Annotated in this window: 56 protein-coding genes (2 of these 56 only partly in view); 30 read left to right on the top strand and 26 right to left on the bottom strand. The window is 67.5% G+C overall.

The genetic code is table 11. From position 1 onward, the window contains the following. Positions 1 to 20, bottom strand: the beginning of a protein-coding gene (locus L1081_RS10385) for a phosphoribosyltransferase family protein (protein WP_489416336.1). 646 nt of this gene lie to the left of the window's left edge; only the first 20 of its 666 coding nucleotides appear in the window; the start codon lies at positions 18 to 20; its stop codon lies off the left edge, out of view. A gap of 124 nt (positions 21 to 144) precedes the next feature. On the opposite strand from L1081_RS10385, the gene L1081_RS10380 reads away from it, so the two are divergent. The 3 genes from L1081_RS10380 to L1081_RS10370 all read left to right on the top strand — a co-directional run bounded on the left by L1081_RS10380 (position 145) and on the right by L1081_RS10370 (position 3065). Next, positions 145 to 516, top strand: coding sequence for a DUF4440 domain-containing protein (locus L1081_RS10380; protein WP_489416335.1), 372 nt, complete (start codon positions 145 to 147; stop codon positions 514 to 516). A 258-nt stretch (positions 517 to 774) separates the two neighbouring features. Continuing rightward, positions 775 to 1746 carry a hypothetical protein gene (locus tag L1081_RS10375; protein ID WP_489416334.1) on the top strand — a complete coding sequence of 324 codons (972 nt, stop codon included), beginning with the start codon at positions 775 to 777 and terminating at the stop codon, positions 1744 to 1746. Further along, entirely contained in the window at positions 1746 to 3065 is a 1320-nt protein-coding gene (locus L1081_RS10370) for a type VI immunity family protein (protein ID WP_489416333.1), read from the top strand. Before L1081_RS10375 ends, L1081_RS10370 begins: the two co-directional genes overlap by 1 nt. 286 nt (positions 3066 to 3351) lie before the next feature. Here the strand turns inward: L1081_RS10370 and L1081_RS10365 are convergent, their stop codons facing one another. Genes L1081_RS10365 through L1081_RS10355 form a run of 3 tightly spaced genes read right to left on the bottom strand, consistent with a single transcriptional unit; the run spans position 3352 to position 4617 of the window. Continuing rightward, positions 3352 to 3717: a hypothetical protein gene (locus tag L1081_RS10365; protein ID WP_489416332.1), complete on the bottom strand. Its 366-nt coding sequence runs from the start codon at positions 3715 to 3717 to the stop codon at positions 3352 to 3354. A 14-nt stretch (positions 3718 to 3731) separates the two neighbouring features. Beyond that, a complete protein-coding gene (locus L1081_RS10360) occupies positions 3732 to 4148 on the bottom strand; it encodes an Hsp20 family protein (protein WP_489416331.1) in 417 nt (138 codons plus the stop codon). Positions 4149 to 4179: 31 nt separating this feature from the next. Next, positions 4180 to 4617 carry an Hsp20 family protein gene (locus L1081_RS10355; RefSeq protein WP_489416330.1) on the bottom strand — a complete coding sequence of 146 codons (438 nt, stop codon included), beginning with the start codon at positions 4615 to 4617 and terminating at the stop codon, positions 4180 to 4182. Positions 4618 to 4890: 273 nt separating this feature from the next. Here L1081_RS10355 and L1081_RS10350 point away from each other — a divergent pair, with 273 nt between their 5' ends. The 9 genes from L1081_RS10350 to L1081_RS10310 all read left to right on the top strand — a co-directional run bounded on the left by L1081_RS10350 (position 4891) and on the right by L1081_RS10310 (position 23020). Continuing rightward, complete coding sequence (locus L1081_RS10350) at positions 4891 to 5241, top strand: hypothetical protein (RefSeq protein ID WP_489416329.1); 351 nt, start codon at positions 4891 to 4893, stop codon at positions 5239 to 5241. Positions 5242 to 5347: 106 nt separating this feature from the next. Then, positions 5348 to 5668: a hypothetical protein gene (locus tag L1081_RS10345; protein WP_489416328.1), complete on the top strand. Its 321-nt coding sequence runs from the start codon at positions 5348 to 5350 to the stop codon at positions 5666 to 5668. Positions 5669 to 5863: 195 nt separating this feature from the next. After that, positions 5864 to 7762, top strand: coding sequence for a 1,4-alpha-glucan branching protein GlgB (gene glgB, locus L1081_RS10340; protein WP_489416327.1), 1899 nt, complete (start codon positions 5864 to 5866; stop codon positions 7760 to 7762). Then, positions 7759 to 9810: a maltotransferase domain-containing protein gene (locus L1081_RS10335; protein WP_489416326.1), complete on the top strand. Its 2052-nt coding sequence runs from the start codon at positions 7759 to 7761 to the stop codon at positions 9808 to 9810. The genes glgB and L1081_RS10335 overlap by 4 nt, the downstream gene beginning before the upstream one ends. A gap of 10 nt (positions 9811 to 9820) precedes the next feature. Continuing rightward, the gene (treS, locus tag L1081_RS10330) at positions 9821 to 13150 is read left to right on the top strand and encodes a maltose alpha-D-glucosyltransferase (RefSeq protein WP_489416325.1); all 3330 of its coding nucleotides are present in this window, start codon (positions 9821 to 9823) and stop codon (positions 13148 to 13150) included. A 58-nt stretch (positions 13151 to 13208) separates the two neighbouring features. Then, a complete protein-coding gene (locus tag L1081_RS10325; protein WP_489416324.1) occupies positions 13209 to 13940 on the top strand; it encodes a mechanosensitive ion channel family protein in 732 nt (243 codons plus the stop codon). 26 nt (positions 13941 to 13966) lie between these two features. Continuing rightward, entirely contained in the window at positions 13967 to 16132 is a 2166-nt protein-coding gene (glgX, locus tag L1081_RS10320; protein ID WP_489416323.1) for a glycogen debranching protein GlgX, read from the top strand. Beyond that, positions 16129 to 17964 (top strand): malto-oligosyltrehalose trehalohydrolase, encoded by a 1836-nt coding sequence (treZ, locus tag L1081_RS10315; RefSeq protein WP_489416322.1) that lies wholly within the window; start codon positions 16129 to 16131, stop codon positions 17962 to 17964. The genes glgX and treZ overlap by 4 nt, the downstream gene beginning before the upstream one ends. Further along, complete coding sequence (locus L1081_RS10310; RefSeq protein WP_489416321.1) at positions 17957 to 23020, top strand: malto-oligosyltrehalose synthase; 5064 nt, start codon at positions 17957 to 17959, stop codon at positions 23018 to 23020. Before treZ ends, L1081_RS10310 begins: the two co-directional genes overlap by 8 nt. 437 nt (positions 23021 to 23457) lie before the next feature. On the opposite strand, the gene L1081_RS10305 is transcribed toward L1081_RS10310, so the two are convergent. Beyond that, entirely contained in the window at positions 23458 to 23979 is a 522-nt protein-coding gene (locus tag L1081_RS10305) for a cupin domain-containing protein (RefSeq protein ID WP_489416764.1), read from the bottom strand. Between the two features lie 312 nt (positions 23980 to 24291). Between L1081_RS10305 and L1081_RS10300 the strand changes: the two genes are divergently transcribed. Further along, positions 24292 to 24597 carry a helix-turn-helix domain-containing protein gene (locus L1081_RS10300; RefSeq protein WP_489416320.1) on the top strand — a complete coding sequence of 102 codons (306 nt, stop codon included), beginning with the start codon at positions 24292 to 24294 and terminating at the stop codon, positions 24595 to 24597. A 193-nt stretch (positions 24598 to 24790) separates the two neighbouring features. Here L1081_RS10300 and L1081_RS10295 read toward each other — a convergent pair whose 3' ends face one another. The 4 genes from L1081_RS10295 to L1081_RS10280 form a co-directional block, all read right to left on the bottom strand. Beyond that, the gene (locus tag L1081_RS10295; protein ID WP_155248066.1) at positions 24791 to 24934 is read right to left on the bottom strand and encodes a hypothetical protein; all 144 of its coding nucleotides are present in this window, start codon (positions 24932 to 24934) and stop codon (positions 24791 to 24793) included. A gap of 168 nt (positions 24935 to 25102) precedes the next feature. Then, the gene (locus L1081_RS10290) at positions 25103 to 25585 is read right to left on the bottom strand and encodes a hypothetical protein (protein ID WP_489416319.1); all 483 of its coding nucleotides are present in this window, start codon (positions 25583 to 25585) and stop codon (positions 25103 to 25105) included. A 121-nt stretch (positions 25586 to 25706) separates the two neighbouring features. Beyond that, entirely contained in the window at positions 25707 to 26045 is a 339-nt protein-coding gene (locus tag L1081_RS10285; protein WP_125964896.1) for a PRC-barrel domain-containing protein, read from the bottom strand. A 155-nt stretch (positions 26046 to 26200) separates the two neighbouring features. After that, positions 26201 to 26641 (bottom strand): MerR family DNA-binding protein, encoded by a 441-nt coding sequence (locus L1081_RS10280; RefSeq protein ID WP_489416318.1) that lies wholly within the window; start codon positions 26639 to 26641, stop codon positions 26201 to 26203. 74 nt (positions 26642 to 26715) lie between these two features. Between L1081_RS10280 and L1081_RS10275 the strand changes: the two genes are divergently transcribed. Next, complete coding sequence (locus L1081_RS10275) at positions 26716 to 27597, top strand: methyltransferase domain-containing protein (protein WP_489416317.1); 882 nt, start codon at positions 26716 to 26718, stop codon at positions 27595 to 27597. Continuing rightward, complete coding sequence (locus L1081_RS10270; protein WP_489416316.1) at positions 27590 to 28114, top strand: DUF2938 family protein; 525 nt, start codon at positions 27590 to 27592, stop codon at positions 28112 to 28114. The genes L1081_RS10275 and L1081_RS10270 overlap by 8 nt, the downstream gene beginning before the upstream one ends. 9 nt (positions 28115 to 28123) lie before the next feature. Here L1081_RS10270 and L1081_RS10265 read toward each other — a convergent pair whose 3' ends face one another. From L1081_RS10265 to L1081_RS10255, 3 genes are read right to left on the bottom strand one after another with little or no spacing between them, the layout of a single operon-like run. Then, the gene (locus L1081_RS10265; protein ID WP_489416315.1) at positions 28124 to 30655 is read right to left on the bottom strand and encodes a cbb3-type cytochrome c oxidase subunit I; all 2532 of its coding nucleotides are present in this window, start codon (positions 30653 to 30655) and stop codon (positions 28124 to 28126) included. Then, entirely contained in the window at positions 30652 to 31596 is a 945-nt protein-coding gene (locus L1081_RS10260; RefSeq protein WP_489416314.1) for a c-type cytochrome, read from the bottom strand. The genes L1081_RS10265 and L1081_RS10260 overlap by 4 nt, the downstream gene beginning before the upstream one ends. Continuing rightward, positions 31593 to 31991 carry a c-type cytochrome gene (locus L1081_RS10255; RefSeq protein ID WP_489416313.1) on the bottom strand — a complete coding sequence of 133 codons (399 nt, stop codon included), beginning with the start codon at positions 31989 to 31991 and terminating at the stop codon, positions 31593 to 31595. The genes L1081_RS10260 and L1081_RS10255 overlap by 4 nt, the downstream gene beginning before the upstream one ends. 87 nt (positions 31992 to 32078) lie before the next feature. Between L1081_RS10255 and L1081_RS10250 the strand changes: the two genes are divergently transcribed. Further along, complete coding sequence (locus L1081_RS10250; RefSeq protein WP_489416312.1) at positions 32079 to 32942, top strand: c-type cytochrome; 864 nt, start codon at positions 32079 to 32081, stop codon at positions 32940 to 32942. 6 nt (positions 32943 to 32948) lie between these two features. On the opposite strand, the gene L1081_RS10245 is transcribed toward L1081_RS10250, so the two are convergent. Next, positions 32949 to 33248, bottom strand: coding sequence for a hypothetical protein (locus L1081_RS10245; RefSeq protein WP_489416311.1), 300 nt, complete (start codon positions 33246 to 33248; stop codon positions 32949 to 32951). After that, positions 33248 to 33679, bottom strand: a complete 432-nt coding sequence (locus tag L1081_RS10240; protein WP_489416310.1) for a hypothetical protein — start codon at positions 33677 to 33679, stop codon at positions 33248 to 33250. The genes L1081_RS10245 and L1081_RS10240 overlap by 1 nt, the downstream gene beginning before the upstream one ends. Before the next feature lie 256 nt (positions 33680 to 33935). Between L1081_RS10240 and L1081_RS10235 the strand changes: the two genes are divergently transcribed. Continuing rightward, positions 33936 to 34373 carry a hypothetical protein gene (locus L1081_RS10235; RefSeq protein WP_489416309.1) on the top strand — a complete coding sequence of 146 codons (438 nt, stop codon included), beginning with the start codon at positions 33936 to 33938 and terminating at the stop codon, positions 34371 to 34373. Between the two features lie 18 nt (positions 34374 to 34391). Here the strand turns inward: L1081_RS10235 and L1081_RS10230 are convergent, their stop codons facing one another. Together L1081_RS10230 and L1081_RS10225 are read right to left on the bottom strand one after the other, a co-directional pair. Further along, positions 34392 to 36173, bottom strand: a complete 1782-nt coding sequence (locus tag L1081_RS10230; RefSeq protein ID WP_489416308.1) for a thiamine pyrophosphate-requiring protein — start codon at positions 36171 to 36173, stop codon at positions 34392 to 34394. Between the two features lie 39 nt (positions 36174 to 36212). After that, complete coding sequence (locus L1081_RS10225) at positions 36213 to 36692, bottom strand: YetF domain-containing protein (RefSeq protein WP_489416307.1); 480 nt, start codon at positions 36690 to 36692, stop codon at positions 36213 to 36215. 249 nt (positions 36693 to 36941) lie between these two features. Here L1081_RS10225 and L1081_RS10220 point away from each other — a divergent pair, with 249 nt between their 5' ends. Then, positions 36942 to 37256, top strand: a complete 315-nt coding sequence (locus tag L1081_RS10220) for a hypothetical protein (RefSeq protein WP_012747132.1) — start codon at positions 36942 to 36944, stop codon at positions 37254 to 37256. 22 nt (positions 37257 to 37278) lie between these two features. Next, positions 37279 to 37752, top strand: coding sequence for a CBS domain-containing protein (locus L1081_RS10215; RefSeq protein WP_489416306.1), 474 nt, complete (start codon positions 37279 to 37281; stop codon positions 37750 to 37752). Between the two features lie 22 nt (positions 37753 to 37774). Here the strand turns inward: L1081_RS10215 and L1081_RS10210 are convergent, their stop codons facing one another. The 3 genes from L1081_RS10210 to L1081_RS10200 form a co-directional block, all read right to left on the bottom strand. After that, positions 37775 to 38125, bottom strand: coding sequence for a VOC family protein (locus tag L1081_RS10210; RefSeq protein WP_489416305.1), 351 nt, complete (start codon positions 38123 to 38125; stop codon positions 37775 to 37777). A 60-nt stretch (positions 38126 to 38185) separates the two neighbouring features. Beyond that, positions 38186 to 38731, bottom strand: a complete 546-nt coding sequence (locus L1081_RS10205) for an isochorismatase family protein (RefSeq protein WP_489416304.1) — start codon at positions 38729 to 38731, stop codon at positions 38186 to 38188. Between the two features lie 162 nt (positions 38732 to 38893). After that, complete coding sequence (locus L1081_RS10200) at positions 38894 to 39094, bottom strand: hypothetical protein (protein WP_489416303.1); 201 nt, start codon at positions 39092 to 39094, stop codon at positions 38894 to 38896. A 418-nt stretch (positions 39095 to 39512) separates the two neighbouring features. Between L1081_RS10200 and L1081_RS10195 the strand changes: the two genes are divergently transcribed. From L1081_RS10195 to L1081_RS10165, 7 genes are all read left to right on the top strand, one after another. Beyond that, entirely contained in the window at positions 39513 to 40652 is a 1140-nt protein-coding gene (locus tag L1081_RS10195) for a DUF3182 family protein (RefSeq protein WP_489416302.1), read from the top strand. Next, entirely contained in the window at positions 40633 to 41412 is a 780-nt protein-coding gene (locus L1081_RS10190; protein ID WP_489416301.1) for an alpha/beta fold hydrolase, read from the top strand. Before L1081_RS10195 ends, L1081_RS10190 begins: the two co-directional genes overlap by 20 nt. A gap of 16 nt (positions 41413 to 41428) precedes the next feature. Beyond that, positions 41429 to 41932: a hypothetical protein gene (locus L1081_RS10185; protein ID WP_489416300.1), complete on the top strand. Its 504-nt coding sequence runs from the start codon at positions 41429 to 41431 to the stop codon at positions 41930 to 41932. A 95-nt stretch (positions 41933 to 42027) separates the two neighbouring features. Beyond that, the gene (locus L1081_RS10180; RefSeq protein ID WP_489416299.1) at positions 42028 to 42522 is read left to right on the top strand and encodes a hemerythrin domain-containing protein; all 495 of its coding nucleotides are present in this window, start codon (positions 42028 to 42030) and stop codon (positions 42520 to 42522) included. A gap of 131 nt (positions 42523 to 42653) precedes the next feature. Beyond that, on the top strand, positions 42654 to 43271 hold the full coding sequence (locus tag L1081_RS10175) for a hemerythrin domain-containing protein (RefSeq protein WP_489416298.1): 618 nt from the start codon (positions 42654 to 42656) through the stop codon (positions 43269 to 43271). 20 nt (positions 43272 to 43291) lie between these two features. After that, the gene (locus L1081_RS10170; protein ID WP_489416297.1) at positions 43292 to 43483 is read left to right on the top strand and encodes an aminoglycoside phosphotransferase; all 192 of its coding nucleotides are present in this window, start codon (positions 43292 to 43294) and stop codon (positions 43481 to 43483) included. 95 nt (positions 43484 to 43578) lie between these two features. After that, complete coding sequence (locus tag L1081_RS10165; RefSeq protein WP_489416296.1) at positions 43579 to 46002, top strand: catalase; 2424 nt, start codon at positions 43579 to 43581, stop codon at positions 46000 to 46002. On the opposite strand, the gene L1081_RS10160 is transcribed toward L1081_RS10165, so the two are convergent. Together L1081_RS10160 and L1081_RS10155 are read right to left on the bottom strand one after the other, a co-directional pair. Then, complete coding sequence (locus L1081_RS10160; RefSeq protein WP_489416295.1) at positions 45999 to 47312, bottom strand: FAD-dependent oxidoreductase; 1314 nt, start codon at positions 47310 to 47312, stop codon at positions 45999 to 46001. The two genes, L1081_RS10165 and L1081_RS10160, sit on opposite strands and share 4 nt — an antisense overlap. Further along, entirely contained in the window at positions 47313 to 48737 is a 1425-nt protein-coding gene (locus L1081_RS10155) for a saccharopine dehydrogenase NADP-binding domain-containing protein (protein WP_489416294.1), read from the bottom strand. Between the two features lie 191 nt (positions 48738 to 48928). Between L1081_RS10155 and L1081_RS10150 the strand changes: the two genes are divergently transcribed. Next, entirely contained in the window at positions 48929 to 50578 is a 1650-nt protein-coding gene (locus L1081_RS10150) for a phospholipase D-like domain-containing protein (RefSeq protein WP_489416293.1), read from the top strand. Between the two features lie 19 nt (positions 50579 to 50597). Here the strand turns inward: L1081_RS10150 and L1081_RS10145 are convergent, their stop codons facing one another. The 4 genes from L1081_RS10145 to L1081_RS10130 all read right to left on the bottom strand — a co-directional run bounded on the left by L1081_RS10145 (position 50598) and on the right by L1081_RS10130 (position 53252). Continuing rightward, a complete protein-coding gene (locus L1081_RS10145; RefSeq protein ID WP_489416292.1) occupies positions 50598 to 51101 on the bottom strand; it encodes a peptidoglycan DD-metalloendopeptidase family protein in 504 nt (167 codons plus the stop codon). Between the two features lie 363 nt (positions 51102 to 51464). Then, positions 51465 to 51914 carry a CreA family protein gene (locus L1081_RS10140; RefSeq protein ID WP_489416291.1) on the bottom strand — a complete coding sequence of 150 codons (450 nt, stop codon included), beginning with the start codon at positions 51912 to 51914 and terminating at the stop codon, positions 51465 to 51467. Between the two features lie 65 nt (positions 51915 to 51979). Beyond that, on the bottom strand, positions 51980 to 52531 hold the full coding sequence (locus L1081_RS10135; RefSeq protein WP_124959480.1) for an NUDIX hydrolase: 552 nt from the start codon (positions 52529 to 52531) through the stop codon (positions 51980 to 51982). 19 nt (positions 52532 to 52550) lie between these two features. Next, entirely contained in the window at positions 52551 to 53252 is a 702-nt protein-coding gene (locus tag L1081_RS10130; protein ID WP_489416290.1) for a fumarylacetoacetate hydrolase family protein, read from the bottom strand. Positions 53253 to 53343: 91 nt separating this feature from the next. Between L1081_RS10130 and maiA the strand changes: the two genes are divergently transcribed. Beyond that, positions 53344 to 53982, top strand: a complete 639-nt coding sequence (gene maiA / locus L1081_RS10125; RefSeq protein ID WP_489416763.1) for a maleylacetoacetate isomerase — start codon at positions 53344 to 53346, stop codon at positions 53980 to 53982. 14 nt (positions 53983 to 53996) lie between these two features. After that, the gene (pgeF, locus tag L1081_RS10120) at positions 53997 to 54764 is read left to right on the top strand and encodes a peptidoglycan editing factor PgeF (RefSeq protein ID WP_489416289.1); all 768 of its coding nucleotides are present in this window, start codon (positions 53997 to 53999) and stop codon (positions 54762 to 54764) included. Here the strand turns inward: pgeF and L1081_RS10115 are convergent. After that, a complete protein-coding gene (locus L1081_RS10115; RefSeq protein ID WP_489416288.1) occupies positions 54696 to 55019 on the bottom strand; it encodes a hypothetical protein in 324 nt (107 codons plus the stop codon). The two genes, pgeF and L1081_RS10115, sit on opposite strands and share 69 nt — an antisense overlap. A 112-nt stretch (positions 55020 to 55131) precedes the next feature. On the opposite strand from L1081_RS10115, the gene phaC reads away from it, so the two are divergent. Further along, positions 55132 to 56135: the 5' portion of a class I poly(R)-hydroxyalkanoic acid synthase gene (gene phaC, locus L1081_RS10110; RefSeq protein WP_489416762.1), read on the top strand. It continues 748 nt past the right edge of the window; 1004 of the gene's 1752 nt are visible here — the first part of the coding sequence; the start codon lies at positions 55132 to 55134; its stop codon lies beyond the right edge, outside the window.

The following is a 56135-nucleotide window of genomic DNA, read 5'->3' as shown; positions in this document are numbered from 1 at the left end:
CTGAAAGACTCGAACGCCATTTCTCGAATGTCCTTGCGGCCACCTTATTTCCTGCTGGCGCGGGGGTGTTGTAGGGCGATGCCCACATTGGCGTAGGCGTGCGCTGCCACCAGGGCGCGCGGCAGCGCCATAGAGTGGATGCATATGCAATGGAGCCGCTCAATGCAAGAGAAGGAACTGTGGGAACTCGAACGTACTTTCTGGGTGGATGGCGAACCTGCCTATGCGCAGGGCCTTGCACCTGAGTCGCTGATGGTCTTTGCGCCGCCGGTGGGTGTGCTGGACCGCGTTCGCACCCTTGAAGCGATCCGCAACGCGCCGCGCTGGAAACACGTGGTGTTTGCCGCCGAGCGCGCAATCTCCGCCGGACCGCATGCGGCCGCGCTCGTGTACGAGGCAACCGCCGAGCGCGACGACGGATCGGCGCCCTACAGGGCGCAGTGCAGTTCGGCCTATGTGCGCATCGGCGGGCAGTGGAGGCTGGCTTTGCATCAGCAGACGCCGTTGGCGGGATGACGGTGCCCGGCCGACGCGCGAACAGAAATTCCGGATGAATGGTTGAGCGTGACAGGCCTGGGTGTGCATTCGTTCACGCTTTGGGCGGATGCGTTTGCGATGACTACTTTGGGCTGCTTCCGGGCCCGCAACAGCGGCTTACATAATCCTCCCATAAAACGGCCCCCCAGCCTCTGAGGGCGGCCAGGGAGCTTTCATGTCAATGTTCGATCGCGCGAGCTCGCTCGCCCGCGCCCGTGGTTCGTCCGCGTCCATGGCGTGCTCGAACTGATCGCCCTCGCCATCACGGTTCACGAACTGGGCGAACTGGCCGAAGAACTGTACGAAGGGGTCGAAAAATACGGCAAGGACATCGGCAAGGCCAAGGAGGAGGTTCGCAAGGTCATCCAGAGCATCCAGGACGAGATCGCACAGAAGATCGAGGAGAAGGAGGGAGTCGCGATCCTGCTGGCCCTCGAGGCCGCCGACCCGCAGGGGCAGAACACGCGCATTCCGTTTCGCGACGCCATCACCCAGGTGTGCGCCGCGGCCGACCGCATGCCGGTGTGGAGCCTTCGGAAAAAGGACGGCGTATCGATCAAGGACCTGTCCAAGGCCAAGCGAAAGATCATCGAGGAGCTGCTGTCGATGTCGGTCGAGCAACTAGCCGACGTGAAGCTCGAGGAGTTCTTCGTGATCAGGCTCAAGCAACTGGCGGTCAACCTGCTGTTCGAGTTCGTGGACGAGTGCCTGGGCTGGGCCAGTCCGTTGAAATGCGAGGTGAACTTCGGGCCGCCGCCATCCTTCGACGATCATCCGGTGGAGGGCGCCACCAAGCTCCAGCGGCTTGGCAAGGTCAATCCGTTTTATCCCAGCCCGTTCCAGTACCGCAAAGGGAGCATTGCAGCCGACCTCATGATCTCGGAGTACCGGCATCAGCGGCCGGACAAAGGCAACATCTTTGCCATCGTGGAGATCAAGTTTGAGGGAGATCGGATTGAAGCCGCGCAGTTCGTCGCATACAAGCGAATACTTGAAAGGGCGGCCCAAGTAAAAACGGGCCGTGCGCCCATCACATTTCAGGGCAAACCCGTCAGTTCGGGCGGTCGGTTGTCGCTGTTTCGATACCCGGAGGACATCGCGGTGCACGAGAAAAAGGAACCGGACCAGCACGGTAAAAAAGAGGAAACCCAGCAAGAGCAGAGAAAGCCTGGCGGGCGTTCCCCACACAGCAAGAAGAGAGGTTTTTGATGAGCACTGCACAACAGTATCTCAACGACGAAGAGATTGCGGAGTTCATTCGCGAGAGCAAGATCGCCCCGCAGTGGTTCTACGGCAACGAGGGGCGGGAATTGGCCATCTGCCCCTACGTGACCTTCTACGTGTACCACCAGCCCGAGGACTACATGGCGGTGGCGGACAAGTTCATCACGGTCTGGGAGCGCTTTGGCCAGATCATCAATGAACCCTTCAGGAAGCTGTTCAAGTCACGCACGCAGGTGTGGCTCAAAGCCGGGGACAAACGGTTCCCGATCGACCTGCGAGCGGAGGCCGCACATCATCAGGAAGAGTTCGAGACCTTCTTTCTCATGGGTACCGACATGGACTCGCCTGATGCATCGCCACTGTGGTCCTACGCAGCCAAGGTCGATCACGTGCCCCAGATGGGCTACAGCATGCTCAAACTGATCTTCTGCTACGGCTGGTACGACGACGGAAATCAGGCACGGTGGCGTGACTTCGTGCTCGACTGCATCAAGTCGCTTCGACCAGAGCAGGCATACATGGGATATGAGGTAGGCAACGGTGGTCTCAGTGTGATGGGTGCCTACGAGTCCGACGTGCTTGAACGCATCTGCGCTGACTACTTCTATGGGCTCGACATCGATCACCCGTGGAACATGGGCTTCCATGCCAACGATGATGAAGATGGCTATGTCAATCCGGCTCGACTTGGCGCCGGCCTACGCCCGCCCACCTGGTACTTCATGCTTTCGCCGGTATGGCAGCGCAAGCTCGGCAAGCCCGAGCACCAGATTCGCGTCGAACTGGCCGACCCGCGCATCAAGATCACCGCCGTCCCTTACCCTCGGGACAAACTCAATCCCGACGGGGCCAATGGCCTCTGGATAGAGTTGGGCGACCTTGATCTCTATCCCGTGGAAGACGGCGTGCCCGATGTGCTGGTCAAGGCCAACCGCCTGATTCGCCCGATCCGCTGCGACGAGTTGAACCTCAACACGCTCGATGCCTGGGACGGCGACCCGAATCCACGTTTCGGCTACGAGAGCTCATTGCGCTGGATGCGCCGCTTCGACGACGACAGCGATTGGCCCAGCGCCGAACAGCGTCGCAAGCCCTCGCCCGATGAAGGCCGCGCCACCGCCTCGAAGAGGAAGCCTCTGGTCCCCGGCGGCGAGCCCTGCCCGCAGGTCGGCTGGTGGTTCACCCCAGCCCAGTTGGACAGCCGGCGCTACTTCGACAAGGGCGAGATCATGCCGGTCATCAAGCACAGTTCCTTCGGCGACACGAACTGGCAACAGACAAGCGATCCCAAGGACGACAAGTGATGGACCGGCCAGCGGATGGAGCGCTGTTCGCGTTGGCAGTGAGGCAGTTGGGGCGCAGGCCGCATTAAGCCGGCGGGCTGGCGTCGCGGAGGCACACCGTCTGGTGCCGAACGGGTTGCGGCGAGGCCGCGGAGTGCGGTCCGCTCGGTTGGTGGCCATGCTGCAGCCAACAATGCTGGGCGGCGTGGAGGGAATCCGGGGAGAACGCAGGGCCTACCTAGCGACATCCTGTGATGGGGCGCAAAGTACGGAAACGCCCCTGCGTGAGATCCCTCGATGCCGCCACTTAGCCGGCCCTCAGCCCACCCCGCCCGTGTCGCTCCGCCTCCCGCCACGCATTCACGATCAGCGCCCGCGCCTTCGGATGCTCGGGGTCGGTAACCACCCATTCGGGGTACGCATGCGGAAGGCTGGCCGCGGTCACGCGGATCGCGTCGAACTCGATGGGGGAGAGCGGCGCGGCCGCGCCGGCCCGGTGGGTCAGCGTCTTGCGCAGGCCCGCCTTCCATGCGTCCGGCAGGTGATCGACGGCGGGCAGGAGCGCCAGCGCGATGTGCGCGGCGCGCGGGCTCAGGGCCGCGGCGTCGGCGCGCAGCCGCGCCAGGCACTCGGTGCCGCTCATCTTCTTTCCATCGCCTCGGTCGCAGGGCATGCTGCGCCCCTCGCTCAGGCGGCCTGGATCTCGATTCGCCGCGGCTGGGCGTGTTCGGCCTTGGGAATGCGCAGCTTCAGCACGCCCTGCGAAAGCTCGGCCGAGATGGCGTTGGTGTCGAGCTCCTTGCTGAGCGTGAAGACGCGGCGGAACCGGCCCAGGCCCACCTCCGTGTGGCTCGATTTGAGCCCCTCGGGCACCGAGAGCCCTGACTCGGCCTCGATGGTCAGCGTGTCGGACGCGACCTGCAGGCTGAGCTTGTCGCGCGAGACGCCCGGAAGGTCGGCAAAGAGTGTGATGCCGCCGCTGTCCTCGACCACGTCGACCGGCGGAGTGAGCGCCGCGTCGCTATAGCGCGAGCTGTCGTCCTTGCGCGCGAGCTCCTTCGATCCGGCCACGCGAGGCGAAGTGCTGGTGGTGTTGTTGTCCATGATCGTCTCTCCTTTCATCGTTGCTTCATCGTCACTGAACGGTGATGCGCCGCGGCTGCGAAGAGGCGCGGCGCTGCACGCTGATGTGCAGCACGCCATCGCGGTACCTGGCGGTCACGGCGTCGGGGTCGGCATCGTCGGGCAGGGTGAGCACGCGTCGGAACGAGCCCTCGAAGCGCTCGTTGATGTGCACGGCTGCCTTGGTGTCGGACTCGGGCAGGTTGTTGGCGCGCTGGCCGGCAATGGTGAGCAGGCCGCGCTCCAGGTTCACCTCGAGGCTGGACGGGTCGACACCGGGCGCGAACGCGTAGATCTCCACGGTCTGCGGCGTGCCGCCGATGTTCAGGGCCGGAAAGCCGTTACGGCCGAAGCCCCGGATGGTCGGAGACAGATCGAAGGCCTGCTGCATCTCGCGCTGCAGGCGATCCATCTCTGCAAACATGTCGCGCGGAAACAGGGATCGGTACATGGCGAAAACCTCCATTCCAAGAACAACAGGTTGAACGGTGCGCCGGAGGCGTATGTCTCCAGCGCTTCCGATCAGCGAAATAGGCGCTGGCGGCGGGTTTTCAAGAGGGGATGTCCGCAGGGGAAGATCGCTCGCTCGGGTGCTATGGGAGCCGGCGCTGCGATTGAAAAAACTCGCTTTCGGGCCTCTTGAACGTGCGCCGCGCGGACCTAAATCGATCCTCGTCGAAATCGTCAGTCGTCATTCCAAACCTGAAGGAGATTTGCCATGCCGATGGACCTGCTCAAGCAGATTGCCGCAACCCGCCTGCCCGTGTCTTTCCGCACGTCCAAGGAGATCGACGAGGTCAGGATCCTGCGCCAGGCGGGGCTCGTGATTGCATTGATTCCGGCGCCAGCCGACCCCCTGAAGCTCGCAGGCAGCGAGCCCGCGGCGCAGGTGCTGGCCATCACCGAGAAAGGACGCGAGGAGCTCGCGCGGATCCGCTATCCGGGCGAGATGCCGCAGGCCGATCGTGGCTCCCGAGGCCCGAGGAACTGGCTCGGCGCAAAGCGCTTCGGACATGCATTGCAGCAAGTCTTACCAGCGCGAAGCCGCGATTCGCGCCCCTCGCAGGGCTTGTAGGTCGCATCCTTCCTGAACATGCGCGCAAATCCATCCTGCCGGACGCGTGGTTCCGCGCTGAATCCGATTCGCTCATGCAAGCGAAAGAATTCATCAGGAGACAGACATGGACTTCGAAGGCATCTACTGCTTTGACACGGCGGCCGTCCGCTTTGCGATCTACCCGGACGGCCACGATGGCGCGCGGATCATCGGGCAGATTTCGGAGGAGACCCTGCACGACGTGTTCGGTACCAGGGACCTGGGCGACCGCCTGCTGGAAACCTGCAAGGCGCACTTCGATGTCATTGGCGCGGCGGCGCTCGAGCGCTACCGTACCAATCCGAACCAGCCGATCGTGCTGACCGTGGACGATTTTTCGCGGCGCCTTTCTCCCCGGTCCGGGGGCTCGCAAACCGCACCGCAGGCCGCGCCGCTGGCTGCCTGAAAACGCCGCGCCCGGTACGCGGCAGGTTTTCGTCCCCGATCGCGTGATGGGCAACTCTCCGACACGGCAAGGAGGTCTCAGCCTTACCCGCTGCGCCCGGATTCTTTGCAAATTGTGTGCTCAGGCCTTGTAGACGCCGAAAGCGTGTTCCGTTGGACACCCGGTCGCTGGCCTTCATGCAAGCAAGGAACACCGGTGCCAGTGACCCAACTGCTTTCAGAGCCTGAGGCGCAAGACGCCTACCTGTTCCGCGAAGGAACGCATTCCCGCCTGTACGACCTCATGGGTTGCCACCTGCTGAAAGAGGGCGGCGCGCGCTTTGCGGTGTGGGCGCCCAACGCGGAATCGGTGACGGTGGTCGGCGACTGGAACCACTGGTCCGGCGATGCCGATCCCCTGGCGCCATCCGCGGACGGCACGGGCATCTGGCTGGGCCGCGCGCCCCATGCTGCGCCGGGGCAGGCCTACAAGTACCGCATCCGCTCGCGCTTCGGCGGCTACACGGTCGACAAGGCCGATCCCTTCGCGTTCTGCGCCGAGCTGCCGCCCGCCACGGCCTCGCGCATCTGCGAACTTTCCTATGAATGGAACGACGCCGAATGGATGGCCACGCGGGCTGCGCGCAATGCGCTCGATGCGCCGATGTCGGTCTACGAGGTGCACCTGGGTTCGTGGCGCCGCCACGAAGGCCGGTTCATGGGCTACCGCGAAATCGCGCATGAACTCGCGGCCTACGTGAAGGAGATGGGCTTCACGCACGTGGAGCTCATGCCCGTGACGGAGCACCCCTTCTACGGCTCCTGGGGCTACCAGACCACCGGCTACTTCGCGCCCACGGCGCGCTTCGGATCCCCGCAGGACTTCATGTACCTGGTCGATCACCTGCACCAGAACGGCATCGGCGTGCTGCTGGACTGGGTGCCTTCGCACTTTCCGACCGACGAGCACGGCCTCGCGTTCTTCGACGGCACGCACCTCTACGAGCATGCCGATCCGCGCCAGGGCTTCCACCCGGAGTGGAACTCCAGCATCTTCAACTACGGCCGTGCGGAGGTGCGCAGCTTCCTGGTGTCCTCGGGGCTGTTCTGGCTCGACAAATACCATCTCGACGGACTGCGCGTCGATGCGGTCGCATCCATGCTCTACCTGGACTACGCGCGGCAGCACGGGGAGTGGATTCCCAACCGCCACGGCGGCCGCGAGAACCTGGAGGCCATCGACTTCCTGCGCACGCTGAACCGCGCCGTCTACCGCGAATACCCCGACACCATCACCGTGGCCGAGGAATCCACCGCATGGCCGCGCGTCTCGCGGCCCACCGACATGGACGGCCTGGGCTTCGGCGAGAAATGGAACATGGGCTGGATGCACGACGTGCTCGCCTACATGAAGCAGGAGCCCATTCACCGCAAGTACCACCACCACAAGATGACGTTCTCGCTGGTCTATGCGTTCCACGAGAACTTCTTGCTGCCGCTGTCGCACGACGAGGTGGTGCACGGCAAGGGCTCGCTGCTCGGCAAGATGCCCGGCGACCAATGGCAGCAGTTCGCCAACCTGCGCGCGCTGTTCGGCTTCATGTGGGCGCATCCCGGCAAGAAGCTGCTCTTCATGGGAGGCGAGTTCGGGCAGCGGCGCGAGTGGACGCACGACGGCGAACTCGAATGGTGGGTCTGCGAGCTCGAAGGGCACGGCGGCCTGCAGCGGCTGGTTGCGCAGCTCAACCGCGTGTACCGCGGTGCGCCCGCGCTCTACCAGCAGGATTTCTCCGCATCAGGTTTCGAATGGGTGGCGGCCGACGACACCGATGCCAGCGTGTTCGCCTTCCTGCGCAAGCCGCGCGACGGCCATCCACCGCTGCTGGTCGTCAGCAACATGACGCCGGTGCCGCGCACCAACTACCTCCTGGGCGTGCCGCTGCCCGGCTTCTGGAGCGAGCTCATCAACACCGATGCCGTCGAGTTCGGCGGTTCGGGGTGGGGCAACCTTGGCGGCGTCGAGGCCGCACCCGTGCGTTCGCACGGCCGCATGCACTCGGTGTGCATGACCCTGCCGCCGCTGTCCACGCTGATTCTCGAGCACCGGCCATCATGATGAAACTGTTCGCAAACTCGCAGGCGCCCGCGGCTTCCGTGGCGCCCGACGTGCGTGACGGCAACCGGCGCGCGGTCGTCGACGCCGTGCTGCCGTCGGTGGACAACGGCCGCTTCGCCGTGAAATGCATCGTCGGCGAAAGGGTGCAGGTGAAGGCGCACTGCTTCACCGACGGCCACGACGTGCTGCGCGTGCAGCTGTGCTGGCGTCCGCAAGGCAAGGCCGAGTTCCGCGAAGTGCCGATGAAGCCGCTCGTCAACGACGTGTGGGAAGCGTCGTTTGCGCCGCCCGCGCTCGGGCGCTATCTCTACACGGTGGTGGCCTGGGTCGATCCCTTCGAATCATGGCGCCATGAAATGACGCGCCGCGTGGACCCCGACGACGTGCGCATCGCATCGCAGGTGGGCGCGCTGGAGGTGGCCGCGGCGGCCGAGCGGGCCGAGGGCGCGGACCGGCAGGCGCTGGCCAACTGGGCCACCGAGCTCGATGCCGTGGCGGCCGACCCCGGGGCGGATGTGTCGGCGCTCAAGGCGCTGGCGCTGGACGAAGAGCTGGCCATGCTGGCGCGCCGCCACCCCGACCGCCGGCACGAGGTGCGTTTTTCGATCGAGTTGCCGCTGGAGACCGAGCGCGAGCGTGCGCGCTTCAGCACCTGGTACGAGCTGTTCCCGCGTTCGGCCGCCGCCACGCCCGGCGTGCACGGCACCTTCAAGGACGTGGAGGCGCGGCTGCCCGCCATTGCGGCCATGGGCTTCGACGTGCTGTACTTTCCGCCGATCCACCCGATCGGCCGGGTGCAGCGCAAGGGCCCCAACAACGCACTGGCCAGCGGGCCCGACGACGTCGGCAGTCCTTGGGCCATTGGCGCGGCCGAGGGCGGCCACAAGGCCATTCTTCCGGCGCTGGGTACGGCGGAAGACTTTCGCCACCTCTGCGCAGAGGCCGCCTCGCACGGCCTGGAGATTGCGCTGGACATCGCCTTCCAGTGCGCGCCCGACCACCCCTACGTGAAGGCGCACCCCGACTGGTTCCGCTGGCGTCCCGACGGCAGCGTGCAGTACGCGGAGAACCCGCCCAAGAAGTACCAGGACATCTATCCCTTCAACTTCGAGAGCGAGGACTGGCGCGGCCTGTGGGCCGAGCTGCGCAGCGTGATCGATCACTGGATAGGCGAGGGCGTGCGCATCTTCCGCGTCGACAACCCGCACACCAAGGCTTTCGCGTTCTGGGAATGGGTGATCGGCGAGATCCGGCGCGAGCACCCGGAAGTGATCTTCCTTGCCGAGGCCTTCACGCGGCCCAAGGTGATGCACCGGCTCGCGAAGCTGGGCTTCTCGCAGTCCTACACCTACTTCACCTGGCGCAACACCAAGCAGGAGCTGGTTGAATACTTCACCGAGCTTTCCACGCCGCCGGGCGTGGACTACTTCAGGCCCAACGTGTGGCCCAACACGCCCGACATCCTGCACGAGCAGCTGCAGGGCGGCGAAGCCTCGGTCTACATGGCGCGGCTGGTGCTTGCCGCCACGCTCGCGGCCAACTACGGCATCTACGGGCCGGCCTACGAGCTGCGCGAACACCGGCCGCGCTCGCCCGGCAGCGAGGAATACCTCGACTCCGAAAAATACCAGCTGCGCCATTGGAACCACGACGACCCGGCCAGCCTGGCGCCGTTCATCACCCGCGTGAACCACATCCGCCGCGAGAACCCGGCGCTGCACCGGGACCGCGGCCTGCGCTTCCTGCGCATCGCCAACGACCAGCTGCTGGCCTATGCCAAGGTGTCGGAGAGCGGCGACAACGTGGTCGTGACCGTGGTCAACCTGGATCCGCACAACGTGCAGTCGGGCTGGCTCGAGCTCGACCCCGAGAGCGTGAACGTCGACCGTTCGCGCGCGTTCCAGATGCACGACCTGCTGAGCGGGCAGCGCTTCATCTGGCAGGGCGGCTGGCACTACGTCAAGCTCGATCCGCACAGCGTGCCCGCGCACATCTTCGTCGTACGGCGGCGCCACGGCGACGAGCGCGACTTCGACTACTTCCTGTGAGGCCGCAACGATGAACGCCCCTGTCTCCCACATCGCGCTCGAAACGGTAGAGATCGACATCAGCGACGACCCGCTGTGGTACCGCGATGCGGTGATCTACCAGCTCAACGTCAAGGCGTTCTTCGACTCCAACAACGACGGCATCGGCGACTTCAAGGGCGTGACGGCCAAGCTCGACTACGTGAAGGAGCTGGGCGTCAACACGATCTGGCTGATGCCCTTCTATCCATCGCCGCTGCGCGACGACGGCTACGACATCTCGGCCTACGAGGACGTGAACCCGCAGTACGGCACGCTGGACGACTTCCGCGAGATGCTCGACGCCGCGCACGAGCGCGGGCTGCGGGTGATCACCGAGCTGGTCATCAACCACACCTCGAGCGACCACCCCTGGTTCCAGGCCGCGCGGCGCGCGCCGGCCGGTTCGCCCGAGCGCGACTTCTACGTGTGGAGCGACACCGACCAGATCTACCAGGGCACGCGCATCATCTTCACCGACACCGAGACCTCCAACTGGGCCTGGGACCCGGTGGCCAAGGCCTACTACTGGCACCGCTTCTTCAGCCACCAGCCGGACCTCAACTTCGACAACCCCGCCGTGCTCGAAGCCATCTTCAAGGTGATGCGCTTCTGGCTCGACATGGGCGTGGACGGCTTCCGTCTCGACGCCATTCCCTACCTGGTGGAGCGCGACGGCACCAGCAACGAGAACCTGCCCGAGACCCACGCGGTGATCAAGAAGGTGCGCGCCGCCATCGACGCGCAGTACAAGAACCGCTTCCTGCTGGCCGAGGCCAACATGTGGCCGGAAGACGTGCGCGAGTATTTCGGCGATGGCGACGAGTGCCACATGGCGTACCACTTTCCGCTGATGCCGCGCATGTACATGGCCATCGCGCAGGAAGACCGGCATCCCATCGTCGAGATCATGCAGCAGACGCCCGACATTCCCGAGGGCTGCCAGTGGGCCATCTTCCTGCGCAACCACGACGAGCTCACGCTCGAGATGGTCACCAGCAAGGAGCGCGACTACATGTACACCATGTACGCGGCCGACCTGCGCGCGCGCATCAACCTGGGCATCCGCCGGCGCCTGGCGCCGCTGATGGAGAACGACATCGACCGCGTCAAGCTCATGAACGGCATGCTGCTGTCGATGCCGGGCTCGCCCATCATCTACTACGGCGACGAGATCGGCATGGGGGACAACGTGTTCGTGGGCGACCGCAACGGCGTGCGCACGCCCATGCAGTGGAGCCCCGACCGCAACGCCGGCTTCTCGCGCGCCGACCCGCAGCGGCTGTACCTGCAGCCCATCATGGACCCGATGTTCGGCTACGAGGCGCTCAACGTGGAGGCGCAGGCGCGCGACAGCAGCTCGCTGCTCAACTGGACCAAGCGCATGCTGGCCGTGCGCAAGACCAGCCATGCCTTCGGACGCGGCAAGCGGCGCTTCCTGAAGCCGGGCAACCGCAAGATCCTGGCCTACCTGAGCGAGTACGACCAGGACATCATCCTCACGGTGTTCAATCTCTCGCGCGCCGCGCAGCCGGTGGAGCTGGACCTCTCGGCCTTCAAGGGCCGCGTGCCCATCGAGATGCTGGGCCGCGCGCCGTTTCCGCCCATCGGCGAGCTGCCCTACCTGCTCACGCTGGCCTCGTACGGCTTCTACTGGTTCCGGCTCACCTCCGATGCCGAGATGCCCAGCTGGCACCAGGAGGGCGTGGCGCTGCAGGAGTGGCCCACGCTGGTGCTGTTCGACGGCTGGACCAGCTTCTTCCGCGAGCGCGTGATGCCGTGGCGCATCGGCATGTCGGAGCGCATGCGCAACCAGTTCGAGCTGGAGACGCTGCCGCGCCACATCGAGATCCAGCGCTGGTATGCATCGAAGGGCACCGCCATCGAGCGCGCGCGCCTGGCCGACCACGCCGTGTGGGAGGTGGGGCCGCTCAGCTGGATGCTGCCGCTGCTCGAACTCGACGGGCCGCCCGGCGGCGCCACCTACTTCATGCCGCTGGCACTGGCCTGGGAGGAGCGCGACGAAGAGCGCATGGCCGGCGTTGCGCAGGCCGCGCTCGCCAAGGTGCGGCAGCAGGCGCAGGTGGGGCTGATGGGCGATGCGTTCTATGACGAAGCCTTTTGCCGCGAATTGGTGCTGGCCATCCGCAGCGGCATGGAACTGGAAACCGCGCAGGGGCGGCTCAGGTTCCGCGCGACGGCCGCCTTTGCCGAGGTGGAGGCCGACATCGCCAGCCTGCCGATCGGCCGGCCCAGCGGCGTGAGCAGCAACACCGTGGTCACGCTCGACGAAACCCTGTTCCTCAAGGGCTACCGCCACCTGCGCGAGGGCCTGAACCCCGAGCTGGAGATGGGCCGCTTCCTGACCGAGGTTGCCAAATATCCGCACTGCGTTCCGGTGCTGGGCGCGCTCGAATACACCGGCAACGACGGGCGCATCATGACGCTGGCCATGGTGCAGTCCTATGTGTCGAACCAGGGCGACGGCTGGGACCACACGCTGGGCTACCTGGAGCGCTTTCTGCGCGACTTCGCCACCACCAACGGCGCGCTGCCGGATCCGCTGGCCGTGCACGGCGGCTTTCTCGCGCTCATGGCCACGCTGGGCCGGCGCACCGCCGAGCTGCACCAGGCGCTCGCGCTGCGCACCGGCGCGGCGGCCTTCGACCCAGAGCCGCTGCTGGACAGCGACATCGCCCGCTATTCGGCACAGGCCCGCGCCGACGCCACCGCCACGCTGGCGCTGTTGCGCGAAAGGCTGGCCCAGCTGCCAACGCCGGCGCAGCCCGACGCCCAGGCCCTGCTCGCCATGGAGGACGCGCTGCAGGGCTCCATCGCGGCGCGCAGGCCGCAGGCGCAAGGCGGCATCAAGAGCCGCTACCACGGCGACTTCCACCTGGGGCAGGTGCTGCTGCGGGACAACGACTTCGTGATCATCGACTTCGAAGGCGAGCCGGCGCGCAGCTTCGACGAGCGCCGCGCCAAGGGCTCGCCGCTGCGCGACGTGGCGGGCATGCTGCGTTCGTTCAACTACGCGCGCTGGTCCGCATTGCGCCGCGTCGCGCAGAGCGTGGAGGAGGCCGCCTACCTGGGGCCGCCCGCCGCGGCCTGGGAGCAGTCGGCACGCCAGGCCTTCCTGGACGGCTACATGGAGGCCGGCGCGGGAGAAGACATCACCCGCATCGACGCCGACCTGCTCGCGCTGTTCGAGACCGAGAAGGCGCTGTACGAGCTGCGCTACGAGCTCAACAACCGCATCGACTGGGCGCAGGTGCCGCTGAACGGCGTGCTCGCGCTCCTGCAGGTGGAACGGCCCGGTTGAGGCTCGCACCGCATTCGCCGCTTTCGTCCGCCACCACAACCACGCACCGGAGAGACACATGGACCGATTTGGCATTCACCTGGAGCCGCTGAACGCAATGCTCTACCAGGTCGGGGCCTTCGTGCCCCGCCTGGCGATTGCGTTGGTGGTGGTGCTCGCCGGCTGGCTCATCGCCAAGACGGTGCGCTTCGCTGTCACCAAGGCGCTGCGCGCCATCAACTTCAATGTGCTGACCGAGCGCGCGGGGCTGGACAACTTCCTGCGCCAGGGCGGATGGCCGGGCGACACCAGCAGCCTGTTCGGCGTGCTGGCCTATTGGCTGGTGATCTTTGCGGCGCTGCTGCTGGCCTTCAACGGCATGGGCCTGAGCTACATCGCCGACCTGCTCGGGCGCGTGGTGTGGTTCGTGCCTAATCTTTTCGTGGCCCTGCTGGTGCTGGCCTTCGGTTCCTACTTTGCCCGCTTCGTGGGAGAGGCGGTGTCGAGCTACTTCCGGGGCGCGCAGCTGCGCGATGCCATGCTGCTCGGGCAGATCGCGCGCTATGCGGTCATGGCCTTCGTCATCCTGATTGCGCTGGACCAGGTCAAGGTGGGCGGCGACATCGTGCGCGAAAGCTTCCTGGTGATCCTGGCGGGCGTGGTGTTCGCGCTGGCGCTGGCCTTCGGCCTGGCCGGCAAGGACTGGGCGGCCGAGCAGATCGAACGTTGGTGGCCGCGCCTGCCGAAGGACGACAACGTCGGCACGGCCAAGCCCAACCCGAACCCGCCCGGCGAGCGCCCGCCGCGCTGAAATTTCTTTCTCCCACATCCAATTTGATGACACGCAGCAGCCAACGCAATTCGATCACGGCCGTCTGGCCGGGCCGCCCCTATCCGCGGGGCGCCAACTGGGACGGGGAGGGCGTGAACTTCGCGCTTTTTTCCCAGCACGCGCACGGCGTGGACCTGTGCCTCTTCGACGACAAGGGCCGCCATGAAATCCAGCGCATCCCGATCCGGGAGCGCACCGACGGCGTGTGGCACTGCTACCTGCCCGAGGCCCGGCCGGGGCAGGCCTACGGCTACCGCGTGCACGGCCCCTACAAGCCCGAAGAGGGCCATCGCTTCAACCCGCACAAGCTCTTGGTCGACCCCTACGCTAAAGACCTGGTGGGCGAGCTGCGCTGGGGCGACGCGCTCTACGGCTACACGGTGGGCAGCAAGCGCGAAGACCTCTCGTTCGACCGCCGTGACAGCGCGCCGCTCGTGCCCAAGGGCCGCGTGCTGGAGCCGGCCTTCACCTGGGGCGACGACCGCCGGCCCTCGGTGCCGTGGCAGGACATGGTGATCTACGAACTGCACGTGCGCGGCTTCACCATGCGCCACCCCGACGTGCCGCCCGAGCTGCGCGGCACCTACGGCGGCCTGTGCTGCGCGCCCGTGGTCGACTACCTCAAGCGCCTGGGCGTGACGACCATCGAACTGCTGCCCGTGCACAGCTTTCTCAACGACCGGCACCTGGCGGAGAAGGGCCTGCAGAACTACTGGGGCTACAACTCGCTGGCCTACTTCGCCCCCGAGACGCGCTACAGCGCCTCGGGCAAGGTGAAGGAATTCAAGACCATGGTGAAGACGCTGCACTCGGCGGGCATCGAGGTGATCCTGGACGTGGTCTACAACCACACCTGCGAAGGCAACCAGCTCGGGCCGACGCTCTCGATGCGCGGCGTGGACAACGCCTCCTACTACATCGTCAATGCCGAGCACCGGCGCTACTACGACGACTTCACCGGCTGCGGCAACACCGTCAACCTGGAGCATCCGCACGCGCTGCAGCTGGTGATGGATTCACTGCGCTACTGGGCCGAGGAAATGCATGTCGACGGCTTCCGCTTCGACCTGGCCTCGGCGCTGGCGCGCGAGGCCGGCAAGGTCGAGAACCTGGGCGGCTTCTTCGACGCCATCCGCCAGGACCCGACGCTCAACCGCGTCAAGCTCATCGCCGAGCCCTGGGACCTGGGCCACGGCGGCTACCAGGTGGGCAACTTCCCGCTCGGCTGGGCCGAGTGGAACGACCGCTACCGCGACGGCATGCGCGGCTTCTGGAAAGGCGACTCGGGCGTGATCGGCGAGGTCGGCAAGCGGCTCACCGGCTCGGAAGACCTCTACGGCTGGTCGGGCAAGCGGCCCAACGCGAGCATCAACTTCATCACCGCGCACGACGGCTTCACGCTCGACGACCTGGTCTCCTACAACGACAAGCACAACGAGGCCAACGGCGAGGACAACCGCGACGGCAGCAACCACAACATCTCCTGGAACTGCGGCGCCGAAGGGCCGACGGAGGACCCCGAGATCGCCGCGCTGCGCGAGCGCCAGAAGCGCAACCTGCTGGCCACGCTGCTGCTGTCGCAGGGCGTGCCCATGCTCCTGGCCGGCGACGAGCGCGGCCACACGCAGAACGGCAACAACAACGCCTACTGCCAGGACAACGACATCAGCTGGATCGACTGGACGCCCACGCCCGAGCGGCAGGCGCTGGTCACCTTCGTGGAGCGCACCATTGCCCTGCGGCGCGCCCACCCCTCGTTCCGGCGCAGCAGCTTCTTTGCCGGCAAGCCCTCGGAGGCCGAGAGCGTGACCGACGTGGTCTGGCTCCGGCCCGACGGCGCCGAGATGCGCCCCGAGGACTGGAGCGACGCCAACGCGCGCTGCCTTGCGATGTACATGTCCGGCGGCGGCGTCGCCGACCGCGGGCCGCGCGGCGAGGCGCTGCACGACGATGATTTTCTGGTGCTGTTCAACGCGCACCACGACGAGATTTCATTCACCCTGCCGCCCGCACCCTACGGCGCGTGGCGCCTGCTGCTCGACACCGCCAGCGGCACCCCGCCGCCCGCCACCGAGGACGTGGCCGCGCTCGCGCCTGCCTGGTCGCAGCCCGCCTATCCGCTGCAGTGCCGCTCGCTGGTGGTGCTGAGCCGGCCGGATGTGCGGCCATGAAGCAGAGCTTCCACCGCATGCCGTTCGGCGCCACGGTGCACGGCGGCGGCGTGGACTTTGCGCTGTGGGCGCCGGCTATGCACGGCGTCACGCTGGTGCACACGCCGGCCGGTGGGAAGGAGGCCTTGCACGCTATGGCGCGCGATGCGGAGGGCTGGCACCGCCTCACGCTCGCCGATGCGCGCGCTGGCGACAGCTATGCCTACCGGCTGGCCGACGGCATCACCATGCCCGACCCGGCCTCGCGCTTCAATCCGCAGGACGTCCACGGCCCGAGCCAGATCGTCGATCCGGCCCGCTACGAATGGACCGACGTGGTTTGGCGCGGCCGCCCCTGGCACGAGGCCGTGGTCTACGAACTGCACGTCGGCACCTTTACCGCGGAAGGCACGTTCCGGGCCGCGCGCGAGCGGCTCGGCGAGCTGGCGGAACTCGGCATCACCGCGGTCGAGCTCATGCCGCTCGCGGATTTTCCCGGTGCGCGCAACTGGGGCTACGACGGGGTGCTGCAGTTCGCGCCTGACGCCAGCTATGGATCGCCGGACGACCTCAAGGCACTGGTCGACACCGCGCATGCACTGGGGCTGATGGTGCTGCTCGACGTGGTCTACAACCACTTCGGGCCGGAGGGCAACTACCTGCATGCATGCTGCCCCGAGTTTTTCGATGCGGCCGAGCACACGCCATGGGGCGCGGCCATCAACTTCGACGGACCGAACTCGCGCACCGTGCGCGACTTCTTCATCCACAACGCGCTGTACTGGGTGGAGGAGTTCCACTTCGACGGCCTGCGCATGGATGCGATCCATGCCATTCGCGATGCATCGCCCAGGCACATCGTGCAGGAGATCCGCGAGGCGCTGAACGCCGGGCCGGCACGCGAGCGGCAGGTGCACCTGGTGCTGGAGAACGACGCCAACCAGGCCTCGCTGCTGGTGCGCGACGGCAGCGGTTTGCCGGTCGCGGGCACTGCGCAGTGGAACGACGATCTCCACCACGCGGCGCACGTGCTGGCCACCGGCGAGCGCGACGGCTACTACGCAGACTATGCCGACGACGCCGCGGCCCGCTTTGCGCGCGCGCTGGCCGAAGGCTTCATCTACCAGGGGCAGCCCTCGGCCTTCCGCGGCGGAGAGCCGCGCGGCGAATCCAGCACGCAGCTGCCATCGACCGCCTTCGTGTCCTACCTGCAGACGCACGACCAGGTCGGCAACCGTGCGTTCGGCGAGCGCATCCATGCGCTCGGCGATCCGGTGCTGGTGCGTGCCGCGCTGGCCTGCGTGCTGCTGTCGCCGCACGTGCCCATGTTCTTCATGGGCGACGAATTCGCGGCCTCGTCGCCGTTCCTGTACTTCTGCGATTTTGGCCCCGAGCTGGCCTCGGCCGTGTCCGAAGGGCGCCGCGCGGAGTTCGGCCGCTTCGCGGCCTTTGCCGACGAAGCGGCGCGTGCGCGCATTCCCGATCCCAACGCGGCCGAAACCTTCCAGGCCTCGAAGCTGCGCTGGCGCGAGCGTGGCACGCGGCCGCATTTCGCGCGCCTGTGCGAGGTGCAGCAATTGCTCGACGCGCGCCATCGGCTGCTGGTGCCGCAGCTGGCCGGTGTGCGCGGCGCGGGAAGCCATGGCTGCGAAGAGGGGCTGATCCGCGTTCAGTGGGCGCTGTCGGGCAAGCGCCTTCATCTGCTCGCGAACCTTGGCGTGCAGCCTGCCGTGGACACCGCCGCGCCTGCGGGCACGGTGCTCTACAGCAGGGGCGCCGTGGCCGATGCGGCCGGCCTGCAACTCGAGCGCGGCGCCGTGCATGCCACGCTGGAGGACATGGCCGGTGGCTGATCCGGGTCATTGGAGCAACGATGCGCTGGAGCGCCTGTGCCGACGCTACGGCATCTCCGCGGCCTACCACGACGCCTTCGGAACGCTGCGCCACGCGTCGCCCGAGAACCTGGCCGCGCTCCTGGCCGAGTTCGGCGTGCAGGCGGGGGCCGCAACTGGCGAAGAGCCCGACGCTTCCTCCGCGCCCGCCATGCCGCCGATACAGGTGGTGCAGGCGCACGCGCCGCACTGGTCGCTGCAGCTGCCGCAGCGCTCAGGCAGCCTGCGCTGGCGGCTGCGCGACGAGCAGGGGCTTGTACGCCAGGGCGAAGCCGATGCGCAGCCCTGGCCGCATGGCAGCTGCACGCTGCAGCTGGCAGAGACGCTCGCGCCCGGCTACCACTGGCTGCAGGTTGACGGACTGGCCGGCGAAACGATGCTCGTCGCTTCGCCCGGCCGCTGCTACCGGCCACCCGCCGTGCAGGACGGCGGCCGTGTCTGGGGGCCGGCGCTGCAGCTGTATTCGCTGCGGTCGGCGCGCAACTGGGGCATCGGCGATTTCGGCGACCTGGAAACGCTGGTCGACCGCATGGCCGGGCAGGGCGCCGACCTGATCGGCCTGAACCCGCTGCATGCGCTGTTCCCGACCGATCCGCCGCGCGCCAGCCCCTACAGCCCGTCGTCGCGGCAATGGATCAACGTGCTGTACATCGACGTCGAGGCGGTCGACGATTTCGCCGCCTGCGAGGCCGCGCGCCGGCGCGTGGAATCGCCCGAATTCCAGGGCCGGCTCGCGGCACTGCGGGCGGCGCCGCTGGTCGACCATGCCGGCGTGGCCGCTGCCAAGTTCGAGGTGCTGGAGCTGCTGTTCGAGCACTTCCGCGCGCGGCATCTTTCGCCGGCCGGCGCACCCGACGCAAGAGGCGAGGCCTTCCTGGCTTTTGTCTCGGCGCATGGCGAACCGCTGCGCCAGCACGCCTTGTTCGAGACGCTGCAGGCCCACTTCGCCGCCGCTGATCCGCAGTGCTGGGGCTGGCTTGCCTGGCCCGAGGCCTACCGGGAGGCGGATTCGCCCGAGGTTCAGGCCTTCGCGGCCCAGCATGCCGAGCGGCTGCAATACCACCAGTACCTGCAATGGGTGGCCGAGTGCCAGCTCGCGCGCGCGGGTGAACGCTGCACGGCGCTGGGCATGGGCATCGGCCTCTATCTGGACTTGGCCGTTTCGGTGGACCGCGGCGGCTCCGATGCCTGGGCGGCGCGGCATTGCTTCGCGGCCGGCGCGAGCATTGGCGCACCGCCCGACGAGTTCAATCCGGCCGGGCAGAACTGGGGCCTGCCGCCGCTGCGGCCCGACCACCTGCGCACGCACCACTACCAGCCCTTCGTGCAGATGCTGCGCGCCAACATGCGACACGCGGGCGCGCTGCGCATCGACCATGTGATGGGGCTGATGCGCCTGTTCTGGATTCCGCCGGGCCGCTCGCCGCACGACGGCGCGTACGTGCGCTACCCGGTCGAAGAGATGCTGGCCATTGTGGCGGTCGAGAGCCATCGGCATCGCTGCATGGTCGTGGGCGAGGACCTGGGCACGGTGGAAGACGCCATGCGCGAAGCGCTCGCGCGTGCCGATGTGCTCTCCTACCGGCTGCTCTATTTCGAGAAGCAGCAGGGCGGCGGTTTCACGCCGCCTGCGGCCTACCCCGCGGCCGCGCTGGTGGCCATCAGCACGCACGATCTCGCCACGCTCGCGGGCTGGTGGTCTGGGCACGACCTGCGGCTGCGGCTGGCGCTCGGGCTCTTTCCCGATCCGCGGCTGTTCGACGCGCAGCTGCTGGACCGTGCGCAGGAACGCGTCCGGCTGATGCTGGCCGTGCGCGAGGCGGGGCTGCTGTCGCCGGACGAGGCGGCACAGGCTCTGTCGCTCGCAGCGCCTTCGCCGCGCATCGTGCAGGCGGTCCACGCGTTCCTTGCCGCGGCCCCGTCGGCGCTGATGGTGTTCCAGCTCGAGGACGTGGCGGGCGAAGTGGAGCAGGCCAACATGCCCGGCACCACCGACACGCATCCCAACTGGCGGCGCAAGCTGGCGCCGACCGTGCAGGAGCTGGCGGCGGGCGTTGCGATGCAGGGGCTCACCGAACACCTGCGCGCGGCGCGCCCGCGCCGCAGCCTGGGCGCGGAAGCGGCGCCATCCTCAACGCTGCTGCAGGCGCGCGTGCCGCGGGCCACCTACCGGCTGCAGTTCCACCAGGGCTTCGGCTTCGACGACGCCATCCGCGTGCTGCCCTACCTTGCGCAGCTCGGCGTGAGCCATGTGTATTGCTCGCCCATCCAGCGTGCCCGCGCGGGCAGCACGCACGGCTACGACGTGGTCGCCCATGCCGAGGTCAATCCCGAGCTCGGCGGCGCCGAAGGCTTCGCGCGCTTCGTCGCGGCGCTGCAGGCGCACGGCCTGGGGCAACTGCTCGACATGGTGCCCAACCACATGGGCGTGCTCGGTGCCGACAACGCGTGGTGGATGGACGTGCTGGAGAACGGACCGGCCTCGCTTTTTGCGCATCACTTCGACATCGACTGGCAGCCGCTCAACAAGGAGCTGGCCGGCAAGGTGCTGCTGCCGGTGCTCGGCGGGCACTATGGCGAGGTGCTCGCGAGCGGGGAGCTGGTGCTGCACTTCGAAGCTGCGCAGGGCAGCTTCGCGCTGCGCTATTTCGACCACCGGTTTCCGCTCGCGCCCGAGAGCTATCCCGTGGTTCTTGCATGCGCATTGCCGCACCTGAAGGACCCCGCGCTCGCGGCGCAGCTCGCCAGCCTCTCGACCGCCTTCGGCCACCTGCCGGGCCGCCGCGCGCAGACGCCTTCGGAGTGCACCGAGCGCGTGCGCGACAAGGAGCTGTTCAAGGCCCGCCTCGCGCATCTGGCCGAGGCGCATCCGTCGCTCGCGCGCGCCGTGCTGGCGGCGGTGGCGGAGTTCAACCTGGCTTCGGAAGAGGCGCGCGACCAGCTGCACCGGCTCATCGACATGCAGGCCTTCCGGCTCGCCTACTGGCGCGTGGCGGCGGACGAAATCAACTACCGGCGCTTCTTCGACATCAACGACCTGGCGGCCGTGCGCATGGAACGCGACGAGGTGTTCGAGGCCACCCAGTCCTTCGCGCTCGACCTTGCCGCCGCCGGCACGGTGGATGGTTTGCGCATTGACCATCCCGATGGCCTGTACGACCCCGCACGCTACTTCCGGCAGCTGCAGGAAGGCTATGCGCGCCGCGCGGGCATCGTGCTGCCGGCCGCCGGCCCCGACGGCCGGCCGCCGCGCCCGCTGTACGTGGTGGCCGAGAAGATCGCGGCCTCGGAAGAAGAGGTGCCGGTCAAGTGGCATGTGCACGGCACCACCGGCTACCGCTTTGCCAACGTGGCCAACGGCGTGCTCGTGGACACCGCCGCGGCCGACGCCTTGCGGCAAGCCTGGCATGGCTTCACGGGCGAAACGCAGGACTTCGACTCGGTGGCAAGGTCTGGCAAGCGCGAGGTCATGCGCAGCGCGCTGTCGTCGGAGCTCAACGTGCTCTCCTCCGAACTGCTCAGGATCGCGCGGGCCGACCGCGGCACGCGCGACTACACGCTCAACGCGCTGCGCCGCGCGCTCGCGGAAGTGGCGGCCTGCATGCCGGTCTACCGCACCTACATCGTCGATGCGCCTTCCGCGCAGGACGCGCATTTCATCGACGCCGCCACCGAGGCCGCCGAGCGCCAGAGTGTCGATGCCGACCGTTCCGTCTTCGCCTTCGTGCGCCGCTCGCTGCGCGGCGAGGTCGGGGCCGCGCATGCGCCGCCGGCGCTGGCCGAGCGCGTGCGCCGGTTCGCGATGCGCTTCCAGCAGTTCAGCGCGCCGGTCGCGGCCAAGGGCGTGGAGGACACCTCGTTCTACCGCTACTTTCCGCTCAGTTCGCTCAACGAAGTGGGCGGCGAGCCCGACCGGTTCGGCATCGACGTGCCCGAGTTCCACGCGCTCAGCGCCGACCGCGCACGGCACTGGCCGCACACCATGCTCGCGACCTCCACGCACGACAACAAGCGGTCGGAAGAGGTGCGTAACCGCATCGATGTGCTCTCCGAAATGCCTGGCGAGTGGCGCGATGCGCTCGCGCGCTGGCACGCGCTCTGCCGCGGCGGCGAGCCGGCGGAGGCGGCGCCTTCGCGCGCCGACGAGTACCTGCTCTACCAGACCCTGCTCGGCACCTTGCCCTTCGGCGGGCTCGATGCCGCCGAGGTGCCGGCCTATGCCACGCGCGTGTGGCAGTACATGCAGAAGGCCGCGCGCGAAGCCAAGCTCCACACGCGCTGGACCCTGCCCGACAACCAGTACGAGGCGGCGCTCGAAGCCCTGGTGCAGCGGATCCTCTCGGACCCGTCGAAGGACGGCTGCCTTTCGGACATCCAGCGCCTCGCCGATCGCCTGTCGTGGTTCGGTGCGTGGAACGGGCTCACGCTCACGCTGCTGAAGTACGGCTCGCCGGGGGTGCCCGATCTTTATCAAGGAAGCGAGCTGATCGATCTGAGCCTCGTCGACCCCGACAACCGGCGGCCGGTGGACTATGAACAGCGCAGCCGGCGGCTCGATGAACTCCGGGCGATGGCTGGTGAGCACGATCTTGCTGCGCGTGCGCAGTCGCTGTCGGAGTCGCCGCACGATGGCCGCGCAAAGCTCTGGTTCATCTGGCGGCTGCTGTCGATGCGGCGCGAGCATGCGGAACTGTTCCGCGAAGGCAGCTATGAAGGGCTCGCGGTCGAAGGGCCGCTGGCGCGGCATGTGGTGGCCTTTGTGCGTAGGCACGAGGGGGGAATGCTGGTGGTGATAGCGGGGCGGTTGTTTGCGGGGATTGCGCGCGCTGGTGCCGATGGTGTGCCGGAGCTTCCCGATGCGGATGCTTGGCGGGGGACGAGGGTGGTGCTGCCAGATGGCGTCGAAGGCGCGGGATTGGTGAACGTGCTTACCGGGGAATCGCTGTTTGCCGAGAATCGCACCGTATCGCTCGAAGAAGCGTTCTGCCGCATGCCCTGGGCGGCGTTCAAAAACTGAGAGCTTGATTCGTCGAATCGTTTGCAGAGTCGTGAAGTGCGGCCGACCGGATAGGCGTAGTTGGCATTCGTTTTGGCCTTGGAGGACGCGCGACTTTGAACTGTCGTTGTCTGACTGAAGTCTTTCGACTAACCTGAAACAACCTGCACGGAGCGAGCCGCGTCGCGGTGCGTCTCACCTGGGGTGATCGGCCGTTCAAGACATCCATCCCGCATGCAGAACGAGCCCACCCGGCCGCCGCATAAATTTCCTCACGGCTCCATCAAGCAGAAGACCTCCGGTGTTGCTAACGTTCGAGATTTTCTCGGTGTTGGGCATGCCGAACCCCGAGAAATAGAGCCGGACAGAGAGGTGAATTCGGCACGCAGCGATTCGGGGGGGACCCTCGAATGGGCATCCGCGTCGCCCCGCTGCGCGGCAATGCCGCCAAGAACAGCCTATTCTCGCAGCGTGAACACCACTGACAGATAAGAGACCGGCTGGGTCTGAATGACCTCGATCCCATGCAGTGCGGACGCATCGAACAGCAGCGAGTCACCTGTCCCCACCGCAACCGACTTCGCGCCATAGCGGTAGGTGACCTCCCCGGACAGAAAGTACAGGAACTTGAGGCCCGGATGCTGAAAGGCCACATAGGGATCGGCACCGGGCAGCAATGTGACCAGGTAGGGCTCCACGAACAGATTGCCCGACAGCAGATGGCCCAACAGCTCGTAGCGGTAGTCCGCCACCGCGCCGATGCGATCGACCAAGACACCATGTCCTGCACGCACATGGCAAAAGTCAGTGCGCCGCGCCTGATCACTGAAGAAGCGCGAGGTTGGTACATGCAGGCCCTGCGCGAGGCGCTCCAAGGTCTCCACCGACGGCGAGACCAAACCGCGCTCGATGCGAGAAAGCATCGAGGCAGAGATCCCCGAGGTCTTGGCCAGTTCGCCGCCAGACACCTCGGCCGCCATGCGCAGCGCCCTCACCTGCGCGCCGATGCGGGCCGCGGACAGGCTGCGCACGACAGGTGCGGGTTGCCGCGGTCGGGCTCGCGTAACCGAGACCGGCAACCGCAGGGGCCGGACCATTGGCAGAGGCGAAGCGACTTGTCGGCGCGTCATTTGAATCTCACTCCGCTCCAGATAGTTGAGCTGACGAAGAAGGAAATTTGATAGAAACAAAACACACTTTGCGTTTTGTTTTCGGTAGTTTGCCAGAATCCGCCTCATAACCAAACTGATAGTTTGTGTACTCTTAGTGTTGGAGATTGAAAACTTGGGCGCATGCCCCGAGTAGTTGCAAACAAGCCCCAGCCACTGGACTCCGCGTCCGGCAAAGAGCTGGAGCGTCTGCAACAAGCATTTGGCGAGCATCTGCGCGCCTTACGGCACGACCGCCTCATCACGATCGAGCAACTTGCGGAGTTGGCCGGCTTGCACCCCAACTACGTTGGTTCTGTTGAACGCGGCGAGCGCAACTTGTCGCTCTTCAACATTTGGAGGCTGGCCGGCGGCCTGGAGGTCTCGGTCTCGCAACTTGTGGAAACGCTGCCCGCGCGGGTGGTCAAGCGTGTCCGCCGAGCCGGCTAGCAGCCCCAGTCGCACTCAGACAAAGTACGTCGTCGAGCCGAGTAATCCTCCGACCATCGACAGGCAGTGCAGGCATCTATTCGACAGGGTGCCCCGCAGGGAACCTGTCGCCGGCGTGGGCGCGAACTCGTCGGGCTACGCCCGCCGACCTCCCGCCCACGCCATCCTTCTCATCTTGATTGACGCGGTCTTCTCATCCTGATTGCCGCGCCGCAAACGGCACCCCGCTGGTCACCGGCATCGCCTGGAACCCGCTGGGCCAGCCCACCGCCTGGACCTGGGCCTTTGCGAGCCAGAGCCTGAGCGCAACGTCGGTCACCCGGAGGGGGAGGAGCACGGTACAAAATCGAAGAAGCAGCGCGGAGCGGGGTTGAAAGGCGCGCGTGGTGCACGAGGTGTCGGTGGATTGTTGATATGGGACATCATCAACGGAATCTGTGACGAGACTCCAGGAGTCGGAGGTTGTGAGGTCGTCAAGCCATCCCCGCCGCCACCACATGAACAGCTAAGTTTGAAGGGATGGAATGCTGATGACGTCGTGGGAAACGCGCTGTTCGACCAGAAGCGCTTCCTGGAGGCAGCTGCGGCTTACTTTCCAGTCCGCGGGCGTCGAGATCAGTTGGGGCGCAAGGCTCGCTTGAACTTCAAAATGGCAAGTGCGATGGCAAGTCCGTGAAAAGGCGGCGGGTGCATAGCCTCCTTCGCAGCGGTAGTTCGTTCTTTCAGCGCGGGTCGGCGGCTTCACGTTCAGTTGCTGAGCCACAAAGCGAGCAGTGCGAGCAAGTACACAAGCACCAAGAAGCAATTTCCGGGTAGCTGGCTGCGTTCCATGTGCGTTCTCCAGTGAGGTGGACAACCGGCGCCGCTTGTTTTCCTGTCTTGGAACAAAGCGTTTCGCCGTGAAGTCACTGTAGAAGTTGCGCCGCACGCGCGCATGAGCGGTACGCACCTTTTCCGGGGAGACAAATGCCCTCACTGCTGCTGCCACGACAAAGAGCCTCCCAGAGACCACCGGCGGCCACACCATTGTTCTGACCTGCAAGTCCTACAGCGGCGTCCGGTGGCGATGGCCCCAGCCGCCATATCCGGGCGGCTGCGGCCGTGTGCTTTCAAAGCCCGTAATACTTGTCCACCGTCCCGCTGTACGCATCGTCGTACTCGGGCACGCGGTCGCTCGCATACTTCGGCGCACCTTCGATCTGCGCCTTGGTCAACGGCACCACGTAGCCGTCCTGCGAGGTGTCGTACTTCAGCATGGACCAGGGAAGCGGATAGCGGTCCGTGCCCATGCCCAGGAAGCCGCCGAACTCCAACACCGCATAGCGGACCTGGCCCGAGATCTTGTCGATCATGAGTTCATCGATGCTGCCGAGCTTGTCTCCCGACGTGTTGTAGACGGATGTCCCCTCGACACGCTCTGACGAAATAACTGGATTGGCGCTCACCATGGAAAAGTCTCCGGCCGGCATTTCTGGGGAATGACGGCATAGATTGCAATGCCCAGGATTGCAACTTTCGATCTAGAAAACTCCCGCCGCATCGGCCAAGAGACCGTCGTGTTGTAGGAGGCTGTCTGGCACCCGGGTGCAGCACGAGGCAGCGCCTAGTTCGGCAGCTTCGGCGCCTTCTTTTCGCGTGCGCCGATGGCCCCGGACGCTGCAGCCCGCACGATGCGCCTGAAGGTCGGGCACTCCATGTGACTGGGCGCGGGGCAGGCGACCGCGTGCCGCAGGCCGTCGCGCATGGCGCTCAGTTTGCGGATGGTGCGGTCGAGCTCTTCGGCCTTGGCCGCGAGCATCTGCCGGTCGATGCGCGGCCCGCCCTCGGGCGCGAACATGCGCGCGATCTCGTCGAGCGAGAAGCCCGCGGCGCGTCCCACGGCGATGAGCGCCAGGCGCTCGAGCACGCCGGCGTCGAACAGGCGGCGCAGGCCGCGCCGGCCGGTCGAGGCGATCAGCCCCTTTTCCTCGTAGAACCGCAGCGTCGATGCGGGGACGCCGGATTGCTGTGCCACTTGGGCGATGTCCAGATGTTGTGTTGCCACCTCTTGACCTCAAGTCGACTTGAAGTTGCACAGTCTAGCTTTCGCCTCTTCAGGCAAGCCAAGGACAAACCATCATGGACATCACAGAGCAGCAACACAACGAACAAGCCGCCCTCTGGAACGGCCGCGGCGGCCGCGCCTGGGTCGACGAACAGGAGTCGCTCGACCGGTTGTTCGCGCCGTTCGAAAACCTGCTCGTGGACGAGGCGCGCGCCGCCTCCGCGCGCCGGGTGCTCGACGTCGGCTGCGGCACGGGCGCCACCACGCTGGCCATTGCACAGGTGCTTGGCGCGGCGGGGCAATGCGTCGGCGCCGACATTTCCGAGCCGATGATTGCCGCCGCCCGGGTGCGCGCCGAACGGGCAGGCGCGGCGGCAAGCTTCATCTGCGGCGACGTGCAGAGGCACGCCTTCGAGCCGGCAAGCTTCGACCTGATCGTTTCGCGCTTTGGCGTGATGTTCTTCGACAGCCCGGTGCAGGCCTTTGCCAACCTGCGGCATGCTGCGAAGGATGGCTCCGCGCTCCGGGCCATCGCATGGCGCAGCGCCGCAGAAAACCCGTTCATGACGACGGCCGAGCGCGCCGCCGCGCCGCTGCTTGCGAACCTGCCGGCGCGCAAGCCGGGTGCGCCGGGACAGTTCTCCTTCGCGGACCGCGATCGGGTGGCGTCCACCCTGGCGGAGAGCGGCTGGGCCGGCGTCGACATCCGGCCGATCGATGTCGAATGCACATTGCCCGAGAACGCGCTGCATGGCTATCTCACGCGACTCGGGCCGGTGGGCCTGGTTCTCCAGGATGCGGACGAGCGAACGCACACGCGGGTCACCGAGGCCATGCGCGCGGCATTCGAGCCCTATGTGCACGGCAGCGAAGTTCGCTTCACCGCCGCCTGCTGGATGATCGGCGCGCGGGCGCCTTCCGCATCGGCCATGGACAAGGAGGCCGACCATGCCTGAAGCCCTTGGCTATCTGGTGTGCGCCGTCGTGGTCGGGACTGGCGCCACGGTGGCGATGGACCTCTGGGCCGTCATTCGAAAACGGCTGCTCGGCGTACCCTCGCTCGACTACGCGCTGGTGGGCCGCTGGTTCGTTCACCTGGCGCGTGGGCGCTTCTGGCACGACCCTATCAGCGCATCGCCGCCCGTGGCACGCGAGCGGCTGATCGGCTGGGCGGCCCACTACCTGACGGGCATCGCCTTCGCGGCCGTGCTGCTCGCGTTCTGGGGCCTTGGCTGGGTTTGCCGGCCGGCGATCGGCCCGGCGCTCGCCGTCGGCATCGGCAGCGTGGTGGCGCCGTTCTTCCTGATGCAGCCGGGCATGGGTGCCGGCATCGCGGCCAGCCGCACGCCGCGCCCTGGCGCCGCGCGCTTTCACAGCCTGGTCACGCACGGGATCTTCGGGCTCGGGCTCTATGCGGCCGGGTGGGGCGCGAGCCTGCTGCTGGAACGGTTGCAATGGCGCGGCTTCTGTTGAAGCGATGGCTCAGCCCAGCAGCCGTGGCACGGCTTGCACCGCAAGCGCCCCGATGATTCCCTGCGCCGTCACGCAATGCCACATCAGCGCGGTGTTGTCGATGGTCGCGCGGGCCGCGGGCTGCAGCCGGCCCGACCACGAACGCACGAGCACATAGCCGCCCATCAGCATCAGCACGGCGATGTGGAAGGCCTGGTAGCCCAGCAGCATGCCGACGGAGGCGCTCCAACCTTGCGCGCGCGGGTCGAGCCCGGCGAACTGGTGGCCGCCGATGTCGAGCGCGGCCGCGCCGGCGGCGCAGGCCATGGCCAGCGCTGCAAGTATGCGCAGCCAGCGCTGGCCGCGCGCATTGGACGTGTGCAAGCTGCGCGTGGCCAGCGCCATGGCGCCCGAGCCGGCCGCGAGCAGCAGCGCCGCGCCCAGCGGCCAGCGCATGGCCGGCAGCGCGGCGCCGGGCGGCGGACACACGTCGCTGGCCATCGACAGGTGCACATGGGTGTACAGCAGCGACACGAAGATCGTCATGTCGACAGCAATCAGCACGATCATGGCCCACCACGTGTGCGATGCCCGCCCATGCGCACCGACCGGCAGGTGCACGCCATGGCCGACGTCGACCGTGGCCACCGGCGGCGGACGGTCGGAGTCCCACAGCCAGCGCAGGATGCATGCGACCGCGAGCACGCCGCAGGCAAACGCGGGCAGCGTCTGCGACACCGTGAGAAGCAGGAAGAAGCCCGCCGTGCCCGCTGCTGCTCCCAGCGGCCACCAGCTGTCGGTCGGCAGGCGCAGCAGGTGCATCGGCCGCGCGTCGCGCAGGCTGGTCACCAGCGTTTCGCGGCCGCCGAAGACGGTGCCAGGCAGCCAGTGGCGTCCGGCCTCCACCTCCTGCGGCAGCGCGGGCTGCCGCCACAGCGGATAGCGCGAATCCACCTGCGGAATGCTGCGCACGCCGTATTCGCGCGGCGGCAGCCATTCGAGCGTGCCCGCGCGCCAGGGATTGGCGTGGTCCTGCTGGGGCCGGCGCAGCGTGCGCGCCGCGTCCACCATGAAGAGCAGCATGCCGGCCGCCAGCGTGTAGGCGCCGAGGGTGGACAGCATGTTGAGCGCGTTCCAGCCCAGGTCGCCGGCATAGGTGTACACGCGCCGCGGCATGCCGAGCATGCCCGCGATGTGCATCGGGAAGAACGCCAGGTTGAAGCCGCCGAACATGAGCCCGAACACCCAGCGGCCCCAGCGCTCGGAAAGCCGGTGGCCGTTGAAGACCGGTGCCCAGTAGTAGAAGCCCGCGAACACCGGAAACACCATGCCGCCGATGAGCACGTAGTGCAGGTGCGCGACGATGAAGTAGCTGTCGTGCGCCTGCCAGTCGAAGGGCAGCACCGCCACCATCACGCCGGTGAGGCCGCCCAGCACGAAGATGAAATGAAAGCCCAGCAGGAACAGCGTGGGCGCATTGAGCGCGACGCGCCCGCGCCAGAAGGTGGCGATCCATGCGAACACCTGCACGCCGCTCGGTATGGCCACGATGAAGCTCGCCGCCGACACCACCAGCAGCGAGAGGTTGCCCAGGCCCGCGGTGAACATGTGGTGCGCCCACAGCGCGAAGCTCACCGCGCCCACGCCGATGAGCGCCAGCACCACCGCGCGGTGGCCCACCAGCGGCGTGCCCGCGAGCGTGGCCACCATCATCGACACCATGCCGGCCGCGGGCAGGAAGATGATGTAGACCTCCGGGTGCCCGAAGAACCAGAACAGGTGCTGCCACAGCAGCGGATCGCCGCCGCGCGCGGGAATGAAGAAAGGCCAGTCGAACGCGCGCTCCAGCTCCAGCAGCATGGTGGCCGCGATCACGGCGGGAAACGCGATGACGATCATCAGCGCGGTCACCAGCATGGCCCAGGCGAAGATCGGCATGCGCATCAGTGTCATGCCGGGCGCGCGCGTGAACAGCACGCCCACGATCAGCTCGACGGCGCCCGCAATGGCCGAGATCTCGATGAACCCGATGCCCAGCAGCCACCAGTCGGCACCGCGCCCGGGCGAGAATTCCTTGCCGGTGAGCGGCGGATACATGAACCAGCCGCCATCGGGCGATACGCCGAAGAACAGCGTGCAGAAGAAGGCGATGCCGCCGATGGCATAGGCCCAGAACGCATAGGCCGAGAGCAGCGGAAAGGGCAGGTCGCGCGCGCCCAGCATGCCCGGCAGCAGGTAGATGGCCACGGCCTCGACGATCGGCACCGCGAACAGGAACATCATCACGGTGCCGTGCATCGTGAAGAGCTGGTTGTAGGTGCCGGCATCGATCAGGTGGTTGTCGGGCACCGCGAGCTGCGTGCGCATCATGAGCGCCAGGATGCCGGCCAGCACGAAGAAGAGCATGGCGGTGGCAATGTAGAACACGCCGATGCGCGTGTTGTTCACCGCCGAGAGCTGCCGCCAGCCGGCGGGCGGGCGCCACGCACGCTCGAGCGCCTCGCGCTCGCCTGCGGGGCGCGGCGGCAGATTCGAAGTATCTTCTTTGAGAGCCTGCGTCATTTCAGTTGCGCGAGCCAGGCCGCGATGGTTTGCAGGTCGGCCTCGCCGATGCGATCGCCGGAGGAGGGCATGCGCGCGCCCGGCTTCAGCTGCTGCGTGTGGGCCACCCATGCGGCGAGCTGCGCGGGATCGTTCGCCACGGTGCCGGCGCCCAGGTGCAGCCGGCTGCCCACGTGGGTGAGGTCGGGGCCGAGGCGGCTTTCCTCGCTCACGTCGCGCACGGTGTGGCAGGCGTTGCAGCGGTGCGCGAGGAAGGCCTCGCGGCCTCGCTCGACCTCGGGCGATGGTGTGGTCGCCGGCCTTGCCTGCGCCGCAAGCCATGCATCGAAGGTCGCGGGCTCCTCGGCCACCACGTGCAGCGCCATGCGCGCATGCTGTTCGCCGCAGTATTCGGCGCACTGCCCGCGCCAGACGCCGGGCCGGTCGGCCTGCAGCTGCAGGTGCTGCACGCGGCCGGGCAGCATGTCCATCTTGCCGCCGAGCGAGGGCACCCAGAAGCTGTGGATCACGTCGGCGCTGCCAAGGCCGAAAAAGACCGGCCGGCCGACCGGAATGCGGATCTCGTTCGCCGTGACCACCTCGGCGCCGCTGGCGGGGTCGCGATAGCGCACCTCCCACCACCACATGTGGCCCGTGACGCCGACGATCAGCGCACCGGGCGGTGGAATGGGCCGCCATGGCGGCCGGTGGAATTCGCTATAGGCGAAGAGCGCCGAGAGCACCACCGTCGGAAAGGCAAGGCCGCCGCCGAGCACCCACCAGCGCGTGCTCACCTTGCCGCCGCCCCGGCGGCGAACGGCGAGCACGAGCAGCAGCATGACGCCGGCGAAGATCAATGCGCCGCCCACCGCCAGCACGCCGCTCACTTCGAGCAGCGTTTGCGCAATGGGGCCGGCGGCCCGCAGGGCGGATTGGGGCAGGCCCTCGCTCGCGGTGTTCATTGTTCGAGCGCGAGCAGGTAGGCCGCCATGTCGCGTGCATCGTCGGGCGAGACGCCCATCGCCGGCATGAGGGTGCCCGGCACCACGGCGGCCGGCGCGACGATCCAGCGCACCAAGGCGTCGGGGCCGTTCGGCACCTGGCCGGCGATGTAGCTGCGGCGGCCGAAGGCGGCGAGCGTGGGGCCCGTGCGGCCGCGCGCCGCCTGCACATCGGGGATGGTGTGGCAGCTTCCGCATTGGTACTGGGCCAGCAGCAGCCTTCCGCGTTCGCGCTGCGCGGACGGCGCCTGGCCGAAGGTGAGGCTGTCCTCCCCGGGTGTGCATCCGCCCGAGAGCATCGCCAGCACCAGCAGGGCGAACGGGCACACAGCACGGCATGACGGGGCGGCCACCATACCGCGATTCTGCGGATTGGAATGCGGCTTGCGCCGACACGGCGGCGCCGGTGCGCGTCGGACAATGCCGCCAATTGAATGCCGCCGATGGGTGCACCCAAGACCGTTCTACTCACTGTCGCCGCGCTGGGCCTTGCGGGCGTGGCGGCGGGCGCGCTGGTGGTGTATGGCGGCCTCTACGACGTGGCGGCCACGCAGCAGCATTTCCAGCCGGTCTATTCGCTGCTGGAAACCGCCATGCACCAATCGGTGAAGATGCGTGCCCGCAACATCGAGCCGCCGCGGCTCGACGATGAGCGGCTGGTGATGCGCGGCGCGGCCTGCTTTCGCGACAAGTGCGTGCAATGCCATGGCGCACCGGGTGTCGCGCAGGGCGATATCGGAAAGAGCATGCAGCCGCTGCCCGGGCCGCTGGTGGATGCGCGGCACCACTGGAAGCCGCGCGAACTCTACTGGCTGACCAAGCACGGCATCCGCATGAGCGGCATGCCGGCCTGGGAGTTCAGGTTGTCCGAGGAAGACCTGTGGTCGGTGGTGGCGTTCATGGCGCGCCTGCCCGACCTCACGCCGCAGCAGTATGCCGAAGCGACGCGCGTGGAGCCCACCGGTGCGCAGGGCGCGCCAACGCGGCCGGCATGCGGGCCGGCCGCCGACGCGGCACCGCTGCGCGTGGCCGATGCGAAGCGCGGCGCGCGCGCGCTGCACCAGTACGCATGCAGCGCCTGCCACACGATTCCGGGCATCACGGGCTCGTCGCCGAACGTGGGGCCTCCGCTCACGGGCATGGGGGGCCGTTCGTTGATCGCGGGAAAGCTCGCCAACACGCCCGACAACATGGTGCGCTGGCTGCGCCATACGCACGAGGTCGATCCGCTCACGGCCATGCCGGAGATGGGCGTGTCCGAGCAGGACGCGCGCGACATCGCCGCCTACTTGGCGGCGCTGCGCTGAACATTTCTAGAATTTGGCCGCGTTGCTTTCGTCATCGACCGTGGCGATGCGCAACCGGGCGCGCTCGTGCTTGATGACGAGCCTGGCGCACTGCTCCTGCGTGGAGGCGTCCGTGGGAGGCTGCTCGCTGCAGTCCACGAGAAGCTGCGACTCGGTGAAGTCGAGGCCATGAAGAACCTCCTGGCCATGCGAATTGATGGCCAGGAGGTTGTCGGCCGACAGCTGGGCGCGCAGGGCTTCGGAAATAGCGAGCGTCTGCAAGGACTTCACCGTTTCCTGGGGCCTGGTGCCGGGGGTGTCCGCCATTACTTCTTCATCGCCTTGATATCGGCCTTGCCCTTGGCCTCTTCGGCCTTGGCTTCCTTCACGCAAGCGTTCTTGGCATCGCCCTTCTGGTCGTCGCACTTTTCCTTGGCAACGCTGTAGGCAACTTCCACCTTGGCCTCTGCGACCTTGCGGGCATTGCCGTCGCTGGGCTTCTGCTTCTGCTCGAGTTCGGCCTTGGCAATCTTTTCCTTGCCCTTGGCTTCTTCCATGCAGACATCCTTGGCGTTGTCCTTCATGGCATCGCAAGCCGCCTTGTCGGCCTTGTAGTCGGCCGAGATCTTGTCGCGCGCGGCCTTGTATTCGGCCACGGCCGGATCGGTGGCCGCCGCGGGAGGCGTGTTCACTTGCGCATGCACCTGGACCACTGCCATGCAGGAGGCTGCGGCGCACATCAATAACAGTTTCTTCATGGTTGAACTCCTTGACACCGGTGGTTTTTCTTGCAGAGGAGGATCCGGCGTCTGGGGTCAATATAGAAGTCGGCGGCGGCGCAGCGGTAGGACGCCTTGCGAAGCGGCCGTAAGCACATGCTGACGCTTCCCACGGGGCCCGGGCATGCGACGGCGGGGGCGTCGGCGGTGCCTCCGGCCGGCTTGGGCGCACGTCCTACCGGCGCGGCCGGTGCGGCGTCCACACTGCCTGGAGAGCGACTGACAGGAGATCGCCATGCAAAAAAAGCCTCACGCGTTGTTCGCCGCCGCGCTGCTGTGGGCGGCTGTGATCATTCCAGCGGGTGCGCAGACTCCGCCGCCGCATCCGGCCGAGATCGACCCGGCCATCGTCGAATACGGCGCTGCGCGGGAACGGATCGACGCCAACCTGAAGGGCGCGCTGGAACAGTGCGAAAAGCAGGTCGAGCCCGCCCGGGTGGTCTGCGTCAAGGAAGCGCAGGGCCGCCAGAAGATTGCACTGGCCGAGCTCGACCATCAGCGCAGTCCCAGCGACGCCAATGCCCGCAGGCTCGCCGAAACGCGGGTGGCGGTTAACTACGACGTGGCCAGGGAGAAGTGCAACGAGCGGCAGGGCGGCGACAAGGCCGCGTGCCTGTCGCGCGCGAGCGAGGAAGAATCGAAGGCCCGGGCGGGCATCAAGACCGGGCAGTAGCAGGAGCGACAAGGTTCATCACGCTGTCGCGCTGGCCCAGTATTCCCGCATGGTGGCCTTGATGGTCCGCATCGCTTCGGGATCACCCTGCCACAGGGCCAACAGATAGGACTTGGCCTGGGCGAGCGAAACATCGGGCGGCAGCGGCGGCACGGCGGAATCGGTGACCATTTCCAGCAGCATCGGGCGGTCGGCCGCAAAGGCGGCGTCCCATGCCGGGCCGATGGCCTCGGGCGTGTCGACGCGCAGGGCCGCAAGCCCAAGCATCTCCGCGAAGCGTGCATAGGGAAAGTCGGGCAGTTCCTGCGAGGCATTGAACTTGGGATCTCCGCCGAGCACGCGCTGCTCCCAGCTCACGAGGTTGAGGTCGCGGTTGTTGAGCACCATGACCACCAGGCGCGGATCGGCCCAGTCGCGCCACATGCGCGCCAGCGTGATGAGCGCATTGAGGCCGTTCATCTGCATGGCGCCGTCGCCCAGCATGGCGACCACGGGCCGGTCGGGATGCACCAGCTTGGCCGCAATCGCATAGGGAAGGGCCGGGCCCATGGTGGCCAGGCCGCCGGACAGGCTGGCCTTCATGCCGCGGCGCAGCTTGACGTCGCGCGCGTACCAGTTGGCTGCGGTGCCGCTGTCGCATGTGAGCACCGTTTCTTCGGGCAGGCGCGGCGACAGCTCCCAGAACACGCGCTGCGGATTGACCGGCGAGGCCTGCACATGGGCGCGCGCCTCGAGCACGCGCCACCAGCGCGCCACGTCGGCCTCGATGCCTTGGCGCCAGGCGCCGTGTTCCTTGTGGTCGAGCAGCGGCAGCAGGGCGGCGAGCGTGGCGCGGCTGTCGCCGACCAGGCCCAGTTCGGTGGGGTAGCGCAGCCCGATGGCGCGGGGGTCGGTGTCGATCTGGACGCAGCGGGCCTGCCCCTCGGGCGGCAGGAATTCGGCGTACGGGAACGACGAGCCCACCATCAGAAGGGTGTCGCAGTCCTCCATCATGCGCGAGCTGGGCCGCGTGCCGAGCACGCCGATGGCGCCGGTCACGAAGGGAAGATCGTCGGGCACCGCCGCCTTGCCGAGCAGGGCCTTGGCAATGCCGGCGCCGAGCCGCTCGGCCGTGTGGATGAGCTCGTCGGTGGCATGCAGGGCGCCTGCGCCCGCCAGGATGGCCACCTTGCTGCCGGCGTTGATGATGTCTGCCGCATGCCCCAGCGCCGCGGCATTCGGCACCGTGGCACTGGCCGTGCTGCCGATGCCGCTGTGCACGGTGCCGTGCTTGCGCGGCGGCACCGGCACCGCCGGCAGCTCCTGCACGTCGTTGGGGACGATCACGCAGGTGACCGCGCGGCGGTCGCGCGCGATGCGCATCGCGCGGTCGATCAGGTGGCGAACCTGCTCGGCGCTGGTGGCCATCTGCACGAACTCGTGCGCCACGTCCTTGAACAGCGAGACCAGATCCACCTCCTGCTGGTAGTCGCCGCCGAGCGCGCTGCGCTGCTGCTGGCCGACGATGGCGACCACCGGCTGGCGGTCGAGCTTTGCGTCGTACAGGCCATTCAGCAGGTGGATCGCGCCTGGTCCCGAGGTGGCCAGGCAGACGCCCACCTCGCCCGAGAACTTGGCATGCGCGCAAGCCATGAAGGCGGCCAGCTCCTCATGGCGGCTTTGTATGAACTCGATGGCGCCATCCGCCCGGTCGAGTGCGCCCATGAGGCCGTTGATGCCGTCGCCGGGGTAGCCGTAGACGCGCCGCACGCCCCAGTCGTGCAGGCGCTGGACCACGAAATCGCTGACTGTCTTTTTCATCGAGGCTCCAGTTCATTGCCGGGCGTTGCCCGTGGTGTTTCATTCGTTGCGGATGACGCTGATCTTGCCGTCGCTCTCGAGCCGGGCGATGCGCACCAGGCCGAGATCGTCAACGCCTTCTTCACGCAGCTTTCCCATCAGTTCATCGACGGTGATGCGCTCTTTCCTGAGCGTTCGCGCGACCAGCTTGCCGTGCCGCACCAGCGGTTCGGGCGGCGGCTCTAGGAGCCGCGCGACGAGTTCGTAGCGGTAGCCCAGCAGGTCGAGCAGGTAGTTCCAGGCGATGAGGGTGCCCAGCAGGGCCAGGCCATTGGTGATGGATTTGTATTCGCCCTGCATCGCGCTGCTCGAGGCGTCGGCCACGAGCACGATGAACAGCAGGTCGGCCATGCTCATCGAGCCGATGTCGCGCCGCAGGACGAAGCGGAAGATCACCAGGAGGAACCAGTAGATCGCGCTGCCGCGGATCACCATCTCCAGCAGCGGCTGGTCGGGGGAGAACAAGTCGGACAGGTTCATGTGTGCCCTTCGGCGGCGAGGGCGGCCACCTGCACCGCGATGTTCCGCGCGGGCCGCGCCTGCGGGTGTCGTGCAATCGGCCTCAGGCACCGTCGGCGCAATCCCACAACGGCCCTTCGTCGGGCGGTGATGCGCCGCGGCGCCGCCAGACTGCTCCCACGCACAAGGCCTGTGTCCTCCGACCCACGGAGGGTACGAAACGCGCAGCATGAAACGCTCCTTCACGCTTCAGGACTTCAGGAGAAAGCAATGCCAAGAGGTGACAAGTCGTCCTATACGGACAAGCAGAAACGCAAGGCCGAGCACATCGAGGAAGGCTACGAGCATCGCGGCGTGGGCAAGGGCGAAGCCGAAAGGCGCGCCTGGGCCACCGTCAACGCCGAGACCGGTGGCGGCAAGAAGAGCGGCAGCGGCCGCGGCAAGGCAGAGAACCACGCGCCCTCGCGCACCGGAGGCCACAAGGGCGGCGCCGCGGCGGCATCCCGCACGGCCGCCGAACGCTCGGCATCGGCCAAGAAGGCTGCGGCCACGCGCAAGCGCAATGCCGAGCGGCGCAGCGGCTGACCTACCCCAAGGAAAACATCCAATGACACGCGTATCCGAACTGATGACCCGCGGCGTGCGAACCCTGTCGCCATCCGATACGGTGGCGCTGGCCGCCCAGGCCATGGACGAGCTGGACATCGGCGCCATTCCCGTGTGCGACGGCCAGCGGCTTCTGGGCATGGTGACTGACCGCGACATCGTGCTTCGCGTGGTCGCGCAGACGCGCCCGCTGGACACCGCGCTGTCCGAGGTGATGTCGAAGGACGTCAAGTGGTGCAGCGAGAACGACAACGTCGAAACCGTGATGGACGAGATGGCCGGCTACCAGGTGCGGCGGATGCCGGTGGTGGACCGCGGCCGCAGGCTGGTGGGCATGCTGTCGTTGGGCGACACCGCCGCGAAGGGCGACATCGGCAAGGCCGGCGACACGCTCAACATCATTTCCCAGCCGGCCGAGCCCGACCGTTCGGGGCAGTCCGCGGCAAGCGGGCCCGCCGGCGGGGGCGCCTCGTAGCTCCGACGCGGGCTTCGTCCGCCTACGGCGTGTGCACGAAGCACAGCTTGTGCCCTTCGGGGTCCAGGCAGTAGGCGGCGTAGAAGTCTTCGGCGTAGCGCGGCCGCAGGCCGGGCGGGCCGATGTCCGTGGCTCCCTGGGCCAGGGCGCTTTTCCATGCGGCGTCGACGGCCTGCCGCGAGGCGGCCAGAAAGCTCACCTGCGAGCCGTTGGCGGTGTTGGGCGGGTCGCCGTTGAACGGATGATTGATCACGAACTGCGGCCAGCGCGCGCCCGGGTGCCGCCACAGCACGCCCGCCGGGCCCACACGCGCAAGATCGGTGAATCGCACCATGCCGAAGTGGCGCAGCACCTCATCGTAGAAGGCGGTCATGCGGGGAAGGTCCTGCACGCCGAGCTGGATATGCGCATACACGGTGGTCCTCCAACTGCATCAGCGCTTCGCGGCCAGGCGGATGCGCGGACCGGGCGTGGTGGAGACGCGCAGCGCCTCTTGCGCCTGGCGCAGGAAGCGCTCATTGCGTGCGCTCGTCTGCGAGGCGACGCAATCGCGCGGAACAATGGCCTGCAGGTCGCGCATGCCCGCATCGGCCACGGTGGCCCAGATGCACTGGTCGCTCGCCACGCCGGTCACGATCAGCCGCGTGGCCTTCAGGTACGCGAGCAGCAGCTCGAGCGGCGTCGCGAAGAAGGCGGACTGCTTGGGCTTGAGCACGAAGTAGTCGGTCTCCTGGGGCAGCAGCGCCGAGGTGATCTCGGCGCCGGCGCCCCCAGAGGCCAGCGACAGCTCCACCAGCTTGCGAAAGTCCGAGCGCCAGCGTCCGCGGTTGTCGTTGACGTAGATGGCGGGCACCCCGGCGCGCATGCAGCGCGCCTTCAGCGCCGCAATGCGCCGCGCAATGGCGTGCGCGCCGGGCAACAGCTTTTCGGCGTCGGGAAAGTCCCAGCAACTGATCATGTCGATGATCAAGAGGGCCATGTGGCCCGCGGCGGGAGCCGGTGCGAGGGCGGGGGGCTGGGAGCGGGGAGGCGCCATGGCGCCCACCATTCCCAATGGCCAGCGCCGCAGCCGTAGGAAAGCCGCGCGTGGCCGCGAAAGTCGCCGCCACGCAGCGCGGTCAGGGTCGGCCGGGGCCGCCGTTCAATGGTCTTGCGGCACGCCGAACGCCGCGCGCACCTCGTCGAGCCGTGCTTGCGCGACCTCGAAGCACTCGGCCAGCTGCTCCGGCGTGGCGGGCGGATAGCCGGCCGGCGGCTGCAGCGCATTGCCCAGCCGTTCCCAGGCGGCCTCCCAGGCAAGCTTGGCAAGCGCACGGGACTCCGGGTTGGAAGGAGCGGGCATGTTCGTCCTCGGTTGTTGTGCAACGGAGTATGCGCCCGCGGGAGAAGGGACGGTTTGGCGGTTGCTGCGTAGGAGGCCTCTTTCACAACGACGCGCGTTATCCCGCCCCGCCGGGCCGAAACCTGTCCGACCATCAGTGCGAGGACGACGCCTGCTGCGAGCTGCGAGCCTGCTGCAAAGAAGCCAAAAGCTAGGCCCGTGCAGGAGGGCCTTCTGTAGGAGCCGGCCTCATCGAGATGCACGGATAGCCCCCATGCACCCAGCCAACCGTTCACAAGGAGTTCTCCCGATGAACAGATCCGCTTTCCCCCGGCCTCTTGCCTTTGTCACCGGTGCTTCCTCCGGCATCCGCCTGGAGGAGCACCGCTAAGCCCGGGCCCATGCCATGGACACACTTTTCAGCTCGGGAGTCGCCCTCGTGGACACGGTCCTCAAGAGCACCGGCGGCAGCGTCGTGGTCTGGAGCGCGGATCCGCAGGCCTACGGCAGCGATCACGAACGGGCCACGCGCAGCAATTTCGCGCAGCGGCTCGCAGCGCTGAAGCAGTTCCGCTACGCAGGCGAATACGATGCCTCGCGCGCGCATGAGAGCACGCCGCTGTACTTCGTGCCGAGCGACACCATCGCCAGCACGCAGCTCGCGCGCTCGCTCGGCATCTCGACGCTGCACGACCTGTTCGGCGGCGTGGTTCCGCACCCCTTCGTTGCCACCAAGGCGATCACGCACCCGCTGGTGGGCAGGGCGGCGGTCTGCCCCGAGGGATGGGAGCCGGCCTTCGCCCCCGCCGTGTCGCATGCGGTGCTCGGCGGCTTTTCCGCGTTCTCGGTCGAGGACGCGCGATGGGCCGGGCGCCACCTGCTGGAACGCGGCGCGGTGCGCATCAAGCCGGTGTGCGCCACCGGCGGGCGGGGCCAGGCCATGGCCGCCGATGCCGATGCCCTGGACAGCTGCCTCGCGGCCATGGACGAGAGCGAGATCGCGCTGCACGGCGTGGTGCTCGAAGAGAACCTCGCCAAGCCGGAAACCTACAGCGTCGGGCAGGTGCTGGTCGACCAGATGATCGTGAGCTACTTCGGCCGTCAGCGGATGACGTGCGACAACACCGGCCAGAACGTCTACGGCGGCTCCGACCTGACGCTCGTGCGCGGCAACTTCGATGCGCTGCTGGCCATGACCAGCCCGCCGCCGGCGCTTTGCCTGGCCATCGACCAGGCGCGGCGCTACCACCATGCGGTGATCGAGTGCTATCCGGGCTTCTTTGCCTCCCGCGTGAATTACGACGTGGCGCAGGGCATGGGCGCGGACGGCGCCTGGCGCTCGGGTGTGCTCGAGCAGTCGTGGCGCGTGGGCGGCGCCACCGGGGCCGAGATGGTCGCGCTCGAATGCTTCTGGCGCGACCCGGCGCTCGAGCGCGTGCGCATCTCCTGCTTCGAGGCGTATGGTGATGCGCCGGCGATCCCGGCCGGCGCGACGGTGCACTACCGCGGCGTCGACTCGCAGATCGGGCCGCTCGCCAAATACGCATTGTTCCAGCCATATGACAGCGACACGACATAACTTCATAGACATATCCGTAGACGGCCAACACATTGCCGGAACCCTGGTTGCCGCCTCCACGATGGTGCCCGGCGTTCTCCTGGTCCATGGCTGGGATGGCAGCCAGGAGCAGTACATCGCACGCGCGCACGAAATCGCCGCGCTCGGCTGCGTCTGCCTCACCTTCGACCTGCGCGGCCATGCGCGCCATGCCTCGCTGCGCCAGGAGGTCACGCGCGAGGACAACCTGCGCGACGTGCTCGCGGCCTACGACACGCTCATCAGCCACCCGACCGTCGACCCGCAGGCCATTGCCATCGTCGGCAGCAGCTACGGCGGCTACCTGGCGGCACTGGTCAGCACCATGCGGCCGGTGCGCTGGCTCGCGCTGCGGGCGCCGGCGCTCTACCGCGACCGCGAGTGGCTCGCGCCCAAGGGCCAGCTGAGCAGGCCCGACCTCGTGGCCTACCGCCGCACCCTGGTGGGCCCGCGCGACAACCGGGCGCTCGCGGCCTGCGAGGCATTCACGGGCGACGTGCTGATCGTGGAGTCGGAGCACGACCAGATCGTGCCGCACCCTGTCATCGAGAACTACCTGGGTGCCTTCAAGCGCGTGCGCTCCGCGACCTACCGGGTCCTCTCCGGTGCCGACCATGCGCTGTCGAAGCAGGCGCACCGCCAGGCCTATGGACAACTCCTGGTTTCCTGGGTGACCGAAATGACGCTCGGCGCCCGGGCGACCGGCACCATGACGCGGCCGGTCTCCGCGAGTCCCGCATAGACAGACAGGCTCCCCTATGAAAATCCTCACCCGAACCCTGACCGAAAGACAACGCTCGACGCTGCGGACCGGCCTCGTCGCGGGAACCCTGGCAAGCATTGCCTCCACCGCCGCGCTGATGCTGTGCGGCCGGCGCGAGGCCGGCAGCATGGTGGCGCCGACCAACGCCACCAGCCATTGGCTCTGGGGCGACCAGGCCTTCGATGTGCGCCGGCCCACGCTGAAGCACACCGCGCTGGGCTATGCCACGCACCATGCGAGCGCCATCTTCTGGGCGCTGATTTATGGTTGGCTGCATGCCAGCCGGCATCCCGCGCAGTCGGTTCCCGCTGCGCTCGCTAGCGCCGGCGTCGCCACCGCGCTGGCCTGCGCGGTGGACTACACGATCACCCCGCACCGGCTCAGGCCGGGCTTCGAGCACCACCTTTCGAAGCGCTCCCTGGGTGTCGTCTACGGATTGTTCGCCGTAGGGCTGGCGGCCGGATGCCTGCTGGCCCAGCGCCGCAGCGCGCACGAGTAGCGCACCTTGCTACGCGCACTCAGGGAGCTTTCCTACGCCGCGGCGCCGGCAGCCCTTTCATCGTTCGGCTTCCATCAACCCAACCGGAGCCCACGATGCCCAACTCCACCAAGCGCGCAGCACCCGATGCATGCAGCCTTCTCGATACCGACCACCGCAACGTCAAGAAGATGTTCAAGGCGTACGAGGAACTGACCCATTCGCGCGCCGCCGACGTGCAGCAGAAGAAGCGCGAACTCGCCAACCAGATCTGCACCGAACTGACGGTTCATGCCCAGATCGAGGAAGAGATTTTTTATCCGGCCCTGCGCGAGGCAATCAGCGAAACCGATCTTCTTGACGAAGCCGAGGTCGAGCACACCAGCGCCAAGGAACTGATCGCGCAGATCGAAGCCGCCACCGAGGTGGACGACAAGTTCGATGCCAAGGTCATCGTGCTGGGCGAATACATCGACCACCACGTGAAGGAAGAGCGCAACGAGATCTTCGTCAAGGCGCGCGCCGCCAGGGGGCTCGACCTGGTGGCCATGCGCGAGCAGCTCGCCGCGCGTAAGGAAGAGCTCATGGAAGAGCTCACCGCAGCCGCCTGACCGGCCGCACACAACCCGCGACAACCCAGCCCAGCGCACCCGTGGAACCGGCTTCGCCGGGCCACCGGGTGCGCCCCCAATGGGGGAGGCGCCGCAGGCGCTTCGGGGGGCGTCCCATCCTGGAGTTCCACATGACAAACATCGTCTCCCGGCTCTTTCCCACGGCGACCAACATGATTCGCCTGGACCACACGCACGTGTTCTCCACCTTCCACCAGTACAAGGCCGGCGCGCCGCCACGGGTGAAGAAAGGGCTGGTCAACACCATCTGCACCGCGCTCGAGATCCATGCGCAGCTCGAGGAAGAAATCTTCTATCCCGAGATGCGCAAGGTCTGCGAGGACGACGAAAGCATCACCAAGGCGCTCGAGGAGCATTCCGAGATGCGCCGCCTGATTGGCCTGCTGCGCGCCATGGAGCCGGAGGCGCGCGACTACGACGACACCCTGTCGGCGCTGATGCGCGACGTGATGCACCACGTGGCCGACGAGGAAACCATTCTCCTGCCGGCCGCCGAGAGGCTGCTGGCCGACAGGCTCGGCGAACTGGGCGCGCAGATGACGAAGCGCCGGCTGCAGCTTGCCGGACCGCGCACCGGCGAGATCGCACTCGACATGGGCCGCGCGGCATCCGGCAACACGGCCGCCATTGCCATGGTCGGCCTGGCCGCGGCCGGGCTGCTGCTCGCGCGGCGTTCCGGCCATCTGCGCTGGCCCCACGCGCACCATGCGCATCACGCGCGCACCTGAGGCACCAGGAGAGACCGCCCATGCCCGAAGACACCAACATTCCCCTGCCCGCCGCGCCCGAGTCCCCACGCGCCGCGTTCCAGGCCCTGGCCGAGCGCGTGGGCGTTCTCGCGCCGGGTGCGCCGCTCTCGGAAGAACTCATGAAGTTTGCCGAGGGCGTTCTCCAGCTGGCGGCCGAGGGCAAGCTGGGACGCGAGCGCGCAGTGCGCTGAATCCCGTCGGCCTTGCCGGCGACGCGCCCGACCACTTCATCGGGGCCGATGGCTCGCGCCATCGTTTTCCCTTCATCCCATCGAACGGAGTATTCATGTCGCCTTCCAGAACGCCTCCTCCCGATTCCGACAGCGCCGCCACCAGCGCAGCAGCGGCCGCCCGCAACACCGACAGCGGCGCCGCGCATTTGCCGGGCGGCCCGCCGCCCGATCCGCCATCGCAGAAAGCCGCGCATGCGCAGGCGCTGGCGGCTGCAATGCCCTTCAATGCGAACAAGCCGCTGGAGCATGGCCACGACAACGCGCTTCGCCCGCAGGCGGGACAGGCCGTGCAGCCGCTGTCGTCCGCGGCAACGGCCAGTACCTTGTCGGAAGAGATCAATTCGGAGAAGGCCGGCGGCATGGCCATGCCGGGCCTGAATGCCACCATCGAATCGCTGGACCGGGTGCGCGTCGACTCGGGCGGCCAGCGGCTCACCACCAACCAGGGCGTGCCTATCGCGGACAACCAGAATTCGCTGAAGGCCGGCCTGCGCGGCCCCGCGCTGCTCGAAGACTTCATCCTGCGCGAGAAGATCACGCATTTCGACCACGAGCGCATTCCCGAGCGCATCGTGCATGCGCGCGGCTCGGGCGCCCACGGCTACTTCGAATGCTACGAAGGCATCCCGCAGTTCACCAAGGCGGCGCCGCTGCGCGAAGGCGGAAAGATCACGCCGGTCTTCGTGCGCTTTTCCACCGTGGCCGGCGAGCGCGGCTCCAAGGACACCGCGCGCGACGTGCGCGGCTTCGCCGTCAAGTTCTATACGGACGAGGGCAACTGGGACCTGGTGGGCAACAACATGCCCGTGTTCTTCATCCAGGACGCCATGAAGTTTCCCGACCTGGTCCACGCCGTGAAGCCCGAGCCGCATCACCAGATGCCGCAGGCCGCGAGCGCGCACGACACCTTCTGGGACTTCGTCTCGCTCATGCCCGAGTCGACCCACATGCTGATGTGGCAGATGTCCGATCGCGCCATCCCGCGCAGCTACCGCATGATGCAGGGCTTTGGCGTGCACACCTTCCGGCTCGTGAACGAGGCCGGCGAATCGGTGTTCTGCAAGTTCCACTGGTCGCCGGTTCTCGGAACGCATTCACTGGTGTGGGACGAGGCCGTGAAGATCTCGGGCGCCGACCCCGACTTCCACCGCCGCGACCTCTGGGAAGCCATCGAGGCCGGGGAGTTTCCGGAATGGGAACTGGGCCTGCAGATCTTCACCGAGGAAGAGGCGGAGGCCCTGAGCTTCGACGTGCTCGACGCCACCAAGATCGTGCCCGAGGAACTGGTGCCGCTCACGCCCGTGGGGCGCCTGGTGCTCAACCGCAATCCCGACAACTTTTTTGCGGAGACCGAGCAGGTGGCCTTCTGTGCCGCGCACGTGGTGCCGGGCATCGACTTCACCAACGATCCGCTGCTGGCCGGGCGCATCCACTCGTACGTCGACACGCAGATCACCCGGCTCGGCGGCCCGAACTTCCACGAGCTGCCGATCAACGCGCCCGTTGCGCAGGTGCACAACAACCAGCGCGACGGCATGCACCGCCAGGCCATTCACCGCGGCCGCGCGGCCTACGAGCCCAATTCGCTGGGCGGCGGCTGTCCGTTCCAGGCGGGGGCTTCGGCTGGCTTCATGACTTTTCCGCAGCGTGTGGAGCAGGACAAGGTGCGCGGCAAGCCCGAGAAGTTTGCCGACCACTACACGCAGGCCACGCTCTTCTTCGAAAGCCAGACGCCCACCGAGCAGGCCCACATTGCGGCGGCGTTCCGCTTCGAGCTTTCCAAGTGCACCGTGCCTGCCGTGCGCGAGCGCATGGTGGCGAGCCTCGTCAATGCATCGCCGCTGCTCGCGCAGCAGGTGGCCGACGGGCTCGGCATTCCGGTGCCGCCCGCGCTGCCCCGGGCGCTTGCGCAGCCTGCAAAGCCGGAGATCACGCATTCGCACGCACTCTCGCTGACGGCGCGGCCCGGCGATGGTTCCGTGCGCACGCGCAAGGTGGCGCTGCTGGTGGCGGACGGCGTGCAGGGCGGGCAGATCGCGGCCATCCAGGCGGCACTGCTGGCCGAAGGCGCCGTGGGCCGCCTGGTGGGTCCGCGCATCGGACCGTTCCGCACGGCCGAAGGCGAGGCGATGGAAGCCGACGCCTCGATGGAAAACGAACCCGGCTTCCTGTTCGATGCGCTCGTGCTGCCCGATGGCGCCGAAGGCGTGGAGCTTCTCCGCGCCAAGGCCTACACCGAGCAGTTCATCAAGGACCAGTTCCTGCACGGCAAGACCATCCTCGCGCTCGGAGCCTCGGCAACGCTGCTGGCCGAGGCGAAGATTCCCGAGACCCTGCCGTCGGGCGACGCGGACCCGGGCGTGCTGCGCGGCGCGGCGGAGAATTTCGAATCCACCATCGAGGCCTTCGTCGCAGCGCTCGCGAAGCACCGGCATCCGGCGCGGGAGATCGGGGCGCTGGTGGTGGACGCCGCCTAGAGAAAGTCCCGCAGCCGGTAGTACATCATCCCCAGCACCAGCGCGGGCGTGCGCAGCAAGGTGCCGCCGGGAAAGGCGTGGTGCCCGATGCGTGCGAACAGGTCGAAGCGTTCCGCCTGGCCCGCGATGGCCTCGGCCGCCAGCTTGCCCGCCATGCCTGTGAGCGCCAGGCCGTGGCCCGAGAAGCCCTGCAGGTAGTAGATGTTGGTTCCGATGCGGCCAAAGTCCGGAGCCTGGTTCATCGTGATGTCGACGAAGCCGCCCCACGCATGGTCGATGCCCAGGTCCGCAAGCTGCGGAAACACCGCGAGCATGCTCTTGCGGATCTTCTCGATGAGGTTGCGCGGCGTCCGCGCGCTGTAGCTGTCGCCCGAGCCAAACAGCAGGCGATGGTCGGCGCTCAGCCGGAAGTAGTCGAGCACGAAGTTCGTGTCCGACGCGGCCGGCCTGCCGCGCATGAGTGCATCGGCGCGCGCGGGCGCCATCGGCTCGGTCGCGATCATGTAGGTGCCCACGGGCATGATGCGCGACGAAACCTCGGGCGCCACGTCGTCCCCGTACTCGGCCAGGTAGACATTGCCCGCCAGCACCACGAAGCTGCAGCGCACCTCGCCCTGCGCGGTCTTGACGACGGGCCGCGCGCCGCGCTCGATCACCTGCGCCGCCGAGTTCTCGTGCAGCTGCGCGCCGGCCGCGCGCGCCGCGGACGCCAGGCCCAGCGAATACTTCAGCGGATGCAGATGGCCCGAGCGCGCATCGAAGGTGCCGCTGTCGAAGCGCTTGCTGTCCACCCACTGCGCGACCTCGCCGGGCCCGAGCCACTGGAGCGGATAGCCGTGGACCCGGCCCACGTGGTCCATCCATTCGCGCAGCGCGCGCGACTTCGCGGGCTTGACCGACAGGTTCAGGTAGCCGGCCTGCCAGTCGCAGTCGATCGCATGGCTGGCGATGCGCTGCTGCAGCAGGTCCAGGCCCTCGACGGAAATGTCCCAGGCGCGGCGCGTGTCCTCGGGCGAGAACTGCTTTTCGATGGCCTCTTCGCCGTCGGCGCCGAAGCCGACGATCACCTGGCCGCCGTTGCGGCCCGAGGCGCCCCAGCCCACGCGCTGCGCCTCGAGCAGCACCACCGCGTAGCCGCGCAAGGCGAGCTCGAGCGCGGCCGACAGCCCCGCGAGCCCGCCGCCCACCACGCACACATCGGCGGTGGCAATGCCCTCGAGCGGACGCGCGGGCTCGAAGCGCGCCGCCCGCTGCACGCTGGCTTCGTAGTAGGAGTTCTCGACGACGCCGAGTTCTTTGCGCAGCAGCAATCAGGCCACCCGGAAGTTGATGAACTGCCAGGGGTCGTCTTCGTCCTTCTCCTCGTCGAAGAGCGGGCTGCGGTCCTTCAGCGGCGTCCAGTCGCCATACACGCCCGCCACTTCTCCGAGGTAGGGCAGGGCGGCTTCCAGCACCACGCGGTGATCCAGGTCGTCCGGCTCCACCAGGCCCGCATCGGGATGGCGCAGCGCCCACGACATCCCGCCCAGGATGCCGGCCACCACCTGCAGGCTGGTGGCACTGTTGGCGGGCGCCAGTTCGCGCGCCTGCTCGATGGTGAGCCGCGAGCCGTACCAGTAGGCGCCCTTGGGATTGCCCATCAGCAGCACGCCGAGTTCGTCCATGCCTTCGGCGATCTCGTCGCGCACGATCCTCTGGCGGTGCTGCAGCTGCCAGTTCTTTCCCGCCAACTCGTGCAGCGAGAGCACGGCGTCGTCCGAGGGGTGGTAGGCATAGTGCACCGTGGGGCGGTACACCACCTGGCCGTCCTTGCGCAGCGTCAGGTGGTCGGCAATGGAAATCGATTCGGCATGCGTCACCAGGAAGCCGTGGTACGGGCCCTCCAGCGGCGTCCAGCTGCGCACGCGCGTGCCGATGCCCGGGCGCTCCAGGTAGATGGCCGCATCGCTGCCGAAGCCGTGCCGCGCGGCATCGGCCGGCCAGTGCCGTTCGTGCGTTCCCCAGCCCAGCTCGGCGGGCTGCAGGCCCTCGTCGACGAAGCCCTGCACCGACCAGGTGTTGACGAACTCGCCGCGCTGCTTGCGCGCTTTCGCAACCTGCGTGTCGCGCTCCGCGATGTGCACCACCTTGATGCCCAGCTGCTGCGCGAGCGCCGCCCAGTCCTCGTAGCTCGCGGGCATGGCTTCGAGCTCGGCATGCGTGTCGGCCGCGATGTTCAGCAAGGCCTGCTTGAGCAGCGCCGAAACCAGTCCCGGGTTCGCGCCCTGCGTGATCACTGCCGTCGGCCCGCTGCGCTTGTCGAGGCGCCAGGCCAGGACCTCTTCGCGCAGGCTGTAGTTCGAGCGGCGCGAAGGCGGAAGCCCGGGATCGTCGTAGCGGCCGCCCCAGGGCTCGTTGCAGGTGTCCAGGTAGAGCGCGCCGCGTTCGCGGCAGAGCTTGATGAGCGCCAGGCTCGACACGTCGACCGAAAGATTGACCAGGAAGTCGCCCTTGTCCACCAGCGGCTCCAGCACGGCGGCAAAGTTGCCTTCCTCGAGCCGCACCGGAATGACCTCGACGCCCAGCTCCCTCGCAAGGCCGCTGCGGTCTTCGCCGGGCTTCACGATCTTGACGTCGGCCGCCTTGAGGCCGAAATGGCGGAACAGCAAAGGCAGCAGCGCCTGCCCGATGGAGCCGAAGCCGATCATCGTGAGTTTGCCGTCCAGGCGAGCCAGCGGTTCGTTCTTCTTCGTCATCCGTCACCTCTCTGAGTCGCGCCGGACGGGCCGGCCTCGTCGGTTCCTCGCGGGAATGTGGCGCGCCTGCGCCGGCGGATGCGTCAGCTTGCCTTTGCCGATGGTGTAGGAGGACTCCATGAGCGGGGTTTTCGCCCGGGGCCGTGGTAGAAACCGGCCACCCTGCGCACGTCGCGCATTGCATCGCACCGATGGCCGAAGACTTCTCCTTCAATCCACGACATTCCGTGCCGCCGGCCGGCCCTGGCCTCTGGCGTGCGTCCTGGCTGCTGCTGCTCGGCCTGGCCCTGCTGTTCCTGGGCGGTTGCGCGGGGCTGCCGGCCGGGGTGGAGCGCAAGCCTTCGGTGGCCATCGCCGACGGGGGCGACACCGTGCTGGGACGCCTGGTGGCAGCGGCTTCGCCGCCGGGGCAGGGGCTGAGCGGTTTCCGGCTGCTGCCGATGCCGCAGTATTCGCTGCATGCGCGCGTCGAGCTCGCGCGCCGCGCCCAGCGCTCGATCGACGTGCAGTACTACCTGGTGCAGAACGACGAAACCGGCCGCTACCTGCTGCGCACGCTGCGCGACGCGGCCGACCGCGGCGTGCGCGTGCGCCTGCTGGTGGATGATCTCTACACCGCGGGTGCCGATCCGCTGTTCGCGGGCTTCGCGGCGCATCCGAACGTGGAGGTGCGCTTCTTCAATCCGTTCCCGGCCGGCCGCGATTTTCTGGGCACGCGCTGGGCGGCGTCGCTGCTCGACTTCGACCGCGTGCACCGCCGCATGCACAACAAGCTCTTCGTGGTGGACAACACGATGGCGGTCATGGGCGGGCGCAACATCGCCAACGAATACTTCCTGCGCGATGGCGGCTCCAACTTCATCGACATCGACACGCTGGTGGCCGGCACGGTGGTGCCGCGGCTGTCGTCGCTGTTCGACATGTACTGGAACAGCCCGTACGTCTATCCGATCGAGTCGCTGGTCTCCAGCGGCGGCGCCACGCCGCAGCAACTGCGCGAACACTTCGAGCAATTGACCGCCGGGCCGGACACGCTGCATCCCGAGCCGCTGACTTCCACCGACCTGCTGGGCAACAATGCGCTCGGCAAGGACCTGGGCGAAGGCGCGCTGTCGCTCGTCTGGGCGCGAGCCGAAGCCTATGCCGACGCGCCCGCCAAGGCACTGGCCCCCACGGACAAGGCCCGCGGACTGCCGGCCGACGAGTCGACCGACAGCGTGCTCTACAACATGCAGCGGTACCTGCGCGGCGCCCAGCAGGAGATCCTGCAGACCACGCCCTACCTGATTCCGGGGCGCGGCGGCATGGAGACGATCCGCATCGTGCGGCAACGGGGCGCGAGCTACACCATCGTGACCAATTCGCTGGCCGCCACGGACGAATCGCTGGTGCACATCGGCTATCGCCGCTACCGGCCCGAGATGCTCGCCCTGGGCGTGGAGCTCTACGAACTGAGCCCCAAGCGCGTCGAGCAGACCAAGCGCTTCGGCATCTACGGCTCGGCCAGCGGCCGGCTGCATGGAAAGTCGGCCGTGGTCGATCGCAGCATGGTGTTCATCGGCTCGATGAATTTCGATCCGCGCTCGATGCTGCACAACACCGAGATCGGCCTGTTCATCTTCAGCCCGCAGATTGCCCAGCAGCTCACCAGCCTGATCGGTTTCATCCGGCTCGACGGCGCCTACCAGCTGCAGCTGGGGCCGCGCGGCGGCATCGAATGGGTGAGCCCGGCCTCGGGCGACGGCGCCGACACCATCCTGCATGTGGAGCCGGAAACGGATTTCTGGTCGCGCTGGAAGCTGGAGCTGTTCGCCCCGCTGGTGCCCGAGAGCCTGCTGTAGAGCGCGCCCCGGGCAGGCGCTATTGCTGCAGGCGTCCGTTCAGGTAGGGCTCAGGATCGACGGCGGTGCCGTTCTTGCGGATCTCGAAATGCAGCTTCACGCGGTCGGTTTCGCTCTTGCCCATTTCGGCGATCTTCTGGCCTTGCCGGACCACCGCGTTTTCCTTCACGAGGATGGTCTGCGCATGGGCGTAGGCGGTGAGGAAGGTCTCGTTGTGCTTGATGATGACCATGTTGCCGTAGCTGCGCAGTTCGCCGCCCACGTACACCACGCGGCCATCGGCCGAAGCCACGATGGGGTCGCCCAGGTTGCCGGCAATGTCGAGGCCCTTGTTGCGCACGCCGTCGAAGCGGGCAATGGTGGTGCCGGCGGCGGGCCGGATGAACATGGCCTGGGGCTGCTGCACGGGCGGTGGAATAGTCACGCCGGGCCGCGCGGGCGGCTGCGGCGTGGTGCAGGCGGCCAGGCCGGCGGCCACCACAAGCGCGGCGCCGGTACGAAAGGCAAATGTCTGAAGGTGCATGGCTCTTTTGGAACGAATTCGTTGCTGAGGGTTCCCGCGGTCGGCGCGCCGGGCGAGCCACCTAGGGCCTGTTCACACTACTAACGGAGTCGCGAAGGCATGCCAAAGCGGACAAATCAAGGCGCACGACGCCGCGTGTGCGTCGGCACACGCAAGAAGTGCAACGCGGAGTTGGCCGCTTTGGCATGCCTTCCCTTCGAGTTGTTCGGCAAAGGGGCCGTCTGCGGCGTTGCCTGCGCTTGCAAGGCGTGAGCCTTGCTGCGCACAGGCGCCTTGCAGCCAGCCCCTTTGCCGAACAACGCGATCTCCGTTAGTAGTGTGAACAGGCCCTGCCCATGCTAGCAAACTCCGCCGGGGCCGGCTCTACTTGAGCGGAATCGGCGTGCCGCGGTCGATCGGCACCGCCGTCACGCTGTTCTTCGGCGAACCCTCGATCAGCAGGTCGGAGTAGGTGAGGTAGACCAGCGTGTTGCGCCTGGCATCGACCATGCGCACCACGCGCAGCCGCTTGAACAGGATCGACAGCCGCTCGCTGTAGACCTCTTCCCGCTTGGGCAGCGGCTGCGTGATGCTGACCGGCCCGACCTGGCGGCAGGCAATGGAGGCTTCGGACTTGTCCTCCGCCACGCCGAAGGCGCCGGCCAGCCCGCCGGTCTTGGCGCGCGAGACATAGCAGGTCACGCCGTTCACCTTGGGGTCGTCGTAGGCCTCCACCACGATCTTGTGGTCGGGGCCGATGAGCTTGAATGCGGTGTCCACGTCGCCCACCGTTTCCGCATGCGCGGCCGAGGTCAGCGCAAGGCCGATCGCCATGCCGGATGCGAAGGCTCCGCGACGGAGGAGGGGAGCGCGGGGGGCCTGGGTCATGGGGTGTTGTTTCAAACGATGCTGAGTTCGTGCACGCGGTCGAAGCTGCCGCGCCGCCGGTCTTCGAAGAAGTGCTCCAGCGCCTCGCGCACGGTGCGAAAGGCGATCTCTTCCCAGGGAATCTCTTCCTCGGTGAAGAGCCGGGCCTCGATGGTCTCGTGACCGGGGTCGAAGCGGTCATCGAGCAGGCGGGCGCGGTAGAACAAGTGCACCTGGCCCACCCGCACCACGCTGATCACCGCGAACAGGCCCTGCATCTCGTAGTGGGCGCCGGCCTCTTCGTCGGTCTCGCGGGCCGCGCCCTGGGCCGCGGTTTCGCCCAGTTCCATGAAGCCCGCGGGCAGCGTCCACTTGCCCCAGCGCGGCTCGATGTTGCGCTTGCACAGCAGCACCCTGTCGCCGAGGACGGGAATGGTGCCCACCACATTCAGCGGGTTCTCGTAGTGGATGGTGCTGCAGGCCGGGCAGACCGCGCGCTCCTTGGTGTCGCCGTCGTCGGGAACGCGGTAGACCACTGCGGTGCCGCAGTTCTTGCAGTGCTTGATGGGTACGCGCAGGATCATGGAGCGGCGAGCGTGGGTTTCAGGCGATCTTGATGGTGAGCTTTGGCAGGCCGGCCACTTCGCCCACCAGCGTGTCGCCCGCCACCACCGCCGCCACGCCTTCGGGCGTGCCGCTGTAGATCAGGTCGCCGGGCTGCAGCTCCCACGCGGCTGACAGATGCTCGATGGTTTCGGCCACGTTCCAGATCAGCTTGCTCACGGTGCTGCGCTGGCGGTCGCTGCCGTTGACCTGCAGCGAGATTTCAGCGTTCTCGGCATCGCCGGCCTCGGCCACCGGCACGATCGGGCCGATGGGCGCGCTCTGCTCGAAGCCCTTGCCGATGTCCCAGGGGCGGCCCTGCTTCTTCATGTCGTTCTGCAGGTCGCGCCGCGTCATGTCCAGGCCCACGGCATAGCCGTAGATGTGCTTGTGCGCATCGGCCGCCGCAATGTTCTTGCCGCCGGTGCCGATCGCCACCACGAGCTCGATCTCGTGGTGCAGGTTCTTGGTGAGCGTGGGGTAGGCCATGGCGCCGGTCTGGCCCGCATCGACCACCACCAGCGCATCGGCCGGCTTCATGAAGAAGAAGGGCGGCTCGCGGCCGGTAAAACCCATTTCCTTGGCGTGGTCCTCGTAGTTGCGGCCCACGCAGTAGATGCGGTGCACCGGAAAACGGGCCGCCTGGCCGACCACGGGGATCGAAACGGTCGCGGGCGGGGCGAAAACAAACTCGGAAGCCATTGCGTCTGTCCTTTTTCAGCGGAACGGAGAAAAGCGGCAGTGTGCCAGAGGCCGGCCCGGGCTGCCGGTGCGGCGCTATGCTTGCGGGATGATGAAGCTGCACAACTACTTCCGATCCTCCTCGTCGTTCCGTGTGCGCATTGCGCTCCATCTGAAGGGCCTGGAGTTCGACTACATCCCGGTGCACATCGCCCGCGGCGAGCATCGAACCGGGCCGTACTCGGCCATCTCGGCCGACATGCTGGTGCCGCTGCTCGAGGATGAGGGCGAGCGCTTTTCGCAGTCGATGGCCATCATCGAATACCTGGACGAAACCTACCCCGAGCCGCCACTGCTGCCGCACGACCCCGTGGGCCGCGCCCATGTGCGCGCACTGGCGCAGTCCATTGCCTGCGAGATCCATCCGCTCAACAACCTGCGCGTGCTCAAATACTTGGTGAAGGAACTCAAGCTCGACGACGAGGCCAAGAACACCTGGTACCGCCACTGGGTGCGCGACGGCATGCTGGCCTTCGAGCGCCAGCTCGCGCAGCATCCCGGCGGCCGCTTCTGCTACGGCGACACGCCCACGCTGGCCGACTGCTGCCTGGTGCCGCAGATCTTCAACGGCCGCCGCTTCGACTGCGACTTCAGCGGGCTGCCGCGCACCATGGCCGCCTTCGAGGCCTGCATGGAGCTCGACGCCTTCCAGCGCGCCCAGCCTTCGCAGTGCCCCGACGCGGAAGCCTGAGCGGGCCCGCTGCCATGGACGACGCGCACTGGCTCGTGCCCCATTGGCCGGCGCCGCCCAATGTGCGGGCCGTGTGCACCACGCGCCACGGCGGTGTTTCGCAGGGCCGCTACCAGAGCCTCAACCTTGGCGACCACGTGGGCGACCTGGCCGCCCACGTCGCCGAAAACCGCCATCGCCTGGCGCAGGCCATCGGCGGCGCGCGGCCGGTCTTTCTTCAGCAAGTGCACGGCAACGGCTTGGTGGCGCTCGACCCTGAAGCCGGCACCCTGCGCGACGGCACGCCAGCCGACGCCTGCACCGCCACGGCCACCGGCGTAGCCTGCACGATCATGGTGGCCGACTGCCTGCCCGTGCTCTTCACCAACGAAGCGGGCCAGCGCGTGGCGGCCGCGCATGCCGGCTGGCGCGGCCTGGCCGGCGGCGTGCTCGAGGCGGCGGCCCGGTGCTTCGAGCCCGTGCAGGGCGGCGGCAAGGTCATGGCCTGGCTCGGCCCCTGCATCGGCCCCGGGGCCTTCGAGGTCGGGCCCGAGGTCAGGGCTGCGTTCGAGGCGCATGCACCCGAGGCTGCACGCTGCTTCCGGCCCGCGCCGGCACCCGGCAAGTGGCTGGCTGATCTTCCCGCGCTTGCGCGCCAGCGCCTTTGCGCAGCTGGCGTGGAATCGGTGCATGGCAACGACGGCAGCGACGCGTGGTGCACCGTCGCCAATCCGTCACGGTTCTTTTCGCACCGGCGGGACGGCGTCAGCGGGCGTTTCGCCGCGCTGGTCTGGAAGGTCTGAATCCGTGCCTGCCGCCGCGGCCGCCTCGCTCGCGGCGCGGCGCGCTTCTTCCTGCGCCTTTTCCTCGCGCTCCCTGATCGCGCGGCGCCGCCCCGGGGTGCCCATCAGGTAAACCACCAGTGCGACAGGCGCCAATCCGTACAAAAGAAATGTGAAGATGGCACCCAGTACGGTGCCCGTGGTGTTGGTGGCTTCGGCCACGGCCATCATCAGGGCGACGTAGAGCCAGCCAATCACGATCAGGTGGATAAACACAAGAAGTTTCAGTCGGTAAGTGAGCGGGAGCGTTGTGGGCGCCTTGCGAAATGCAGGATACTCAAAATACGCAAGCCATCCGTACCGATTCAGGCGAGGACCAGGAGACATGATGAAGCAACAAGCCACGGGGGCCGATGCGTTCGCGCCCTTCCAGCAGGCTCTTTCAGAGGGATGGACCAAGGCGCTGGAATCGCTCCAGCAGTCCGCCGTACAGGGGGCCTCGGCCTTCAACGGGGGCGGCATGCCGCTGTGGCAATTGCCGCCGGCGGCGAAGGTGCCCGACCTGCCCAAGATCTCCATCGCGCCCGAAAAGCTGCAATCCATCCAGCAGCAATACATGGCCGAAGCCACCGAGCTCTGGCGCCGCGGCCTCGAAGCCAGGCCCGAGGGCGACAAGCGCTTTGCCGGTGAAGCCTGGGGCAGCAACCCGCTCGCGGCCTTTTCCGCGGCCGTTTACCTGCTCAACGGCCGCACCCTGCTCAGCATGGCCGAGGCCATCGACGCCGACGAAAAGACCAAGGCGCGCATGCGCTTCGCGGTCGAGCAGTGGATGGCGGCGGCGTCGCCCAGCAACTCGCTCGCCTTCAATGCCGAGGCGCAGAAGAAGGCCATCGACACGCAGGGCGAGAGCATTGCCAAGGGCATCCAGAACCTGCTGCACGACATGAAGCAGGGCCACCTCAGCATGACCGACGAAAGCGCCTTCGAAGTGGGTCGCAACGTGGCCACCACCGAGGGCGCCGTGGTGTTCGAGAACGAGCTGTTCCAGCTGCTCGAATACAAGCCGCTCACGGCCAAGGTCCACGAACGGCCGTTCCTGCTGGTGCCGCCTTGCATCAACAAGTTCTACATCCTCGACCTGCAGCCCGAGAACTCGCTGATCCGCTATGCCAACGAGCAGGGCCATCGCGTGTTCGTGGTGAGCTGGCGCAACCCCGACGAGTCGCTGGCCAACGCCACCTGGGATGACTACATCGAGAACGCCGCCATCAAGGCGATCCACCTGGTGCAGGAGATCAGCGGGAGCAAGCAGATCAACGCGCTGGGCTTCTGCGTGGGCGGCACCATCCTGAGCACCGCGCTCGCGGTGCTCGCGGCGCGCGGCGAAAAGCC

Source organism: Variovorax sp. MSC1_012 (assembly GCF_023667525.1).
GTDB lineage: Bacteria > Pseudomonadota > Gammaproteobacteria > Burkholderiales > Burkholderiaceae_C > Variovorax > Variovorax beijingensis_B.
The sequence above is the reverse complement of the archived record's forward strand: the minus strand, read 5'-3'. Positions and strand labels throughout refer to the sequence as shown.

Coding starts and splice junctions, on each gene's coding strand:
- L1081_RS10380 (WP_489416335.1), top strand. CDS start 145: ATGCAATGGAGCCGCTCAATGCAAGAGAAGGAACTGTGGGAACTCGAA.
- L1081_RS10370 (WP_489416333.1), top strand. CDS start 1,746: ATGAGCACTGCACAACAGTATCTCAACGACGAAGAGATTGCGGAGTTC.
- L1081_RS10365 (WP_489416332.1), bottom strand. CDS start 3,717: ATGCCCTGCGACCGAGGCGATGGAAAGAAGATGAGCGGCACCGAGTGC.
- L1081_RS10360 (WP_489416331.1), bottom strand. CDS start 4,148: ATGGACAACAACACCACCAGCACTTCGCCTCGCGTGGCCGGATCGAAG.
- L1081_RS10355 (WP_489416330.1), bottom strand. CDS start 4,617: ATGTACCGATCCCTGTTTCCGCGCGACATGTTTGCAGAGATGGATCGC.
- L1081_RS10350 (WP_489416329.1), top strand. CDS start 4,891: ATGGACCTGCTCAAGCAGATTGCCGCAACCCGCCTGCCCGTGTCTTTC.
- L1081_RS10345 (WP_489416328.1), top strand. CDS start 5,348: ATGGACTTCGAAGGCATCTACTGCTTTGACACGGCGGCCGTCCGCTTT.
- L1081_RS10335 (WP_489416326.1), top strand. CDS start 7,759: ATGATGAAACTGTTCGCAAACTCGCAGGCGCCCGCGGCTTCCGTGGCG.
- treS (WP_489416325.1), top strand. CDS start 9,821: ATGAACGCCCCTGTCTCCCACATCGCGCTCGAAACGGTAGAGATCGAC.
- L1081_RS10325 (WP_489416324.1), top strand. CDS start 13,209: ATGGACCGATTTGGCATTCACCTGGAGCCGCTGAACGCAATGCTCTAC.
- glgX (WP_489416323.1), top strand. CDS start 13,967: ATGACACGCAGCAGCCAACGCAATTCGATCACGGCCGTCTGGCCGGGC.
- treZ (WP_489416322.1), top strand. CDS start 16,129: ATGAAGCAGAGCTTCCACCGCATGCCGTTCGGCGCCACGGTGCACGGC.
- L1081_RS10305 (WP_489416764.1), bottom strand. CDS start 23,979: ATGGCGGCCGAGGTGTCTGGCGGCGAACTGGCCAAGACCTCGGGGATC.
- L1081_RS10300 (WP_489416320.1), top strand. CDS start 24,292: ATGCCCCGAGTAGTTGCAAACAAGCCCCAGCCACTGGACTCCGCGTCC.
- L1081_RS10285 (WP_125964896.1), bottom strand. CDS start 26,045: ATGGTGAGCGCCAATCCAGTTATTTCGTCAGAGCGTGTCGAGGGGACA.
- L1081_RS10275 (WP_489416317.1), top strand. CDS start 26,716: ATGGACATCACAGAGCAGCAACACAACGAACAAGCCGCCCTCTGGAAC.
- L1081_RS10270 (WP_489416316.1), top strand. CDS start 27,590: ATGCCTGAAGCCCTTGGCTATCTGGTGTGCGCCGTCGTGGTCGGGACT.
- L1081_RS10265 (WP_489416315.1), bottom strand. CDS start 30,655: ATGACGCAGGCTCTCAAAGAAGATACTTCGAATCTGCCGCCGCGCCCC.
- L1081_RS10260 (WP_489416314.1), bottom strand. CDS start 31,596: ATGAACACCGCGAGCGAGGGCCTGCCCCAATCCGCCCTGCGGGCCGCC.
- L1081_RS10255 (WP_489416313.1), bottom strand. CDS start 31,991: ATGGTGGCCGCCCCGTCATGCCGTGCTGTGTGCCCGTTCGCCCTGCTG.
- L1081_RS10250 (WP_489416312.1), top strand. CDS start 32,079: ATGGGTGCACCCAAGACCGTTCTACTCACTGTCGCCGCGCTGGGCCTT.
- L1081_RS10245 (WP_489416311.1), bottom strand. CDS start 33,248: ATGGCGGACACCCCCGGCACCAGGCCCCAGGAAACGGTGAAGTCCTTG.
- L1081_RS10240 (WP_489416310.1), bottom strand. CDS start 33,679: ATGAAGAAACTGTTATTGATGTGCGCCGCAGCCTCCTGCATGGCAGTG.
- L1081_RS10235 (WP_489416309.1), top strand. CDS start 33,936: ATGCAAAAAAAGCCTCACGCGTTGTTCGCCGCCGCGCTGCTGTGGGCG.
- L1081_RS10230 (WP_489416308.1), bottom strand. CDS start 36,173: ATGAAAAAGACAGTCAGCGATTTCGTGGTCCAGCGCCTGCACGACTGG.
- L1081_RS10225 (WP_489416307.1), bottom strand. CDS start 36,692: ATGAACCTGTCCGACTTGTTCTCCCCCGACCAGCCGCTGCTGGAGATG.
- L1081_RS10220 (WP_012747132.1), top strand. CDS start 36,942: ATGCCAAGAGGTGACAAGTCGTCCTATACGGACAAGCAGAAACGCAAG.
- L1081_RS10215 (WP_489416306.1), top strand. CDS start 37,279: ATGACACGCGTATCCGAACTGATGACCCGCGGCGTGCGAACCCTGTCG.
- L1081_RS10210 (WP_489416305.1), bottom strand. CDS start 38,125: ATGACCGCCTTCTACGATGAGGTGCTGCGCCACTTCGGCATGGTGCGA.
- L1081_RS10205 (WP_489416304.1), bottom strand. CDS start 38,731: ATGGCCCTCTTGATCATCGACATGATCAGTTGCTGGGACTTTCCCGAC.
- L1081_RS10200 (WP_489416303.1), bottom strand. CDS start 39,094: ATGCCCGCTCCTTCCAACCCGGAGTCCCGTGCGCTTGCCAAGCTTGCC.
- L1081_RS10190 (WP_489416301.1), top strand. CDS start 40,633: ATGACAGCGACACGACATAACTTCATAGACATATCCGTAGACGGCCAA.
- L1081_RS10185 (WP_489416300.1), top strand. CDS start 41,429: ATGAAAATCCTCACCCGAACCCTGACCGAAAGACAACGCTCGACGCTG.
- L1081_RS10180 (WP_489416299.1), top strand. CDS start 42,028: ATGCCCAACTCCACCAAGCGCGCAGCACCCGATGCATGCAGCCTTCTC.
- L1081_RS10175 (WP_489416298.1), top strand. CDS start 42,654: ATGACAAACATCGTCTCCCGGCTCTTTCCCACGGCGACCAACATGATT.
- L1081_RS10170 (WP_489416297.1), top strand. CDS start 43,292: ATGCCCGAAGACACCAACATTCCCCTGCCCGCCGCGCCCGAGTCCCCA.
- L1081_RS10165 (WP_489416296.1), top strand. CDS start 43,579: ATGTCGCCTTCCAGAACGCCTCCTCCCGATTCCGACAGCGCCGCCACC.
- L1081_RS10155 (WP_489416294.1), bottom strand. CDS start 48,737: ATGACGAAGAAGAACGAACCGCTGGCTCGCCTGGACGGCAAACTCACG.
- L1081_RS10150 (WP_489416293.1), top strand. CDS start 48,929: ATGGCCGAAGACTTCTCCTTCAATCCACGACATTCCGTGCCGCCGGCC.
- L1081_RS10145 (WP_489416292.1), bottom strand. CDS start 51,101: ATGCACCTTCAGACATTTGCCTTTCGTACCGGCGCCGCGCTTGTGGTG.
- L1081_RS10140 (WP_489416291.1), bottom strand. CDS start 51,914: ATGGCGATCGGCCTTGCGCTGACCTCGGCCGCGCATGCGGAAACGGTG.
- L1081_RS10135 (WP_124959480.1), bottom strand. CDS start 52,531: ATGATCCTGCGCGTACCCATCAAGCACTGCAAGAACTGCGGCACCGCA.
- L1081_RS10130 (WP_489416290.1), bottom strand. CDS start 53,252: ATGGCTTCCGAGTTTGTTTTCGCCCCGCCCGCGACCGTTTCGATCCCC.
- maiA (WP_489416763.1), top strand. CDS start 53,344: ATGAAGCTGCACAACTACTTCCGATCCTCCTCGTCGTTCCGTGTGCGC.
- pgeF (WP_489416289.1), top strand. CDS start 53,997: ATGGACGACGCGCACTGGCTCGTGCCCCATTGGCCGGCGCCGCCCAAT.